This window comes from Flavobacterium sp. Flavsp81, from assembly GCF_059491325.1.
Map to the genome: position 1 here is coordinate 5075088 of NZ_CP168505.1, position 54614 is coordinate 5129701.

General features: G+C 32.8%; 42 protein-coding genes (1 of these 42 only partly in view). 25 read left to right on the forward strand and 17 right to left on the reverse strand.

All coding sequences use genetic code 11. The features are described 5' to 3' along the window. On the reverse strand, nucleotides 1–651 hold the 5' portion of the coding sequence (locus ACEN92_RS21060) for a glycosyltransferase family 2 protein (RefSeq protein ID WP_495640285.1). It extends 240 nt beyond the left edge of the window; 651 of the gene's 891 nt are visible here — the first part of the coding sequence; it begins with the start codon at nucleotides 649–651; its stop codon lies off the left edge, out of view. Between the two features lie 92 nt (nucleotides 652–743). Here ACEN92_RS21060 and ACEN92_RS21065 point away from each other — a divergent pair, with 92 nt between their 5' ends. Further along, entirely contained in the window at nucleotides 744–1577 is an 834-nt protein-coding gene (locus ACEN92_RS21065; protein ID WP_495640286.1) for a class I SAM-dependent methyltransferase, read from the forward strand. Nucleotides 1578–1582: 5 nt separating this feature from the next. Here ACEN92_RS21065 and ACEN92_RS21070 read toward each other — a convergent pair whose 3' ends face one another. Then, nucleotides 1583–2266 (reverse strand): cell division ATP-binding protein FtsE, encoded by a 684-nt coding sequence (locus ACEN92_RS21070; RefSeq protein ID WP_495640287.1) that lies wholly within the window; start codon nucleotides 2264–2266, stop codon nucleotides 1583–1585. Between the two features lie 240 nt (nucleotides 2267–2506). Here ACEN92_RS21070 and ACEN92_RS21075 point away from each other — a divergent pair, with 240 nt between their 5' ends. From ACEN92_RS21075 to ACEN92_RS21085, 3 genes are all read left to right on the forward strand, one after another. Further along, the gene (locus ACEN92_RS21075; RefSeq protein ID WP_495640288.1) at nucleotides 2507–5521 is read left to right on the forward strand and encodes a tetratricopeptide repeat protein; all 3015 of its coding nucleotides are present in this window, start codon (nucleotides 2507–2509) and stop codon (nucleotides 5519–5521) included. A gap of 91 nt (nucleotides 5522–5612) precedes the next feature. After that, nucleotides 5613–6479 (forward strand): PhzF family phenazine biosynthesis protein, encoded by an 867-nt coding sequence (locus ACEN92_RS21080; RefSeq protein ID WP_495640289.1) that lies wholly within the window; start codon nucleotides 5613–5615, stop codon nucleotides 6477–6479. 138 nt (nucleotides 6480–6617) lie between these two features. Further along, nucleotides 6618–8375, forward strand: coding sequence for a TonB-dependent receptor (locus ACEN92_RS21085; RefSeq protein WP_495640290.1), 1758 nt, complete (start codon nucleotides 6618–6620; stop codon nucleotides 8373–8375). Between the two features lie 177 nt (nucleotides 8376–8552). On the opposite strand, the gene ACEN92_RS21090 is transcribed toward ACEN92_RS21085, so the two are convergent. After that, nucleotides 8553–9098 carry a DUF2911 domain-containing protein gene (locus tag ACEN92_RS21090; protein ID WP_495640291.1) on the reverse strand — a complete coding sequence of 182 codons (546 nt, stop codon included), beginning with the start codon at nucleotides 9096–9098 and terminating at the stop codon, nucleotides 8553–8555. 173 nt (nucleotides 9099–9271) lie between these two features. Between ACEN92_RS21090 and ACEN92_RS21095 the strand changes: the two genes are divergently transcribed. The 6 genes from ACEN92_RS21095 (at nucleotide 9272) to secDF (ending at nucleotide 20056) form a co-directional block, all read left to right on the forward strand. Then, nucleotides 9272–9721: a hypothetical protein gene (locus ACEN92_RS21095; protein ID WP_495640292.1), complete on the forward strand. Its 450-nt coding sequence runs from the start codon at nucleotides 9272–9274 to the stop codon at nucleotides 9719–9721. 326 nt (nucleotides 9722–10047) lie between these two features. After that, entirely contained in the window at nucleotides 10048–11724 is a 1677-nt protein-coding gene (gene asnB / locus ACEN92_RS21100; protein WP_007811369.1) for an asparagine synthase B, read from the forward strand. Nucleotides 11725–11938: 214 nt separating this feature from the next. Further along, nucleotides 11939–13555, forward strand: coding sequence for an asparagine synthase B (gene asnB / locus ACEN92_RS21105; protein ID WP_495640293.1), 1617 nt, complete (start codon nucleotides 11939–11941; stop codon nucleotides 13553–13555). A gap of 315 nt (nucleotides 13556–13870) precedes the next feature. After that, complete coding sequence (gene gyrB, locus ACEN92_RS21110; RefSeq protein ID WP_495640294.1) at nucleotides 13871–15811, forward strand: DNA topoisomerase (ATP-hydrolyzing) subunit B; 1941 nt, start codon at nucleotides 13871–13873, stop codon at nucleotides 15809–15811. Nucleotides 15812–15918: 107 nt separating this feature from the next. Beyond that, nucleotides 15919–16854: a malate dehydrogenase gene (mdh, locus tag ACEN92_RS21115; protein ID WP_495640295.1), complete on the forward strand. Its 936-nt coding sequence runs from the start codon at nucleotides 15919–15921 to the stop codon at nucleotides 16852–16854. Nucleotides 16855–17080: 226 nt separating this feature from the next. Beyond that, a complete protein-coding gene (gene secDF / locus ACEN92_RS21120; protein ID WP_495640296.1) occupies nucleotides 17081–20056 on the forward strand; it encodes a protein translocase subunit SecDF in 2976 nt (991 codons plus the stop codon). Between the two features lie 498 nt (nucleotides 20057–20554). Here secDF and lgt read toward each other — a convergent pair whose 3' ends face one another. The 5 genes from lgt to ACEN92_RS21145 all read right to left on the reverse strand — a co-directional run bounded on the left by lgt (nucleotide 20555) and on the right by ACEN92_RS21145 (nucleotide 25813). Next, nucleotides 20555–21487 carry a prolipoprotein diacylglyceryl transferase gene (gene lgt, locus ACEN92_RS21125; protein WP_495640297.1) on the reverse strand — a complete coding sequence of 311 codons (933 nt, stop codon included), beginning with the start codon at nucleotides 21485–21487 and terminating at the stop codon, nucleotides 20555–20557. Nucleotides 21488–21552: 65 nt separating this feature from the next. Beyond that, complete coding sequence (gene yidD, locus ACEN92_RS21130; protein ID WP_495640298.1) at nucleotides 21553–21792, reverse strand: membrane protein insertion efficiency factor YidD; 240 nt, start codon at nucleotides 21790–21792, stop codon at nucleotides 21553–21555. 21 nt (nucleotides 21793–21813) lie between these two features. After that, nucleotides 21814–23292: a cysteine--tRNA ligase gene (gene cysS / locus ACEN92_RS21135; RefSeq protein WP_495640299.1), complete on the reverse strand. Its 1479-nt coding sequence runs from the start codon at nucleotides 23290–23292 to the stop codon at nucleotides 21814–21816. A gap of 451 nt (nucleotides 23293–23743) precedes the next feature. Beyond that, complete coding sequence (gene folE, locus ACEN92_RS21140) at nucleotides 23744–24415, reverse strand: GTP cyclohydrolase I FolE (RefSeq protein WP_495640300.1); 672 nt, start codon at nucleotides 24413–24415, stop codon at nucleotides 23744–23746. Between the two features lie 201 nt (nucleotides 24416–24616). Then, nucleotides 24617–25813 (reverse strand): pyridoxal phosphate-dependent aminotransferase, encoded by a 1197-nt coding sequence (locus ACEN92_RS21145; protein WP_495640301.1) that lies wholly within the window; start codon nucleotides 25811–25813, stop codon nucleotides 24617–24619. Nucleotides 25814–25935: 122 nt separating this feature from the next. Between ACEN92_RS21145 and ACEN92_RS21150 the strand changes: the two genes are divergently transcribed. The 5 genes from ACEN92_RS21150 to ACEN92_RS21170 all read left to right on the forward strand — a co-directional run bounded on the left by ACEN92_RS21150 (nucleotide 25936) and on the right by ACEN92_RS21170 (nucleotide 33665). After that, the gene (locus ACEN92_RS21150) at nucleotides 25936–27264 is read left to right on the forward strand and encodes a PDZ domain-containing protein (protein ID WP_495640302.1); all 1329 of its coding nucleotides are present in this window, start codon (nucleotides 25936–25938) and stop codon (nucleotides 27262–27264) included. Nucleotides 27265–27402: 138 nt separating this feature from the next. Then, the gene (locus tag ACEN92_RS21155; protein WP_495640303.1) at nucleotides 27403–30030 is read left to right on the forward strand and encodes a T9SS type B sorting domain-containing protein; all 2628 of its coding nucleotides are present in this window, start codon (nucleotides 27403–27405) and stop codon (nucleotides 30028–30030) included. Nucleotides 30031–30060: 30 nt separating this feature from the next. Further along, on the forward strand, nucleotides 30061–30990 hold the full coding sequence (locus ACEN92_RS21160; protein WP_495640304.1) for a PorP/SprF family type IX secretion system membrane protein: 930 nt from the start codon (nucleotides 30061–30063) through the stop codon (nucleotides 30988–30990). Nucleotides 30991–31000: 10 nt separating this feature from the next. Next, nucleotides 31001–33097, forward strand: coding sequence for an OmpA family protein (locus ACEN92_RS21165; RefSeq protein WP_495640305.1), 2097 nt, complete (start codon nucleotides 31001–31003; stop codon nucleotides 33095–33097). A 79-nt stretch (nucleotides 33098–33176) separates the two neighbouring features. Next, on the forward strand, nucleotides 33177–33665 hold the full coding sequence (locus tag ACEN92_RS21170; RefSeq protein ID WP_495640306.1) for a hypothetical protein: 489 nt from the start codon (nucleotides 33177–33179) through the stop codon (nucleotides 33663–33665). An 82-nt stretch (nucleotides 33666–33747) separates the two neighbouring features. Here the strand turns inward: ACEN92_RS21170 and ACEN92_RS21175 are convergent, their stop codons facing one another. Further along, a complete protein-coding gene (locus ACEN92_RS21175) occupies nucleotides 33748–34128 on the reverse strand; it encodes a DUF1573 domain-containing protein (RefSeq protein WP_495640307.1) in 381 nt (126 codons plus the stop codon). A 229-nt stretch (nucleotides 34129–34357) separates the two neighbouring features. Here ACEN92_RS21175 and ACEN92_RS21180 point away from each other — a divergent pair, with 229 nt between their 5' ends. Further along, nucleotides 34358–36991, forward strand: coding sequence for a valine--tRNA ligase (locus ACEN92_RS21180; RefSeq protein WP_495640308.1), 2634 nt, complete (start codon nucleotides 34358–34360; stop codon nucleotides 36989–36991). Nucleotides 36992–37069: 78 nt separating this feature from the next. On the opposite strand, the gene ACEN92_RS21185 is transcribed toward ACEN92_RS21180, so the two are convergent. Beyond that, nucleotides 37070–37750 carry a DUF4294 domain-containing protein gene (locus tag ACEN92_RS21185; protein WP_495640309.1) on the reverse strand — a complete coding sequence of 227 codons (681 nt, stop codon included), beginning with the start codon at nucleotides 37748–37750 and terminating at the stop codon, nucleotides 37070–37072. Nucleotides 37751–37833: 83 nt separating this feature from the next. Here ACEN92_RS21185 and ACEN92_RS21190 point away from each other — a divergent pair, with 83 nt between their 5' ends. Beyond that, nucleotides 37834–38922 carry a M42 family metallopeptidase gene (locus ACEN92_RS21190; protein ID WP_495640310.1) on the forward strand — a complete coding sequence of 363 codons (1089 nt, stop codon included), beginning with the start codon at nucleotides 37834–37836 and terminating at the stop codon, nucleotides 38920–38922. Between the two features lie 133 nt (nucleotides 38923–39055). Next, nucleotides 39056–39658, forward strand: coding sequence for a DUF2238 domain-containing protein (locus ACEN92_RS21195; RefSeq protein WP_495640311.1), 603 nt, complete (start codon nucleotides 39056–39058; stop codon nucleotides 39656–39658). 167 nt (nucleotides 39659–39825) lie between these two features. On the opposite strand, the gene ACEN92_RS21200 is transcribed toward ACEN92_RS21195, so the two are convergent. After that, complete coding sequence (locus ACEN92_RS21200) at nucleotides 39826–40209, reverse strand: ankyrin repeat domain-containing protein (protein WP_495640312.1); 384 nt, start codon at nucleotides 40207–40209, stop codon at nucleotides 39826–39828. Nucleotides 40210–40596: 387 nt separating this feature from the next. On the opposite strand from ACEN92_RS21200, the gene ACEN92_RS21205 reads away from it, so the two are divergent. Next, complete coding sequence (locus ACEN92_RS21205; RefSeq protein WP_495640313.1) at nucleotides 40597–41136, forward strand: SRPBCC family protein; 540 nt, start codon at nucleotides 40597–40599, stop codon at nucleotides 41134–41136. Between the two features lie 77 nt (nucleotides 41137–41213). Here ACEN92_RS21205 and ACEN92_RS21210 read toward each other — a convergent pair whose 3' ends face one another. The 6 genes from ACEN92_RS21210 to ACEN92_RS21235 all read right to left on the reverse strand — a co-directional run bounded on the left by ACEN92_RS21210 (nucleotide 41214) and on the right by ACEN92_RS21235 (nucleotide 48424). Beyond that, a complete protein-coding gene (locus ACEN92_RS21210; RefSeq protein ID WP_495640314.1) occupies nucleotides 41214–42353 on the reverse strand; it encodes a glycoside hydrolase family 26 protein in 1140 nt (379 codons plus the stop codon). Nucleotides 42354–42382: 29 nt separating this feature from the next. Next, on the reverse strand, nucleotides 42383–43339 hold the full coding sequence (locus tag ACEN92_RS21215; RefSeq protein ID WP_495640315.1) for a phosphoribosylaminoimidazolesuccinocarboxamide synthase: 957 nt from the start codon (nucleotides 43337–43339) through the stop codon (nucleotides 42383–42385). A 127-nt stretch (nucleotides 43340–43466) separates the two neighbouring features. Continuing rightward, entirely contained in the window at nucleotides 43467–45812 is a 2346-nt protein-coding gene (locus tag ACEN92_RS21220; protein ID WP_495640316.1) for an alpha/beta hydrolase family protein, read from the reverse strand. A 179-nt stretch (nucleotides 45813–45991) separates the two neighbouring features. After that, a complete protein-coding gene (locus tag ACEN92_RS21225; RefSeq protein ID WP_495640317.1) occupies nucleotides 45992–46822 on the reverse strand; it encodes a Cof-type HAD-IIB family hydrolase in 831 nt (276 codons plus the stop codon). Between the two features lie 119 nt (nucleotides 46823–46941). Next, the gene (locus ACEN92_RS21230) at nucleotides 46942–47313 is read right to left on the reverse strand and encodes a DUF1801 domain-containing protein (RefSeq protein WP_495640318.1); all 372 of its coding nucleotides are present in this window, start codon (nucleotides 47311–47313) and stop codon (nucleotides 46942–46944) included. A 160-nt stretch (nucleotides 47314–47473) separates the two neighbouring features. Continuing rightward, nucleotides 47474–48424 (reverse strand): PhoH family protein, encoded by a 951-nt coding sequence (locus ACEN92_RS21235; protein ID WP_078229967.1) that lies wholly within the window; start codon nucleotides 48422–48424, stop codon nucleotides 47474–47476. Nucleotides 48425–48607: 183 nt separating this feature from the next. On the opposite strand from ACEN92_RS21235, the gene ACEN92_RS21240 reads away from it, so the two are divergent. The 6 genes from ACEN92_RS21240 (at nucleotide 48608) to ACEN92_RS21265 (ending at nucleotide 54378) form a co-directional block, all read left to right on the forward strand. Then, the gene (locus ACEN92_RS21240; protein ID WP_495642368.1) at nucleotides 48608–49438 is read left to right on the forward strand and encodes an SAM hydrolase/SAM-dependent halogenase family protein; all 831 of its coding nucleotides are present in this window, start codon (nucleotides 48608–48610) and stop codon (nucleotides 49436–49438) included. 51 nt (nucleotides 49439–49489) lie between these two features. Next, nucleotides 49490–49786 (forward strand): putative quinol monooxygenase, encoded by a 297-nt coding sequence (locus tag ACEN92_RS21245; RefSeq protein WP_495640319.1) that lies wholly within the window; start codon nucleotides 49490–49492, stop codon nucleotides 49784–49786. Nucleotides 49787–49829: 43 nt separating this feature from the next. Beyond that, nucleotides 49830–50555, forward strand: a complete 726-nt coding sequence (gene gldF / locus ACEN92_RS21250) for a gliding motility-associated ABC transporter permease subunit GldF (protein ID WP_495640320.1) — start codon at nucleotides 49830–49832, stop codon at nucleotides 50553–50555. After that, nucleotides 50555–52240 carry a gliding motility-associated ABC transporter substrate-binding protein GldG gene (gene gldG / locus ACEN92_RS21255; protein ID WP_495640321.1) on the forward strand — a complete coding sequence of 562 codons (1686 nt, stop codon included), beginning with the start codon at nucleotides 50555–50557 and terminating at the stop codon, nucleotides 52238–52240. The genes gldF and gldG overlap by 1 nt, the downstream gene beginning before the upstream one ends. Before the next feature lie 106 nt (nucleotides 52241–52346). Beyond that, on the forward strand, nucleotides 52347–53465 hold the full coding sequence (gene dnaN / locus ACEN92_RS21260) for a DNA polymerase III subunit beta (RefSeq protein WP_495640322.1): 1119 nt from the start codon (nucleotides 52347–52349) through the stop codon (nucleotides 53463–53465). Nucleotides 53466–53742: 277 nt separating this feature from the next. After that, nucleotides 53743–54378 (forward strand): DsbA family oxidoreductase, encoded by a 636-nt coding sequence (locus ACEN92_RS21265; protein ID WP_495640323.1) that lies wholly within the window; start codon nucleotides 53743–53745, stop codon nucleotides 54376–54378. Nucleotides 54379–54614: the final 236 nt, after the last annotated feature.

Here is a 54614-nt window from a genome sequence, read left to right on the forward strand (position 1 = left end):
TTCCAGAAAAAGAACAGAAGTTTCCAAATCCAGATGAAAAGCAGGGTTTTCTATATGGCAGACCTGAATGTTTTTTGCTTTTAAGGCAGCGAGAAAACATAGATCCTCATAACCATATTCTGTTATTGAGTCATCAAACGAATTATTGATAAAAAGTTCTTTGTTTATCAGTAAATTAGAAGTTAATGCACGATTGTTCGGTTTTTCTTTCCTGGCCTTTAAAGATAGGGATTCTCTTTTATTTCCATAAATCCACCGAAGAAGATTTTCTTTTTCAGGCCTTTCTTTTTTATATTTTATCCCGCCAAACACTATTTCATGTTCCGGATCTTTGGTACTTAGGATATACTTTTTTATAAAATCATTTTGCGTGGGGAATGTGTCACAATCTAAAATAAGCAACCAATTATATTTTGCTTTTTCAGCCAGCGAATTGATATTTTTTCCTCTTCCAAGATTGGAGTTGTTTACAAAGAAGAAACAATTTTCAATAGTATTTATGATTTGATTTTCAGTGTTTAGTGTAGAAAAAGAGGCATCATCCTGAACTATAATTTCAAATTGAATTCCGCATGAAATACATTGTTCCTTTAATTCCAGAACTAAAGGAACAATATTGTAATTATAAGCAGGAATAAGTATCGAAAGCATTAATTGTTCTTTTTTTAAATATATTTGTAAAGGAAATGTTTTTTATTAAAATAGTTCCAAAATATTATCAAATTAATTTCAAAACAAATTAAATGAGTTTAAGATCTGTTTATTATGCTATTTCGCCAAGATCAAGATTTATTGTTAGGAAAGTGTACTATTTACCCATTGATATTTTTGACACTATTTTTAGACGTAAAAACAAATACGTTCCTAACAAAGGGGATATTTTTATCGGATCAGGTGATTTCCTGGCACAAGGTAAACATCATCTTGAACTTTTAAAAAAGTATGGTACTTTAAATCAAAATCATGCTGTACTTGATATAGGCTGTGGTATAGGAAGAGCAGCTGTTCCGCTCACCCAATATTTGTCAAAAGAAGGTAAATATGAAGGATTTGATGTGGTTAAAAAAGGAATTGAATGGTGTAAAAAGCATATCGCAAAAGATTTTCCTAATTTTAATTTTCAGTATATTCCCTTAAATAATGACTTGTATCATTTTACAGATAAAAAAGCTGAGGAATTTGTATTTCCTTATGAAAATGATTCCTTTGATACCGTTTTTTTGTTTTCAGTTTTTACGCATATGCAGCCTTTGGAAGTGCAAAATTATCTGAATGAAATTCACAGAGTTTTAAAAACAAACGGAAAATGTCTCGCTACTTTTTTCTTGTATGATAATCAAATTGAAAACAAGATTTCTAATAAAGATAATGGAATGAGCTTTCCTCATGAAAGAGAAAATTATAGATTAATGAATGAAAAAGTTCCTTCAGCAAATATTGCTTTTAAGGAAACTTACTTAGATCAAATGATGCAAAACAGTCATTTAAAATTAGAAAATAAAATATATGGAAGCTGGTCAAAAAGAACTTGTGAAGGTTTATTTGATTTTCAGGATATTTTAGTATTTTCTAAATAAGAGTTTTAGACAGATCGCTGTACCACTTCAAAAATTCTTTCATCCTCACATTTTAATGTTTTAGATGGAAATTTCATTAGCAATGCATAATCGTGAGTGGCCATGATAACGGTTTTTCCGTTGGCGTTGATTTTTTTCAAAACCTCTAAAACTTCTGAACTTGTTTGTGGATCCAGATTTCCTGTTGGTTCATCGGCTAAAATAAATTCAGGGTCATTCAATAGGGCTCTTGCAATAGCAACACGTTGCTGTTCACCTCCTGAAAGCTGATGTGGCATTTTATTCATAAAATCTTTCATGCCCACTTTGTCCAAAACTTCATCGATCTGATGTTGCATCGCTTCTTTCTCAACCCAGCCGGTTGCTCTCAGAACAAATAACATATTGTCTTTTACTGTTCTGTCGGGAAGCAGTTTAAAATCCTGGAATACAATTCCAATTTTACGTCTCAAATATGGAATCTGATTTTCTTTCAGGGTAGCTAAATCAAATTCAACAATGTGTCCTTCACCTTCAGAAAGGGGTAAATCACCGTACAGGGTTTTCATGAAACTACTTTTTCCGGAACCTGTTTTTCCAATTATATAGATGAACTCACCATGTTGAACATCTAAATTAATATGTGATAAAATTTTTCTTCCTTCCTGGTATATAGTGACATCTTTAAGAGATAGTACGATTTCTGACATAATAAATTTGATTTGAATGTAAAAGTAATAAGTTAACGGTTGGATTCAAAATAAATTTCAATCATTTCTAAAGAAAACCTTTAAAAAAAATAATTGTTTCAGAATGTTTGAGAACCAATATTTTGGGCTTTGAGAAGCTGTTAAATAATAACTGTTAAAATATTTGTTCATAATAAATACATTAAACATTTCGTTATAAAGGTTATAAAATGATACATTTGAATACTAAATATAATCACAATGCGTAAACTTTTCTGGTTCTTTTTTCTACAAATTCTCTTTATTTCGACCACAGTTTTGGCACAAAAATCGGCTATCTACACTTACGATTTAAAAGAATTTGATAAGGCACTGGCTTTATATAACGACAAACAATACGCTTCGGCACAGCTTATTTTTGAGCATGTAAAAAACGAAGCAACGACTGAAGAGGTCCAGTCAGATTGTGCCTATTACATAGCAAATTGTGCTATCAGGACCAATCAGGCAAATGCAGATGCTCTGATGGAAAAGTTTGTAGATGATTATCCAACAAGTACAAAACAAAATCAGGCTTATATAGAAGCAGCTCATTTTTTCTTTGAACAAGGCGATTACCCAAAAGCTTTGCAATGGTTTGATAAAGTCGATGAAAGTTATATGAGCAAGTCAGATTTGGATAAATTTAATTTCCAGAAAGGATACAGTTATTTTAATGCTAAAAAGAAACAAGAAGCTACAGCCTATTTTAACAAAGTGGTAAACTCTCCTGAATTTGGCTCTCAAGCCAAGTATTATTTAGGCTTTATGGCTTATGAAGGAGATGATTACAAAGAAGCCACCAAATATTTTGATGAAGTTTCAGGCGAAGAAAAATACAAAGAAAAGCTTTCATATTATCAGGCTGATATGAATTTTAAATTAGGAAATTTTCAAAAAGCAATCGATTTGGGACAAACAGCAATGGCTAAATCAAATGCAGTTGAAAAATCGGAACTGAATAAAATTATCGGAGAAAGTTATTTTAATTTAAAACAATATGGTAAAGCAATTCCGTTTTTAGAGCAATATGCAGGTAAAAAAGGAAAATGGAATAATACTGATTTTTATCAGTTGGGTTATGCTTATTACGAACAAAAAAATTATGAAAAAGCGATTTCTCAATTCAATAAAATTATTGAAGGCAAAGATTTTGTAGCACAAAACGCCTATTATCATTTAGGTTTGGCATATTTAAATACTGGTAAAAAACAAGAAGCCTTAAATGCTTTTAAAAATGCTTCCGAAATGGAGTTTAATGCTGATATTCAGGAAGACGCAGCTTTGAATTATGCCAAATTGAGCTATGAAATTGGAAATCAATATCAGACGGTTCCCGGGATCCTGCTTGATTTCCTGAAAAAATATCCAAATAATTCAAGTAGACCTGAAGTAGAGAAATTATTAGTTGATTCTTATATTTCTTCTAAAAATTATAAGGAAGCTTTGGTTTTATTAGAGAAAAACAGAACTCCGGAAAATAAACCAGCCTACCAAAAAGTACTTTTTTACAGAGGGTTGGAATTATATACTGAAGCTAATTACTCAGAGGCATTAAAAATGTTCAATGGTGCCGTTAAAGAACAAAAAAATCCTGAAATTACAGCCAGAGCCACTTTCTGGAAAGCGGAATCTGAATATATAACTGATGATTTTCAGGCTGCATTATTAAGTTACAAACAATTTGCAGGTTTGTCTGAAGCAAAAACAACTGACGAATACAAAAACATCAATTATAATATTGGGTATACCTATTTTAAATTGAAAGAATATGATCAGGCAGCAAGTTCATTTGAGGCGCAAATCAATAATTCAAAAGAGGATAAAGTGCGTTTAAATGATTCTTATTTGCGTTTGGGGGATTGTAGATTTGTAAATGCAAAATATGGTCCTGCGATGGAAGCGTATGCGAAAGCTATTAATGCAAAAGGAGTCGACGCTGATTACGCTCAGTATCAAAAAGCAATTTCGTACGGATTTATGTCCAAAAATGACAAGAAAATTGATGAACTGAATAATTTCCTTCTCATGTATAAAAAATCATCTTACAGGGATGACGTTTTATATGAGTTGGCAAATACTTATGTTGCCGATAAAAAGAATGATCAGGCACTTAAAACTTACGATCAGTTAATTTCAGAATTTAAAAACGGTTCGTTTACTTCAAAAGCTATTTTGAAACAGGGTTTGATTTATTACAATACAGATCGTGATGAGCAGGCTTTGGTGAAATTCAAAAAAGTAGCAGCCGAATTCCCAAAAACACCTGAAGCATTGGAGGCAGTTTCTACAGCAAGATTAATTTATGTTGATTCAGGAAAAGTTGATGAGTATGCAACGTGGGTTCGTACTCTGGATTTTGTTTCAGTTACAGATGCAGAATTGGACAATGATACTTATGATGCCGCTTTTAAACAATACAGTCAAAATAACAGCAAACAGGCAATTGTTGGATTTACAAGTTATGTAAGCAAATTTCCATCAGGAATACATGCGCTTGAAGCTAATTTTTATCTGGCACAATTGCTTTATGCTGAAGGTTCAGAAACTAAATCAGTTGCAAATTATCAATATGTAATCGATCAGCCAAGAAATGAATTTACAGAACAAGCATTAACGAGATTATCTCAAATTTTCTTAAAAGCTAAAGATTGCGATAAATCAATTCCGGTATTGGTTCGTTTAGAAAACGAAGCAGATTATCCTCAGAATAAAAGTTTTGCCCAGGCTAATTTGATGAAATGCTATTATGACAAAAAGGATTATGACAATTCAGTAGTGTATGCAGACAAAGTATTGCAAAATCCTAAAGCAGATGCAAACGTAAAATCTGATGCGCAAATTATTGTAGCACGTGCGGCAATGCAAACCGGAGATGAAAATAAGGCAAAAGCAGCCTATGCTAAATTATCTGCAACATCAAAAGGGGAACTGGCTGCAGAGGCATTGTATTATGATGCTTATTTTAAAACCAAGGAAGGCAAATTTGAAGCTTCGAATGTAGCAGTTCAGAAATTGGCCAAAAATTATTCAGCTTTTAAATATTACGGAGCAAAGAGTTTGGTTTTGATGGCGAAAAATTTCTACGGATTAAAAGACAGCTATCAGGCAACTTATATTTTGGATAATGTAATAAATAATTTTACTGATTATCCTGATGTGGTCGAAGAAGCGAAAAGAGAGCTGGCAGCAATCAAATTAGAAGAATCAAAAACGAATTCGTCGATTACAAAATAAGAATAAGAATATAGAGAAAAGAATATAGATGAAGTACAAAAGTCTATTTTCTATGTTCTTTTTTCTATTCTCTAAAAAAAAAAAAGAAGAAATGAGTTTACCTTTTTATATAATTGATGTTTTTGCTGAAAATAAATATGCCGGGAATCAATTGGCGGTTTTTTTAGCTGTTGGAAATAGTGCAAGTGCAACAGAAATGCAGCAAATTGCCCGCGAAATTAATTTTGCAGAAAGTACTTTTATAACCAGGCTTGATTCAAAAAATAACATAGCAGAGATTCGAATATTTACCCCTGAGAAAGAAATGCAATTTGCGGGTCATCCTATTATTGGGACTTCATGGGTTTTGATGAATAAAGTATTTGAAAATCAGCCAAAAAATATTGCTTTGCAGGTTCCAATTGGAGAAATTCCGATCCACGAATCAGAGAATTTGATTTGGTTAAGGGCTGCTCAGCCAGAATTTTGGGATACTTTTTCGAAAAATGATTTTGAGTTATTCAGCAATTTAAAATCAGATGATTTTGAAGATAAATATCCAATTCAGGAAGTAACCACAGGAAGTGCTTTTGTGATTGTTCCGCTTAAAAATAAAAAAGTATTAGAAAATTTGATTTTAGATAAAGACAAAACGGATAAATGGTTAAAATCAAATTGTAAAACAAACCACAGGGCTTTATATTTTTATTATTTAGAAGAATCAAAAATAATCAGCAGAATGTTATGTGTGGAAAATAATCAATTGGTTGAAGATGCTGCTACAGGAAGCGCAAGTACTTGTCTGCAGGCATTTCTTTTAAAATATCATTCAGATAATATTAAAACAATTAATTATCAGGGAGATTATATTCAAAGGCCTTCGCAGATTTATTTCAATGGAAAAAGGTCAAAAGATAATTTTGAAATAGAAATTGGAGGAAAAGCCCAGTTTGTTGCCGCAGGTGAGTGGGAAGTCTAGGGTAAGAAAATAGAACAAGGATTATAGAAAACAGAATAAAGATTAAAGAATAAAAAACAAAGAGTTTGGAAAGAATCAGGTTGCAGGCAAAAGTCTATGTTCTATATTCTTTTCTCTATACTCTCAAAAAAAATAAATATGAAAATTAATTTCCGGAATAAAACTATCATTTTGATTTTGCTGTTTGTTTTTCAGCTTTCGTTTGCACAAAAGAAAGAAGAAACTATTGGTACTGAAACTGTAAATGTGGTAAAACCTTATTCGCCAACTATATCAGACGCCTTTAAAGTAAAGGAAACTCCTTCGCTTGACGATACAGGAAATCAGCCTAAAGAAACTATTAAATACAGTATTTTGTCAGTTCCAGTAGCATCTACTTTTACACCTTCAAAAGGAAAAGCAGAAGGCGTTGAAAAATCAAAACAAGAGCGTTTGTTTAGTAATTATGCAACTTTGGGAGTTGGGAATTATGATACTCTTAATGCTGAATTGTTCGTAACGCAGGATTTAGGAAATAATGATTATGTGACAGGAATGTTTCGTCATCATTCGTCGCAAGGTGGAATTAAAGATGCTCTTTTGAATGATGAATTTTATGATACGGCATTAAATATTGGTTATGGTCAGAATAATCGCGATATGTCATGGAATATTGATTTAGGATATCAAAATCAAATATATAATTGGTATGGCTTGCCGGCTGATTTTGGTTCGACTTTACTTCCGGAAGATCGTTTTGATTTAATAAATAAAATTAATCCGAATCATTCTTATAATACTATTTCTTTGGGAGGGAACACGGAATTTAACGAAAGTATTTTTAGTAAAGTAGCAACTAAATTTACGCACTTTTCGGATAGTTTTTCTTCTTCAGAAAATCGTTTTTACCTAAAACCGACTTTTAAAGTTGATGTAATGGATCAGTCAGTTAATACGAATGTGATTATTGACCACGTAAGCGGAAGTTTTGAAAATAATTATTTCCAAACAAATACAGGCCCTGTAAAATATAGTTTGACCAATTTTGGAATCGAGCCAAGTTTTGTAGTTAATGAAAATGACTGGACTTTAGAATTAGGAGCAGGATTGTATTATGCATTGGATTCTGAAAATAGCGGAAACAAGTTTTATATTTATCCAAAAGTAAATGCTTCATATAAATTGGTTGGGGATTTAATGATTTTCTACACAGGTGTAAATGGAAGTTTAAATCAGAACTCATACGCTGATTTTGTAACTGAAAATCCGTTTTTGTCGCCAACATTAATAGATATGAGACCATCAAGTACTCAATATAATGCTTTTGTGGGTTTGAAAGGGAAGCTGGCTAACAATGTAAATTATAATTTGACAGGTTCCTATTTGAATGAAAAAGATAAAGCCTTGTTTAAAAGCAATAATTATACAGAAGATTTTTCAAACCAAAATTACGCTTACGGAAATTCTTTTGGAGTTGTTTATGAAGACATCAGGACACTTCGTTTTTATGCAGAACTAAAAGCTGATTTTTCTGAAAATGTTACTTTCGGAATTAACGGAACTTTTAATAGCTACAAAACCGATGCACCCACAGAAGCATGGAATTTGCCATCAATGAAATTGAGTTCTAATCTGGATGTAAATATAACCAAACAATGGTATGCGGGTTTAAATGTTTTTTATGTGGGGGAACGTAAAGATATGCAGGCAAATACCGATTTGGCAACAGATCCTGTTTTAGTTACTTTAAAAAGTTATTTTGATGCCAACGCACATTTAGGATACAAACACAATGAGCGTTTGACTTTCTTTTTAAAACTAAATAATATCGGAAATCAGGCTTACGAAAAATGGCTAAATTATCCTGTGCAAGGATTTCAGGTGCTGGTTGGAGCGAATTATAAATTTGATTTCTAAGATTCCCAAATAATGATGTCACCCTGAGCGGAGTCGAAGCCCTTTTCGGTTTACATGCCTTCGACTTCACTCAGCCTGACAGAAAATAAACTTTAGATTACAAATCTCAAACTTAAATTATAAAAAAAAGGAGCTTCCATAATTTTGGAAGCTCCTTTTTTTGAACTCAAAAGTCTTTTATTCTGTAAATGGAATTGCAACTCTTGCTTTATCCCAGCCTAAATTTAAAACAATACCTTTGTCCTCTTTTGTGAAAACCATTGAGAAAGCTTCTAACGATTCATTAGCTTGGGTTATTGGAACTTTTAATCTTGCCACATCATTGTCTGCTTTATAAGAATAAGACCCCCAAACATTTAAATCTTTACTTACGATGAGGGTAAAAAAATCTTTTTCAGGAAGAGCAAATAAAGTATAAGTACCGGCTTTAATTTTCTTGTCACCTAATTTCATATCCTTGTAGAAAGTAATTTCAGTAGCTTCATTAGCACCCAGTCTCCATACTTTTCCTTCAGGAACAAGTGTGTTTAAATCACGCCCTTTGAGTTGGGGTCTGCTATAAATGACTTTCACTATTTTGGCAGCATCTTTATAATCATTTGGATATGAAGCTGCATCCATTGGACTTTTATCTAAGTCCGGAAATTTTTGAGCATTGATATTTGATGATAAAAGCATTGTAATACCAAAAGCAATTGTCGTAATAATTGTAGATTTTTTCATAATGATTAGTAAATTAATAAGAGTAAATTTATAGATTGTTTGTTGAAAAAACTCAAAATAGGATGTTAATTTTTCAACCGGGGAGAAAAATCGAATCATTTGCTTATAACTTGTTTTGCTGCTGCGAAAAACCTTTGCATCTTTGTAACTTAGAACCTCAGTACCTAAAAAAAATGACTTTCAAACAAAAAATACATACTCATTATTTGCAAATGGTTCAGGATCGGATAGATGTTTTTAAAGACATGATTTCGGCTTTGACTGAAGATTCTAAAAATGATGCCAAAGGATCTGCCGGTGATAAACATGAAACGGCTTTGTCGATGATGCATATCGAACAGGAAAAATTAACCAATAAACTAAAAGAAGCGATTGCTCAAAAAGCAATTTTAGATAAAATAGATGCTTCAAAAACTACAGAAAATATTATCTCCGGAAGTCTGGTGAAAGCCAACGGAATTTTTTTATATCTAAGCGTGGCACTTCCTAAGATTTCAATTGATGGGATAAATGTTATTGCCCTTTCTGCACAATCTCCTCTTGGTTCTCATCTGATGGGAAATAAGGCAGGTTTTCAATTTGAGATTAATAAAACACATTATACGATTGAAAGTGTTTCGTGAATTTCTTTTCAGGTTATTATGGAGCAAATGCATTTTTTTGACACTTTAGAATTGTATGCTTGATGATTTTTTAGTGTTTATGAATTATTACTGAATTTAATTTAAACTTCTGTTTTGAAATACTATGATTTGTATCTCTTTTTAAGCCGAAATTGAAATTTTCAAGTATAGCTCTTTTTTTAATGTTAAAATTTTACATTTTATATGTAAAAACGCTTTTTGAGTTTTAAATTATAACTTAAATGAATATTTATGTTTTTCAATTATAACCATTACTGCATCTTTGCCCTATCGAAATAAAATTTATAAAATAAAATATAAGAATTATGTGTGGAATTGTATGTGCCTTTGACCTGAAACAAAAAGCCGAAACTTTAAGACCTCAAGTATTAGAAATGTCTAAAATCATTCGTCACCGCGGACCGGACTGGAGCGGTATTTACAGCAATGATAAAGCAATCTTATCTCACGAGCGTTTGGCAATTGTTGACCCGGCTTCAGGAAAGCAGCCTTTGTTTACTGAAGATAAAAAATTAGTTTTAGCTGCAAATGGTGAAATTTACAACCACAGAGAATTGCGTAAACAATTTGAAGGTAAATATAACTTTCAGACTGAAAGTGACTGTGAAGTTATTTTAGCACTTTATAAAGAAAAAGGGCCTCATTTTGTTGATGAAATGAATGGAATCTTCGGATTTGCGATTTATGATGTAGAGAAAGATGAGTATTTTATCGCTCGTGACCACATGGGAATTATTCCATTATACATCGGTTGGGATCAGGATGGAACTTTCTATGTAGCTTCAGAATTGAAAGCTTTAGAAGGATATTGTACAAAAATTGAATTGTTCCCTCCGGGACATTATATGACAAGCAAAGATGGCGAATTTGTACAATGGTACAAAAGAGACTGGACAGAATATGATGCTGTAAAAGATAACGAAACAAGTATTCCTGCTATTAAAGAGGCATTAGAAGCTGCTGTTCACAGACAATTAATGAGTGATGTGCCTTACGGAGTATTACTTTCAGGAGGTTTAGATTCTTCTATTACTTCGGCTGTAGCCAAAAAATATGCACAAAAACGTATTGAATCGGATGATACTACAGATGCGTGGTATCCGCAATTGCATTCTTTCTCAGTAGGATTAGAAGGTTCTCCTGATTTAGCGGCGGCACAAATTGTAGCAAAACATATCGGAACAATTCACCATGAAATTAAATTTACAATTCAGGAAGGTTTAGATGCTGTTCGTGATGTAATTTATAACCTTGAAACTTATGATGTAACTACGGTTAGAGCTTCGACTCCAATGTGGTTGATGGCAAGAGTTATCAAATCTATGGGGATAAAAATGGTATTGTCAGGTGAAGGTGCAGATGAGTTGTTTGGAGGATACTTATACTTCCATAAAGCGCCAAACGCAAGAGAATTCCACGAAGAAAATGTTCGTAAATTAGGGAAACTACACATGTACGATTGCTTACGTGCCAACAAAAGTTTGGCAGCCTGGGGAATTGAAGGTCGTGTACCATTCCTGGATAAAGAATTTATGGACGTGGCAATGAGAATCAACCCACAAGATAAAATGATCAACAAAGAACACCCGATGGAAAAATGGGTAGTTCGTAAAGCTTTTGAAGATATGTTACCGGAAAGTGTAGCATGGAGACAAAAAGAGCAATTTTCTGACGGAGTAGGATATAGCTGGATTGATACATTGAAAGAAGTAGTGGCAGAAGCAGTTTCTGATGAGCAATTGGCAAATGCGAAATATAAATTTCCATTGCAAACGCCAACGTCTAAAGAAGAATATTACTATCGTTCCATTTTTACAGAACATTTCCCAAGTGATGCAGCAGCATTATGCGTACCTCAGGAAGCAAGCGTTGCTTGTAGTACAAAAATTGCTTTGGAGTGGGATGAAGCTTTCAAAAACATGAACGACCCTTCAGGAAGAGCTGTAGCAAGTGTGCATGATGACGCTTATCAAAAAGCATAAAGATAATATTTTGAGTTTGTAATTTGGAAAACGTTCTCGGCTTGAGAACGTTTTCTTAGTTTATAGAATTGTTTAATTGATTTTATTTTGTAAGTTTAATCGTTTATTATTTAAGTGTTTATTTAATTTTTTATATTTGAATCTTGCAGAATGAATTATATTTTTTTTCTAAAAGAAGACAAATTGAAACAAAATAATAGTAAAAAAGAATAGTATGTCTGGAATATTGGCCGTTATTGGTAAAGGAAAAGACCCACAACTCGTAAAAGAGCTTTCTGGAAGAATGTCTCATCGGGGTCCTGATGAAAGTGATTTGCATATTATGGAAAATGGCAGCATTATTTGTCATGAAAGTTTGTCAATTATTGATTTGAAGTCAGGTAAACAGCCTATTCAGGGAACTAAAAATGCCTGGATGATTCATGATGGAGAAATATATAATCATCAGGAATTGAAAGAAGGGATTTTAAAGCATCATACATTTAGAACAAAGTCAGATTCAGAAGTAATTGTGCATTTGTTCGAAGAATTTGGATATGATTTTTGTAATATGCTGGATGGTGATTTTGCTTTTGTAATTATTGATGGTGATGATTATATAGCAGGCAGGGATCCAATCGGGGTTAAGCCTTTGTATTATGGATTAGATGAAAGGGGGAGGATTTATTTTTCTTCAGAAATGAAATCAATTGCAGATCAGTGTAAATCATTTTCAACTTTTCCTCCAGGGCATTATTATACAGCTAAAACCGGTTTTGTAAAATATTATGATCCTGAATATGAAGATCATGAAAATGCGAATCAATCCCTTGATTTAGATTTAATTCGTGAAACGCTGACTGAAGCTATTCGTAAACGTTTGATGAGTGATGTTCCTGTCGGAGTATTGCTTTCAGGTGGTTTAGATTCGTCTTTAATAGCTGCAATTATTTCCAGATTATGGGCTGAAAATGGCAAAAAACTGCATTCGTTTTCCATCGGATTGGATGCAGATTCTCCTGATAATAGCGTTGCTAGGAGAGCTGCTGAATTTTTAGGAACAGAGCATCATGAAATTCATTTTACTATTGAAGAAGGTGTTGAAATAATAGAGAAAATTATTTATTATATTGAGACCTATGATATTATTTCGGTAAGAGCCGGAGTACCTATGTATTTATTATCAAAAGCTATAAGTGAAAAAGGAGTAAAAGTGATTCTTTCCGGTGAAGGAGCTGATGAGATTTTTGGAGGTCATTTGTATTTTAGAAATGCGCCTTCAGCTGAGGAATTTCAAAAGGAAACAATTGAAAGAGTTCAGAAATTATTTACCGCAGATATATTACGTGCAGATAAATCGACAATGGCAAATAGCTTAGAAACCAGACTTCCATTTTTGGATAAAGAATTTCTGGATGTTGCTATCCGAATCAAAACTGAAGAAAAACAGCCAAAAACATATGATGGTGTTGAGAAATACATCTTAAGAAAAGCATTTGATACGCCTCAACAACCTTATTTACCAACTGAGGTTTTATGGAGACAAAAAGAACAATTTTCGGATGGAGTAGGATATAGCTGGATTAATGAGTTAATAGAATATTGTTCGGCTCAGGTTTCAGATGAGCAATTGGCCGGAGCAGCAGCAGAATTTCCATATAACTCACCAACAACAAAGGAAGCTTATTTTTACAGATCTGTTTTCCATAAATATTATCCACAAACCAGTGCTGCGCAAACCGTTAGAAAATGGATACCGAAATGGCAGGATAACCCTGATCCAAGCGGAAGAGCAAATTCTGCTCACGTAAAAGCTGATACTGAGATTGCAAAATCAGGAATAGTTGTTTAAATTCGAATAATGAAATTCCAAATTCCAATTTGGAAACAAAATAAAAAAATCCGAAACTACATTTCAAATGTTTGTTTCGGATTTTTTATGCAATCTCAGGTTTTAAATTTCTTTGTTTTTAAATTGTATTTTGTATTTAAGGCTGAATTTTTTTAGAAAAGAGGATAATTTTTGGAATTTGGAATTTATTTTTTGGTTTTTTTAATAATTGTGTTAATAACTTAGATGCTTTAAATGGCATTTTAAGAGATATATAAATTGCGTTTTTATATATTTGCGTGTTAGACAATAATTACATTTTTTAGAATAAATTATATGAGCGAAGAAATCAAGAAGAACAATTATTCAGCAGATAGTATTCAGGCATTAGAAGGAATGGAGCATGTGAGAATGCGACCATCGATGTATATAGGAGATGTAGGGGTTCGAGGACTGCATCATTTAGTTTATGAGGTTGTTGATAACTCTATTGATGAGGCGATGGGAGGACATTGTGATACCATCGGTGTTGCAATTAACGAAGACGGCTCAGTTACAGTAGAAGATAATGGCCGTGGTATTCCAGTTGATTTACATAAAAAAGAAGGTGTTTCGGCACTTGAGGTAGTAATGACTAAAATTGGTGCCGGAGGTAAATTCGATAAAGATTCTTATAAGGTTTCAGGAGGTTTGCACGGTGTTGGGGTTTCGGTTGTAAACGCTCTTTCCGTTCATATGAAATCAACTGTTTTTAGAGACGGTAAAATCTACGAGCAGGAATACGAAAGAGGTAAGGCAATGTATCCGGTTAAACAAATCGGAGAAACTGATAAACGAGGTACGCGTCAGACTTTTTATCCGGATGATACCATTTTTACTCAGACAACAGAGTTCTCTTATGATACTTTGTCGGCCCGTATGCGTGAGCTTTCCTATTTAAATAAAGGAGTTACCATCACTTTTACTGATAAAAGAGAAGTTGATAAAGACGGAAACTTTGTTCAGGAAGTTTTTCATTCAACAGAAGGACTTAAAGAATATATCCGTTATTTAGACGGTAACCGTGAGCCAATTATTTCTCACGTAATCAGCATGGATCACGATAAAGGTGAAATTCCGGTTGAGGTTGCCCTGATTTATAATACAAGTTACACAGAGAACATTTTCTCTTACGTAAATAATATCAATACACACGAAGGAGGTACGCATTTACAAGGTTTTAGAAGTGGTTTGACAAGAACCCTTAAAAAATATGCTGATGCTTCCGGAATGTTGGATAAATTGAAATTCGAAATTGCAGGAGATGACTTCCGTGAAGGATTAACAGCTATTATTTCGGTAAAAGTTGCTGAACCACAATTTGAAGGACAAACTAAAACCAAACTTGGAAACAGAGAGGTAGTTTCTCCGGTTTCTCAGGCTGTTGGAGAAATGTTAGAAAACTATTTGGAGGAAAATCCAAATGATGCCCGTATCATTATTCAAAAAGTAATTTTGGCTGCCCAGGCCCGTCATGCTGCTAAAAAAGCACGTGAAATGGTACAGCGTAAAACTGTTATGGGTGGCGGTGGATTACCGGGAAAATTATCAGATTGTTCTGAGCAGGATCCTGCAAGATGTGAAGTTTACCTTGTCGAGGGAGATTCGGCTGGTGGAACTGCGAAGCAAGGCCGTGATCGTGCATTTCAGGCAATTTTACCCTTACGTGGTAAGATCCTGAATGTAGAAAAAGCAATGCATCATAAAGTATTCGAAAATGAAGAGATTCGTAATATTTTTACAGCACTTGGTGTTACTATTGGAACAGAAGAAGACAGTAAGGCATTGAATCTTTCAAAACTGCGTTACCATAAAGTAATTATTATGTGTGATGCCGATGTCGATGGTAGTCATATTTCTACCTTAATATTAACGTTCTTCTTCCGTTTTATGAAAGAATTGATTGAAGAAGGCCACGTTTATATTGCTGCACCGCCTTTATACTTAGTTAAAAAAGGGAACAAAAAAGAATATGCATGGAATGATGTTCAACGTGATCAGGCTAATGAAAGAATGGGTGGAAGTGCAGCTATTCAACGTTATAAAGGTCTTGGAGAGATGAATGCTGAACAATTGTGGGAAACTACAATGGATCCGAATTTCAGGACTTTACGTCAGGTAAATATAGATAGTTTAGCTGAGGCTGACAGAGTTTTTTCAATGTTAATGGGGGATGAAGTTCCACCACGTAGAGAATTCATTGAGAAGAATGCAGTTTATGCCAATATTGATGCTTAAAAAGTTTATTGTCAATTCGTTTAATTGTTTAAATTTACTTAAATGATTAAACGAATTGACGATTTATTAAATAAACAAATTAACTAATAACCAATAAAGTATAAAATATGAAAGTTACCATTGTAGGAGCAGGAAATGTTGGAGCCACTTGTGCAGATGTTATTTCTTATAGAGGAATTGCAAGCGAAGTTGTATTGTTGGATATTAAAGAGGGTTTTGCCGAAGGGAAAGCGTTGGATATTATGCAATGTGCAACAAATACAGGTTTTAATACCAAAGTATCAGGTGTAACTAATGATTATTCTAAAACTGCCGGAAGCGATGTAGTTGTTATTACATCAGGAATTCCCAGAAAACCGGGAATGACTCGTGAAGAACTTATAGGTATAAATGCAGGAATTGTAAAAACAGTTGCTGAAAATGTATTAAAACATTCTCCAAATACTATACTAGTTGTTGTTTCTAACCCTATGGATACGATGACATATTTGGCATTAAAATCTACAGGATTGCCAAAAAACAGAATTATTGGTATGGGGGGAGCATTAGATAGTTCAAGATTCAGGACTTATTTATCTCTTGCTTTAGATAAACCGGCCAATGATATTTCAGCTATGGTAATTGGAGGGCATGGAGACACAACCATGATTCCTCTAACTCGTTTGGCATCTTATAACGGTATTCCGGTAACAGAATTTCTTTCAGAAGAAGTTTTGCAAAAAGTAGCTGCAGATACTATGGTTGGCGGAGCAACTCTTACAGGTCTTTTAGGGACTTCTGCATGGTATGCGCCGGGAGCATCTGTTGCTTATCTGGTAGATAGTATTTTAAACGATCAAAAGAAAATGATTGCCTGTTCTGTTTTTGTAGAAGGAGAATATGGTCAAAATGATATATGTATTGGAGTACCTTGTATAATTGGTAAAAATGGAATTGAAGAAATTTTGGATATTCAGTTAAATGAGCAGGAAAAGGCTTTATTTGCTAAAAGTGCAGATGCAGTTAGAAGTATGAATGATGCCCTAAAATCTATTTTAGTATAATGATTTTCGTAAAAAAAAGATAAGGCTGCACTTTTGCAGTCTTTTTTTTGAGATTAATTAATAAATAAATTGGTTAATCTTTTCGTAAATTATATATTTGCTCGGTTTAAAAAAAATGTTGTAATTCGTGATCTAGTTTTTTAGTTTTCAAAACTCATGTCAGGGCTTATTTTATGGGACTTTAAAACAAAAACAAACAATAAAACATAATTAATTTTTAGTAATAATGCAGAATAAAGGACTTATTAAATTTTTCGCAATTCTATTTGCATTGGTAAGTATTTACCAACTTTCGTTCACTTATGTGGCAAGTAACGTCAAAAGTGAGGCTAAAGCTTTTGCAGGAGATAATCCTGATAAAGAGCTAAAATATTTAGATTCTATTGGTAAAGAAAAAGTGGTGAATCTTGGATTTACGGATTTTACTTACAATGAAGTAAAAAACAAACAAATCAATAAAGGTCTTGACTTAGAAGGAGGAATCAACGTTATTCTTCAGATTTCTATTAAAGATGTTTTAAAAGGATTAGCAAACAATTCTAAAAATCCGGTTTTTAATAAATCATTAGCTGACGCGACTGCAAATTTAGAAGGAAATAAAACTTATTTAGATAAATTTTTTGAGGCTTTTGATGCGAATTCAAAAGGAACAACAAAATTAGCATCTCCTGAAATTTTCGCTAACAGAAATCTACAGGGTGAAGGCGGTATTGCTTTTGAAATGTCTGATGCCCAAGCGCAAAAAGTAATTAGAAAAAAAGTTGATGAGTCTATCGAAAGTGCTTATAAAGTATTAAGAGAGCGTATCGATAAATTTGGTGTAACACAACCAAATATTCAAAAATTAGGTGCTTCTTCCGGAAGAATCTTAGTTGAACTTCCTGGTGCAAAAGATGTAGACAGAATTAAAAAATTATTAGGTGGAAAAGCTCAATTAGAGTTTTGGGAAACTTATAAAATGGAAGAAATCGGAAACTTTTTAGTAGCTGCTAACGAAGCTCTAAAAAAGACTGAAATCAAAAAAACAGAAACTAAAACAGTTGCTAATGATTCATTGAATGCTTTATTAACTGATACAAAAGATTCTACTGAAACTAAAAAAGGAAACAATCCATTATTTGACAAAATTCTTGGTCAGGGTGGTGGACCAGTTTTAGGTTATTTTGCACCAAAAGATACTGCAGTTGTTAATGGATATTTAAAAAGACCTGAAATCAGAGTTCTTTTAGCTGCTGATCAACACTATGCAAAATTTGTTTGGAGTAAACCAACTACAATAAAAGATGCAAAAGCAAAAGATATTGAAGTAGTCGAATTATATGCTTTAAAAGGAAACAGAGACAACATACCTGCTATGAGTGGTGGTGTTGTAACTGATGCCAAAGATACTTTTGACCAAATGGGTAAACCGGCTGTTTCTATGCAAATGAACAGTCAGGGAGCTAAAGTTTGGGAAGAATTAACAGGAAGAGCTTTTTCTCAAAAAAGTTATATTGCTATCGTTTTAGATAACATCGTATATTCTGCACCAGGTGTTACCAGCGGACCAATCGCAGGTGGAAGATCTGAAATTACAGGTGCTTTTGATGTTGCGGAAACCAAAGATTTAGCAAACGTATTAAACGCAGGTAAATTACCGGCTACTGCAGATATTATTCAATCAACCGTTGTAGGGCCATCTTTAGGTCAGGCAGCAATTGATGCAGGAACAATTTCTTCTGTACTAGGATTTTTATTAGTTTGTTTATGGATGGTATTCTATTATGGTAAAGCTGGTTGGTATGCTAACCTTGCGTTAATATTAAACTTACTTTTCTTATTTGGAATTATGGCAAGTTTTGGTTTTGTATTGACATTACCGGGTATTGCAGGTATCGTATTGACATTAGGGACTGCAGTAGATGCCAACATTATTATATTTGAAAGAGCGAAAGAAGAACTACGTGAAGGCAAATCATTATCAGAGGCAGTTGCTGCTTCTTATGGATGGCACGGAGCAATGCGTTCTATCATCGATGCAAACGTTACGCACGTTTTAACTGGGGCAATCTTGTTTATTTTTGGAACAGGACCAATTAAAGGTTTCGCTTTAACATTACTTATTGGTATCGTAACTTCAATGTTTACGTCAATCTTTATTGCCAGAATTTTTATCGATAGAAATATTGCCGGAAAAGGAGATTTAACTTTCTCTACAAATATTACTAAAAACTGGTTTACTAATTTCCACTTTGACTTTATCAAAATCAAAAAATTCACTTATATCTTCTCTTCAATTGTGGTTATTGTAAGTTTAATTTCTATCTTTTTCGTTAACGGATTAGATCAGGGTGTTGATTTCGTTGGAGGAAGAACTTTCCAGGTTAAATTTGAAAAACCGGTTGATGCAACTGTAGTTTCAGATGAATTATCTGCTGCTTTTGGAACTCCTGTTGAGGCTAAAATCTTAGGAGATGACGATCAGTTGAAAATTACAACTAAATACAAAATCCAAGAAGAAGGAGTAGCAATTGATGAGGAAGTGAATCAAAAATTATATGCAGCATTAAAGAAATATTACCCTAATACCTCTTACGATAAATTCACTAATACTTATGATGGTAAAAGAGTGGGAGTACTACAAGCTTCTAAAGTTGGAGCTTCTATCTCTGAGGACATTAAAACAAACTCATATTGGGCAGTTCTTGGTGCTATGGCAGCGATCTTCTTATACTTAATGGTATCTTTCCGTAAATGGCAATATTCATTAGGTGCGATTGCAGCTGTTGCGCATGACGTAATCTTTGTATTGGGAATTTACTCTTTATGCTATAAATTTATGCCTTTCCACATGGAGATGGATCAGCACTTTATTGCTGCGATTCTTACTGTAATTGGTTACTCAATGAATGATACTGTAATTGTATTTGACAGAATCAGAGAGTTTATTATCGGAAATCGTAAAGGAACTTTCGAAGATATTGTAAACGCTTCTATTAATACTACATTATCAAGAACATTGAATACTTCATTAATGATGATCATTGTATTATTGACAATGTTTATCTTTGGTGGAGAATCAATCAGAGGGTTTATCTTCGCCATGTTAGTTGGTATTGTTGTAGGAACTTATTCTTCATTGTTTATTGCTACACCAGTATTGGTTGATACAATTTCTAAAGATGATAAACACATAATCGAAGACAAGCATAACAAAGAATAATTAGTTACTATAAACTATATTAAAAGATCCAGTGAAAGCTGGATCTTTTTTTTGTGCTGTGTTTTAATTAATTAAAAGTGATATATGATAAAATATTCCCTGGTTTATTGGCTCTACATATTAAATACGAAATAGGAAGCCCGTTTTGTTATCGGATTTCATTATGACTATGGAAGAGAATTTAACTACAAAAATTATATTCATCAATCATTTTATAAATTGCAAATGATGTATTATTGATTAAAGAAACTAATACTTCAATATGAAATCTAGTTTAGTCAGAAGTTGATTTCGCCATGTACAAATGTTGATTTTCTATTTTGTAAAGCGAAAGAGCTAAGATTGAATTGATATTAAGCAAATATTTGGCATGCTTCAAAAACGTAGAATCAGGAAATGTAAATCAAGTTATAATATTAAAATATTGGAATGTCATATCAACAATAAAGCCCAATATCTAAGATATTGGGCTTTTTATATAAATATATGAAATTTAATTTAAGAAGTGGCTAATGGATTTCTTTTAGCCCTAATGATAAAGAAAAGACCAATAATGATAAAAGGTATACTTAACCATTGTCCAGTCGAGAATAAACCTAATTCGCTTTCAAAACCGCCTTGGCTTTCTTTTACAAATTCTACAATAAATCGCACCATAAATAAAAGTACCAAAAACAATCCGAATAAATAACCTGATCTAAGTCTGGCATTTGTTTTCCAGTATAAAAAGAATAAGATTGCAAATACAAAAATATAGCAGAATCCCTCATAAAGCTGAGTCGGGTGTTTTGCAGGGACCTGAGCTAATAAATCAGCAAATTTCGGATCTGTAGCAATAGCGTTATAAGCATCTTTTGGGTTTGCGATTTGAGTTGCATTTACCGCTTCACTTTTACTAAACTGGTCGTGTAAAAAACGAATTCCAAATGAGGAGGAAGTCTCGTGCCCAATAATTTCAGAGTTGAAAAAATTTCCTAAACGAACAAATATAGCACCACTGGCTACCGGAATAACAACACGGTCTAAAATCCATAATAAAGGACGTTTTAAGATCTTTCTGCTGTAATAATACATGGCGATAATAATTCCGATCGCCGCACCATGACTTGCCAGACCCTGAAAACCTGTGAATTCGAATTTTGGTTCAAATCTAAAGGGTAAAAAGATTTCAAGTAAATGATTTCTAAAATATTCCCAATCGTAAAATAAAACATGTCCTAAACGAGCGCCTAATAAAGTTGCTAAAACAGTCCAGACAAACAAAGAATCTAATTTGTCTATTGATTCATTTTCGCGTTCAAAAATCTTTTTCATTATAAACCATCCCAATCCAAAAGCGATTACGAACATTAAACTGTAGTAGCGAATCATAAAAAATCCTAAATCAATTCCTTCTGAAGGGTTCCAAATGATATTTAAGGCTTGTGTCATATATTAAAATTGTTTTTTGTGTTGTAAAAATAAATATTTAAAACAGAGTAAATCATTATTAAAAGTTAATGTTTATGCGAACATTTCTTTTCCGGAACAGGATCATAGCCAGACCTTCCCCAAGGATGACAACTCAAAATACGCTTCATTCCCAAATAACCTCCATACCATAATCCGTGAGTTTGTAACGCTTCAATCATATAACTTGAACACGTTGGTTCAAACCTGCATGACGCCGGTGTGAAAGGCGAAATTGCATTTTGATAAAACCTGACTAATAAAACAAAAGGAGTAATTACTTTCATGGTTTATTAGAAATAGAGTAATTATATTGAAAAACTGGTACCTTCTTTTCCGTCTTTCAACTGAATGCCTAAAGCAATCAACTGATCACGAATTTGATCAGAAAGGGCAAAGTTTTTATCAGCTCTGGCCTGATTTCTCATTCCGATAAGCATGTTTACAACACCTTCCAATTTATCATTATTGCTGTCTGCAGCTTTATCATCACTTAAGCCTAAAACGTCAAAAACAAATGCATTAATTGCTGCGGCAAATGTTTTTAGATCTTCAGCAGAAATTGTTTCTTTTCCTTCCTTCAATAAATTGATATAACGAACAGCTTCAAATAATTGAGCAATTAAAATAGGTGTATTAAAATCGTCGTTCATTGCATCGTAACACAATTGCTTCCATGAAGAAAAATCAATAGAACTAGAAGCACTTGGTGGTATATTTGGTAAAGCATCGACAGCTTCCATTAATCTTTTATATCCTTTTTCAGCAGCAACAATTGCATCATCAGAAAAATCTAAAATACTTCTGTAATGTGCCTGCAGCATAAAGAAACGTGTTACAGAGGCTGAAAAAGCTTTGCTTAAGATGTTGTTGTCTCCACTTAAAATTTCACCGGGTAAAATATTATTTCCAGTTGATTTTGCCATTTTCTTACCGTTTAAAGTAAGCATATTGGCATGCATCCAATAATTTACAGGTGATTGACCTGTGCAGGCTTCATTTTGCGCAATTTCACATTCGTGATGTGGGAATTTTAAATCCATTCCGCCACCATGAATGTCAAAATGGTTTCCTAAGTATTTTGTACTCATTGCAGTACATTCAAGATGCCAGCCCGGAAAACCATCACTCCAAGGTGAAGGCCATCTCATAATATGCTCAGGTTCTGCCTTTTTCCAAAGTGCAAAATCCTGAGGATTTCTCTTGTCAGATTGTCCATCAAGATCACGGGTATTGGCAAGCATATCTTCGATATTTCGTCCGCTTAATACTCCGTAATTTTTGGTTTCGTTATATTTTACAACATCAAAATATACAGACCCGTTGGCTTCGTAACCAATTCCGGTATCAATAATTTTTTTGATGATTTCGATTTGTTCAATAATATGTCCTGTTGCAGTTGGTTCAATGCTTGGCGGTAAGAAATTAAATGACTTTAAGATATCATGAAAGTCTACTGTATAGCGTTGTACAACCTCCATTGGTTCTAATTGCTCCAAACGTGCTTTTTTGGCAATTTTATCTTCACCTTCATCAACATCATCCACAATGTGTCCAACATCAGTAATATTTCGAACATAACGGACTTTATAATCCAAATGCAAAAAGTATCTGAAAATTACGTCAAAAGACATAAAAGTTCTCACATTTCCTAAGTGTACATTGCTATAAACCGTAGGTCCGCAAACATACATTCCAACATTTCCTTCATGAATAGGGTTGAAATTTTCTTTTTCACCCGAAAGTGAATTGTATATTTTTAGATGCTGGCTTGTATATAAAGGCATATTGTTATTATTATTTAATCGTGATTAGTCAGATTTATTTTTTTGAAAGATAATATTTTTTAAATTATTTGTTTGATTACAATTTTTTCAAGTTTTTTCACAACATTGGATATATTTATTCCTCTGATACCTATTCAAATCTTTTGAAATAACTTAAAGTCCTATTTTTGATAATCAAAAATGAAATTATCTTAAATTAGTATTTCTCAATGTTACTAGCAATGTTTGTAAACAATTGACGAAGAAACTTCTTTTCATTTGAGTAGTTATTCAGAATAATTTATTATTAGGAAATTTACTAGTTTATTTGTAAATATCCAAAAAAAAGTATTGAATTTTGCCAAACTTCTTCAGCTTCTCATAGAAAAAGTATCCATGTTTTTTGAGATTTAATATAGGTTAGTTGTTGGTTCGTTTATCAATTAACCAGATCAACGATTAACCGGTTAAACTAAAATTGTGTATCCAATTTAATATAATCCAAAAACTCTCTTTTAGTTTGAGGATCCTTAAATTTTCCACCAAATTCAGATGTTACGGTACTGCTTTCAATATCTTTGATTCCTCTTGAATTTACGCAAAGGTGTTTAGCATCAATTACGCAGGCAACATCTTCGGTACCTAAGGCTTTTTGTAATTCCTGAACAATTTGCATTGTCAAACGTTCCTGAACCTGAGGCCTTTTAGCATAATATTCTACAATACGATTCATTTTAGATAAGCCAATAACTCTTCCACTTGAGATATAGGCTACGTGAGCTCTTCCGATAATTGGCAGTAAATGGTGTTCGCAGGTAGAATATACAGTGATGTTTTTTTCTACTAACATTTCACCGTATTTGTAATTATTCTCAAAAGTGGAAGCTTTTGGCTGTTTTGAAGGGTTTAGACCACCAAAAATCTCTTTTACAAACATTTTTGCCACTCGGTTAGGAGTACCTTTTATGCTGTCATCCGTCAAATCCATTCCTAAAGTTTGCAGAATGTTTTCGACATCTTTTTTTATTTTTTCTATTTTTTCATCATCGCTTAGGTCAAAAGCATCCTGTCTTACAGGGTTTTTTGCATTGCTACTAAAATGATTGTCTCCTATTTCGTCTAAAAAATCTTCGTTATTTATCATTAAAAACTACTATTAGTATGGGTATATTCTTTTAAGGCGGTAAAGATAATTAATAAAAAGGAAACCTTTTCTATCGTTTTTACTATTTAATTACTCCTTTTGGATATAATTTAAATTAAAACGAAATCGGGGTTTATTAAAAACACAAAAGACAATAACTGATGTAATTATTGTCTTTTGAAAGTTATATTTTTTGCTTTTTTATCTTTTATTGTAAGCTATAAGTGCTTCTTTTAATATGTTTACAGCAGTAACCAAATCTTTTTTGTTTAAGACGTAGGCAATTCTAACTTGATTTAACCCCATTCCGGGAGTCGAATAAAAACCAGCAGCTGGTGCCACCATTACGGTTTCTCCGTTCAAATCATAACTTTCAAGAAGCCATTGTGCAAAATCTTCAGAATTTTCTATTGGCAATTGTGCTATACAATAAAAAGCTCCTTTTGGTTTTGTTACGATTACGCCTTCAATTTTATTCAATTCGGTGATCAAAGTGTTACGTCGGCTTTTATATTCTGAAATTACTTCATCAAAATAACTCTGAGGAGTGTCTATAGCAGCTTCACAAGCAATTTGTTCGATTGTTGGAGGACTCAAACGTGCTTGCGCAAATTTCATTACAGTAGCCAAAACAGCTTTATTCTTGGTAACCAAACAGCCAATCCTTGCGCCACACATACTGTAACGTTTAGAAACGGAATCTACCATAATCACGTTTTGCTGAACATCGTCTAAATTCATTACGGAAAAATGTTCATCGTCACCGTCATATAAAAATTCACGATACACTTCGTCAGCAATTAAATACAAATCGTGCTTTTTAATTAAATCCGCTAATTGTTTGATTTCTGATTCAGAATATAAATAACCTGTTGGATTTCCGGGATTACAAATTAAAATAGCTTTGGTTCTGGATGTAATCAATTTTTCGACATCCTCAATACTTGGCAAAGCAAATCCGCTCTCGATTGTAGAAATTACAGGAACAACTGTTGCACTTGTCGATGATGCAAATGCATGATAATTAGCATAAAAAGGTTCCGGAATAATGATTTCATCTCCCGGATCTGTAATTGTGGCCAATGCAAATAACAAAGCTTCAGAGCCACCAGTAGTTACAATGATGTCTTCAGGGTTTACATTTACATTTTGACGTTGGTAAAATTTCGCTAATTTGTTTCTATAACTTTCATATCCGGCTGACGGACTGTATTCTATAATACTTAAATCAATATTTTTTACCGCCTCGATGGCCACTTCGGGTGTCTTGATATCCGGTTGACCAATGTTTAAATGATACACTTTCTTTCCTTTTTTCTTAGCAAGATCTGCATAAGGTGCAAGTTTACGTATCGGAGATTCGGGCATGTTTTTGCCTTTGTTTGAAATTGTTGGCATTTGCTTTATTATTGAAGTGCAAATTTGCATTTTTTTTTCGAATTTAGCGTACACAATACCAGTAGTTATAAAAATGTAACAATAATCAATATTTTTAGTAATTTTATAATAAAAAATTATCAATGAAAAAATATATTATATTATTTTTTGGGCTTTTGATATCTTTTACACTAAAAGCTCAGGATGATTTTTTAATTGAAAAGGATAAAAAGAGAATTACAATCCCATTTAAACTGATTAATAACCTGGTTTTTATTCCTATAAAAGTAAATGGTATCGAATTGAATTTCTTGTTGGATTCCGGTGTCGAAGAAACTATTTTATTTAGTATGGAAGATAAAAAAGAAGTTAGTTTCAAAAATGTACAAAAAATTAAACTTCGTGGTTTAGGAAGTGAAGAAGAAATCGAAGGTTTAAAATCAACAAATAATATATTAGAAACGCATGGGATAAAATCGGTTAATCACATGGTTTATATAATTTTAGATCAAGGATTCAATTTATCTTCACATATTGGAATTCCTGTAAATGGAATTATTGGATATAAATTTTTTAAAAATAATATTGTAGAAATTAATTATCAAAAGAAAAAAGTTTTTATTCATCAAAACAATGAAGAAATCCGTAAGAAATTCGATAAAAAATTTAAAACAATACCTTTAACGATCGAAAGGTCCAAACCTTATCTTGTAGCCACTGCGGTTGTTGACAGTATAAGTATTCCTGCAAAATTACTTGTTGATATAGGTAACAGCGACTCTTTTTGGGTTTTTGAAAATGATAAAATAAAATTACCGAAAAAGAATTTTCCTGATTTTTTAGGAAAAGGATTTAGTGGAGATATTGAAGGACATCGTGCAAAAATTTCCAAATTTTCGTTGGTTGGTTTTGAGTTTAAAAATCCAATTGTTTCTTTTCCTGACTCCAGCTCTATAAAAAATGTAAAAATGGTTGTCGATAGAATGGGTTCTGTCGGAGGCGAAGTTTTAAAGCGGTTTACAATTATTTTAGATTATGCTGACCGCAAAATGTATTTGAAAAAAAACAATAAATTCCATGAGCCTTTCAGTTATAATAAAAGCGGAATTACAGTCCAGCATAACGGTTTGCAATGGGTTCAGGAAACGGTTCATTTTGAGATGGTTAAAGTAGTTACGGGAACAGATGAAATGAATAGGGATTCAAGAAACAGAGAAGAGAATTTTAAATATAAATTTCAATTAAAACCTGTTTATGAAATTGTAAATGTTCGTAAAAATTCTGCTGCAGAAAAATGCGGTTTACAAAAAGGAGATGTCATTGTCACTATAAATGGAAACAACCCTTATAAATATACTTTACAGCAAATTAATAATCTTTTGAAATCTGAAGAAGAAGTTTGGATTAATCTGGAAGTTGAGCGTAATAGTGTAATATTGAAATTCCGTTTTCATTTGTTGGATGAGCTATAATCTCAGTAAATTGAATTTGTTTCTGATATTTAGATAGTTAATATGTTTTTATTTCGACAAAAGTTGAATCTAATCCGTGATTTTGTAAGTAAATTGATTTTATTTAAGTAAATTTAATAAAACGTTAATAAATAATTTATGATAAAAAAACACTTTTTCCTGATTAAGTATAGTTTTCTTTTTATCATTTTCTTTTTTGTTCCTGTCAAAAGTTTAGCTCAGTGTGCAGGTAATGATGCTAATTTTGAAGTTTGTGATATTCCTGATTCGGCGAGTAAGGCAATTTCTCTTTTTGCATTATTGGGAGGAAGCCCGGTCAGTGGTGGTGTCTGGTCAGATGATGATAATTCAAGAGGTCTGAATTTAACTACTGGCGTTCTAAATGCTCAGACAATTCTTAGCAGCGGTACTTATCATTATACTTATACCGTTACAGGTGCCAACGGTTGTATAGATAATACAGCCACTATAACAGTTATAATTGGAGGATATGCAGGAGTTCCTTCTCCTAGTGTATCAGTTTGTAATGACAATTCCTCGTTTAATCTTTTTCAGGTATTTAATGGTACTTTTTTGAGCCCGCAATCAAACGGAGTCTGGCATGATGATACTAATAATATAGATGTAACATCTTCAATTTCTGTAAAAGATCTTTTAGGAACCTTTCAATATACCTATACTATCCCAGCCATAGGAAGTTGTCCTGCAAAGTCCTCAACTGTAGAAATTACCATGTTTAGAGCTCCAAAACCAGGAACCCCAATTCCCTTAGTATTATGTGGTACAGATGGTTTGGCAGCTTACAGCAATCTTGATTTGAATGATTTACTTTTAGGAGAGGATAGTGGCGGATCATGGTGGCCCGATTTTAGATTAAGTTCGCCTACTGATCACCATGTTAATCTTCAGGAATTGTTTGATACTTATGGAGAAACTACACATCACTTTGTCTACAAAGTCCTTTCTGATAATTCTATTTGTACAGATAAATCAACAACCCTTGATATCAGACTTGAAAAAAAGCTGGATTTTACACAAGCAAAAGTAGTTATCAGTTCGGATATCTGTGAATCGGAAATTGCTGATGCAAAATATACAGCAACTATAACGCAAGGGATTCAAGCTATCCCGAACGGAGAATATGAAATTACTTTTAATGTTTCGGGATCAAATGGAGGCAGCGAAATAATAAAAGCAATGTTTGTAAACGGAGAACTTTCGTTTCCGATAAAATCGAGTTATTTTCAGAAAGTGGGCGCTTTTACAGTTACTATTAATAATATAATTGCGACTACCAGTCAAAAAGCATGTGTCAATATAATTAGTAATTTATCAGATGTCTTAAATATATATCCGAAACCAGTTTTGGACGGAGCAATATTGTTAGCTAATGCTATTTGTCAAAATAAAAATGCATTAATACAAATTTCAGAAGCTTCTGCATTAGCAGATGGAACTTATAATATTCTTTACAATATATCAGGTGCCAACACGGCATCAGGCCAAATGGCAACTATTACAGTTATTGGAGGTAATGCAAATTTTACAATTCCACCAAATTTAAATTCAAATAATGGTACCTCAATTATTACTATTACGACTATTACAAATTCAGCTACTCCATACTGTACAAATACTGCTAATTTAAAAGGAAATCTAATTATAAATCAGCTGCCGGATGCAGCAAATTTAAAGGTTGAAGTGTTAGATGGTTGTTTTAATAAACCTTTTTCTGCTTCAGTTTCCGGGCTTGGAACATTGACTAATGTTACAGTTTCATATATAGTATCCGGAAGTAATCCTGCAGCAACGCAAACTGTTGCTTTAGCTGTTGTAGGGGGAAAAGCTAATTTTACTATTCCGGCTATTTTGCTTCCAAATACTGGTTCTGTCACTATCTCGATTACTAATTTGGTTAATAATGCTACTGCTTGTGATGTGAATTTAACAACTGTTTCTGATACGTTTTTAATAAATCCTATTCCCGTAGCACCAATTGCATCTGATCAGTCTTTTTGTAAAGTTGATGGGGCAACGATTGTTAATTTGTTACCAAACGGAGCACAATATAAATGGTATAACTCAGCAACTAGTACTATACCTTTGGCAAATACGTATATTTTAAAATCAGAGAATTATTGGGTAACAGAAACTTCTGCAGCAGGCTGTACTTCCCAGGCAACGGTAATTACGGTCACAGTAAACGATTCGCCGGCGCCGGTTTTAGATCTGGATGGACAAAATTTTTGTGGTTTGGAAAATCCGACTATTTTAGATTTATCCAATAAAACCAATGTAGCCCCAAGTGTGGTTTGGTATGATGCTTTAAACAACGGAAATTTATTGTCACAAACAACAAAACTGGTCGATAAGGCCATTTATTATGGTTTCGATTTTACCACAACAACAGGCTGCATTTCAGAAGGTCATATTGAAGTAGAAGTATCTTTGTCTGATTGTGATGAAACCGAATATGAAACCTTTTTTATTCCTGACGGATTTTCACCAAACGGAGATAGTGTAAATGACACTTTTACGATTCCTAAAATTGATTTTTTATATCCGGATTATACCCTCGAAATTTATAATAGATATGGTAATGTTTTATTCAAAGGGAATAAAAATAAGCCGGATTGGGACGGAAGAAATTCCGAAGGAGCTGGCTTGGGTGACGGAGTAGTGCCAAATGGGGTCTATTTTTATGTTATCCATTTTAATAAAGACAACAGACCTGTTAAGCAGGGGCGCCTTTACTTAAATCGATAAATCTTCATTTACTTTTTAATATAGTTTCAAATGAAAAAAATAATACTTTTTGTAAATTTTCTCTTTTGTATTATATCGGCATCTGCACAACAGGATCCTGAATACACACATTATATGTACAATATGAGTGTGGTAAATCCTGCCTATGCAACGGGTACTGCTACAATGTTAAATTTAGGAGGATTATACAGAACGCAATGGGTTGGAGCTGTGGGGGCGCCAAAGACATTCACGTTTTTTGGACATACAGCCTTAAGTGAAAAGATTGAAGTTGGGGCGTCATTAATTTCAGATGATATTGGGGATGGCGCAAAAAAAGAAAATAATTTCTACGCTGATTTTGCTTATGTTCTGAAACTAGAAGGAAAAAACAAACTTTCTTTAGGATTAAAAGCCGGGTTTACTTCTTTGCAAACTAATTTTAACGGATTTCGTTTTACCGATACACCTACAGATCTGGCTTTCTCCGAAAATATCAACGTAACAAAACCTAATATTGGAGCAGGAGCTTATTATTTTACTGATAAATATTATGTTGGATTTTCGGTGCCTAATTTACTGAGTTCAAAACACATCGAAGAAAAATCAGGAATTAACGCATATGGTTCCGAAAATATCCATGCTTTTTTAACCGCCGGATATGTTTTTCAGATTAATGATGTATTTAAATTAAAACCGGCATTTATGTCCAGGTTTGTACCTGGAGCTCCGGTTTCAGTTGATATTACTGCAAATGTTTTATATAATGATAAGTTTGAGCTGGGTGCTGCCTACAGAATCAATGATGCCATAAGTGCTTTAATGAATATAAATGTTACGCCGTCTCTTAGAATTGGATATGCTTATGATTATACCATTTCAAACTTAGGACAGTTTAATTCAGGAACTCACGAGATTATGTTGCTTTTTGATTTAGATTTATTAGGAAAAGGATATGATAAATCACCAAGATTCTTTTAAAATAAAAAATATGAAAAAACTATTCGTTATAATATTCGTATTTTCTATACAGTTTATAAATGCACAAAATCAGGATTTGGTGAGGGCCAAGCGTTTTTTTGACAGGACATATTATGCTGAAGCCATCATTTTGTATGAAAAATTAGCTGAAGAAAAACCTTCTCAGGAAGTCATTAAAAATCTGGCGGATTCTTATTATTACACAAATGATTTGATTAAAGCGCAACGTTATTACAGGCTTTTGATTGAAAATTATGATAAAGATTTAGACAGGAATTATTATTACAGATATGCACAAACCTTAAAGGCAAGCAACAGCTACGATGATGCGAATACTGTTTTAAAAGAATATTATGCAAAATCGGCAAATGCTGAAGATGCAATTAATTATGAAAAAGAATTAAAAGAACTTGAAAACGTTTCGGCAATCGGCAATCGTTTCGAAATTAAAAATTTAGCAATAAACACTCCGAATTCTGAATTTGGAGCGGTAAAACATAATGATAATCTAGTCTTTGCAGGAGTGAAACTGAAGCCCGGATTGTTTGATAAAAAGTATAAATGGGATAACAAAGCTTATTTGAATTTGGTCGCAATACCATTAAAAAACATCAATTCAGCTGATTCTGTTGCACATTATTTTTCTAAAGAATTAAAAACGGGAATGCATGAATCAAATGCTGTTTTCACAAAAGATGGTAAAACGATTTATTTTACCCGTAATAATTCCAAAAATGGCAACAAAAGAAAAAATGAAGAAAAAATTTCAAATCTTCAGATTTTTAAGGCTGAATTAGTCAGTGGAAAATGGACAAATATAGTTTCGCTTCCTTTTAATAGTGACGATTATTCAGTAGAGCATCCGGCTTTAAGTGCTGATGAAAAGACACTGTATTTCGCTTCAGATATGCCGGGAACATTAGGCTCTTTTGATATTTTTTCGGTAAATGTAAATCTGGGTGCTTTTGATATTCCTAAGAATTTAGGACCAATTATCAATACAGATAAAAGAGAACAGTTTCCTTTTGTATCAAAAGATAATAAACTTTATTTTTCGTCTGACGGGCATTTAGGATACGGATCTCTTGATGTTTTTGTTTCTGAAATTGATGGAAAAAAATATAAAAAACCTGTAAATATTGGTTTGCCTTTAAACTCAAATTCAGATGATTTTTCATTTACCATAGATTCGGATATTAAAGAAGGATATTTTGCATCGAATAGGACAGGAGGAAAAGGCAGTGACGATATTTATCTATTTAAGGAAATAAAAGATTTAATTGTAGAAGACTGCAAGCAGCTTATCTCCGGAATTATTACAGATGCTGACACAAAATCAGCATTAGAAAATGCGACCGTAGTATTGCAGGATTCAGACAAAAAAACTATTAATACAGTTACTACAACCGCAGACGGGAAATTTAGTTTTACGGTTTTTTGTGAGACTTCATATATTGTTTTAGCGGCAAAAGAAAAGTATACAGATAATTCGAAATCCTTAATTTCAGGAAAAGAGAGAAATGTTTCAAATGATGCTTCCATGGCATTAAAATCATTAGAAATTATTAGACAGGAAGAAAAGAAAATTGAAGAGCAGAAAAAAGAAAAAGAAGCTTTGGCATTAATTGCTTTGGATGAGGAAAATAAAAAAGCCAAAGCGGATAAAATTGCTGCGGAAGAGGCTAAGAAAAAAGAAAAAGTAAACCAAATTTTATCCCGGGAAAAAGACGTCATAAAAGATAAAGACAGACTGATTATAAAAACTGACCCTATATATTTTGATTACAATTTGTGGTATATCCGTAAGGAATCTAAAGTCATTTTAGGAAGAGTTGTTGCTCTTATGAAAAAATACCCGGAGATGATTATCGAAATAGGATCACATACAGACTGCAGAGGGAATGCTAAATTTAATGAAGATTTATCTCAAAAGAGAGCAAATTCGACGAGAGAATTTATAATTGAGTCAGGAATTAATGCAGAAAGAGTTATGGCTAAAGGTTACGGAGAATCAGTACCAATTATCAAATGTAAAACTGATGATTCCTGTTCAGAAGAAGAGCATGAATTAAACAGAAGAAGTGAGTTTGTGATTAAAAATTTATAATCATTTTTCATAAATTAATTAAGAGACCTTTCTTTTTTATTTAATTTTATAGAATAACAATGAATATAAAAATTTAAATATGAGAAATCTAAGCTTATCGTGTTTGCTTTTGACCTGCTTCGTGCTTCAAAGCTGTAAAAATGAAAATCCAAAACAAGTTGATGCACTACAGGCTGCTGATACGGAAAAACCTGTAAATATTCAATGTTATAAAGCAATATATGAAAAGGATACTATTGACTTAAAATTGAATACTTTAAAAAACGGAAAAATAACCGGAAGTATGGTCATGAAAGTGGCTTCTGCACCAGAGAAAACCGGTGATATCAAGGGGGAATTTCATGGAGACACCTTATTTGCAGATTATACATTTATTGAAGGAGGCAATAAAAACAGAACGTTCAAAAATCCAATGGCGTTTTTAAAGCGGGAGAAACAACTCATTTTAGGAAACGGAACGATGCAGACTACGATGGGTGTGACGTATTTAGTTAAAGATAAACCTATCGATTTTGATAATGTGAAATATAAATTTACAACTATTGACTGTGTTGATAAATCAAAATAACAAATACAGTCGATGATTTTACAAAAAAAAGCCGTTTCTTAAATTAGAAACGGCTTTTGTTATTGTTTAGATTTCAATTTTTTTATAAAACTTCTCCTTTAATTTTTAAGGCAACTCTGCCATCAGGATAATTTACGGCATTGGTTTCTACAGTAATTGTTTTACGAATAGGACCAGCACTCATGTTATATTTAACATCAATTTTTCCTTTTTTCCCTGGCTGAATAGCAGCAGCAGGTTTTGTAACAATAATTGAACTCAATGTTGATTGAGCATCAATAATTAATAACGGTGCATTTCCGGTATTGGTAAATTCGAATGAACGAACAGGATTATCACTCTTCGAAATTCTTCCGTAGTCAATAGTATTGTCTGGGTCGGCAAATTCAATTTTTGGGCCATTTTGGGAATAACCTGCCAAACTAACCAATACTATTGCAATAAATTTAATAACATTTTTCATTTGAAACTGTTTTTAAGATATAAGTAAATATACTTTCTTTTAATTAATACACAAATTATTATTTCGCTTTTTATAGTGTACTTAATTATTTACTTTTGCTGTCAATTATTATTACAAAAACTAAACCAAAGTATAAAGGTTTATTTGTTTAACTGTTTAATCGTTTATTTGATTGACGGTAAACAATTAAACAGTTAAGCGATTTCAACGATAAAACAAGAAACGATAAATGACAATTCCAGCACAATTTGACGCTAAAACGATCGAGAATAAATGGTATGATTACTGGATGAAAAATAACTATTTTCATTCAGAACCAGATCATAGAACACCTTATACAATTGTAATCCCGCCACCAAATGTCACAGGAGTTTTGCATATGGGACATATGTTGAATAATACAATTCAGGATGTTTTAATTCGCAGAGCACGTCTTAAAGGTCTTAATGCCTGCTGGGTTCCGGGAACGGATCACGCTTCAATCGCAACTGAAGCAAAAGTTGTAGCAAAATTAAAAGCAGAGGGAATCAATAAAAATGATTTAACCCGCGAAGAATTCTTGGCGCACGCTTGGGAATGGACAGACAAATATGGTGGAGTTATCCTTGATCAGCTTAAAAAGTTAGGGGCTTCATGCGACTGGGAAAGAACTAAATTTACTATGGACCCTGACATGTCAGCATCTGTAATTAAATCATTTGTGGATTTATACAACAAAGGATTAATTTACAGAGGATACCGAATGGTAAACTGGGATCCGGAAGCTAAAACCACTTTATCTGACGAAGAAGTAATTTATGAAGAACAACAAGGAAAACTATTTTTCTTAAAATATAAAATTGAAGGTTCAGAAGATTTCCTGACGATTGCTACAACGCGTCCTGAAACTATTTTTGGAGATACTGCTATTTGTATCAACCCAAATGATGAGCGTTTCATACATTTGAAAGGTAAAAAAGCAATTGTTCCAATTTGTGGAAGAGTGATCCCAATTATCGAAGATGAATATGTAGATATTGAATTCGGAACAGGATGTCTGAAAGTGACTCCGGCCCACGATATGAATGATAAAACATTAGGAGAAAAACACAATCTTGAAATCGTTGATATTTTTAATGAAGATGCTACTTTAAATAGCTTCGGATTGCATTATCAGGGAAAAGACCGTTTTGTGGTTCGTACCGAAATTGCAAAAGAATTAGAAGAGATTGGAGCTTTGGCTAAAACCGAAATCCATTTAAATAAAGTAGGAACGTCTGAAAGAACCAAAGCGGTAATCGAACCAAGATTATCAGATCAATGGTTTCTTAAAATGGAAGATTTAGTAAAACCGGCAATCAAATCTGTTTTGGTTGATGGTGATATTAAATTACATCCAAAACGTTTTGAAAATACCTATGCACATTGGTTAAACAATATTCGAGATTGGAATATCTCCCGTCAGTTATGGTGGGGACACCGAATTCCGGCGTATTACTATGGAGATGGAAAAGAAGATTTTGTAGTTGCAGAATCTATAGAAGATGCTTTGGCTTTAGCTAAAGAAAGAACCAACAATCAACAACTGACAACCGATAACCTTAAACAAGATGTTGATGCCTTAGATACCTGGTTTTCAGCATGGCTTTGGCCAATGTCAGTTTTTGGTGGAATTATGGATCCGGAAAGTGAAGATTTCAAATATTATTATCCAACAAATGATTTGGTTACAGGTCCGGATATTTTATTTTTCTGGGTTGCCAGAATGATTATTGCAGGTTATGAATATACCGGTCAAAAACCATTTAAGAATGTGTATCTGACAGGTTTAGTGCGTGATAAACAACGTCGTAAAATGTCTAAATCATTAGGGAATTCTCCTGATCCTTTAGATTTAATAGAAAAATTCGGTGCTGATGGTGTTCGTGTAGGATTGCTTTTAAGTGCTTCTGCAGGAAATGATATTATGTTTGATGAAGAGTTGTGTAATCAGGGAAAAGCATTTTCTAACAAAATTTGGAATGCCTTTAAATTGATAAAAGGATGGGAAATTTCAGAAACTATTCCGCAGCCGGAATCATCAAAAACAGCAATTGAATGGTATGAAGCGAAATTGCAGCATACCTTAGTTGATATCGAAGATAACTTCGAAAAATACAGAATTTCAGATTCGTTAATGGCAATTTATAAATTGGTTTGGGATGATTTCTGTTCCTGGTTTCTTGAAATGATCAAACCGGCATACCAACAGCCAATTGATAAAAAGACGTTTGACAAAGCAATCGAAATGTTAGAAAATAACTTAAAATTGCTTCATCCGTTTATGCCTTTCTTAACAGAAGAAATTTGGCATTTAATTGCTGAAAGAACTGCAGAAGAAGCTTTAATTGTTTCGACCTGGCCGGAATTAAAATCATTTGATGCAAAATTAATTGCTGATTTTGAAAATTCAATAGAAGTAATTTCAGGGATCAGAACGATTCGTAAAGACAAGAATATTCCGTTTAAAGATACTATTGAATTAAAAGTAGTGAACCATGACAAAGCTTCCACTTATTTTGATTCGGTTGTAACTAAATTAGGAAACATTACTTCATTAGAATATGTTTCTGATAAAGTTGACGGGGCATTATCTTTCCGTGTAAAATCGAATGAATATTTTATTCCGATTACAGGAAATATTGATGTTGAAGCTGAAATTACAAAATTGACAGAAGAGCTGAATTATACCAAAGGATTTTTGAAATCTGTTGAGACAAAACTTTCAAACGAAAAATTTGTAAATGGAGCTCCGGAAAAAGTTTTAAATATAGAAAAACAAAAACAGGCTGATGCGTTGGCAAAAATTGCTACGATTGAACAGAGTTTAGCCGGATTGAGATAAGAATCAGATTTTCTTTTTAAAAATAAAACGCCGACAGATTTCAGAAATCTGTCGGCGTTTTTGATTATTTAGAGATAATTATTTTTTATCAGTTGTCTGTGCTTTTTCTTCCCAATGGGTGGCAAGATCATTATAATTAACGGGATTTGCAGGTTTTTGATTGATTAATCTTCCCGATTCAAATGCCCTGACGAGAATTGTTTCTATCGCATAATCTTCATTTACTTCATATGGCTGATATTCTTTTTTTAAACTGATGTTAAACATACTTGCCGTAGTATTTGAAACGAATGCCTTAAAACCACTTTTTAAAGTCCTGATTAATTCGTAAGTAGTTTTGCCGGTTTGTCGATGTATCAGTTTGACCAAAATTTGTCCTTGTTTTCGGGAGAGTTTTTTTAATCTGTCTTCGAACTCATTGTTCAGGTAATCTTCAACGATTTTAAAATATTTTTTCTTCTCGCGATTGGTTTTCAAACGTGCCATTCCATTATTTAAAGCGGTCAGTCGATCTGCTGCCAGCTTTGCATACGGATACGTTTTATAAACACGGTTTTGAAGTATCAGGAATTGCTTTTGACTTTCAGGATCCAGCTTTTCTTTTGAGATAATAATTTCGGGCAACTCAATAGTATCATTAAGGATTGAGTCGTTTTCAGTAAGCGTATAGCCCATCTCAGAATTTTCTTTAGGTGTCACTTGTGCTTTAGCAGCAACAGAAATTAAAAGAAAACATAAAATACAAATTGTAAATCTCATAGACATAATTAATTTAAGTGTAAAATTATACATTATATACACAACTGTAATACCAAAGTTATAAATTAGCAAAAAAATATTTTATGAGTATAAAATCAATATTAAATGATACCTCAATTGCTTTTTTAGAAAGCTATCTTAATAATGCTTCTCCAACAGGTTATGAAAGCGAAGGGCAGAAGCTCTGGATGAATTATTTGAAACCTTATGTAGATACTTTTATCACCGACACTTATGGTACTGCCGTTGGAGTTATCAATCCTGAGGCTGAGTTTAAAGTAGTAATTGAAGGACATGCAGATGAAATTTCATGGTATGTAAATTATATTACAGATGACGGTTTATTATATGTTATTCGAAACGGAGGTTCAGACCATCAGATCGCACCATCAAAAAGAGTCAATATTCATACTAAAAAAGGAATTGTAAAAGGTGTTTTTGGATGGCCGGCGATTCATACACGTTTGCGTGATAAGGAAGAAGCTCCAAAAATCAGTAATATTTTTATAGATCTGGGCTGTGAAACCAAAGATGAAGTTGAAGCCATGGGAGTTCATGTTGGCTGTGTGATTACTTATCCTGATGAATTTATGGTATTAAACGAAAACAAATTTGTTTGCCGTGCAATTGATAATAGAATGGGTGGTTTTATGATTGCCGAAGTAGCGCGTCTATTACATGAAAATAAAAAGAAATTACCTTTTGGATTATATATTGTAAATTCGGTTCAGGAAGAAATTGGCCTTCGTGGTGCCGAAATGATTTCACAAAGAATTAAACCAAATGTAGCTATCGTAACAGATGTTTGCCATGATACAACAACTCCTATGATTGATAAAAAAGTAGAAGGAGATCTTAAAATGGGTAAAGGACCGGTAATCGCTTATGCTCCTGCTGTACAGAATAACCTGCGTGAATTGATTGTTAATACTGCCCAGGAAAATAAAATACCTTTTCAGCGTCATGCCACATCAAGAGCTACAGGAACTGATACTGATGCTTTTGCTTACAGCAATGGTGGAGTCGCTTCGGCATTAATTTCACTGCCTTTGCGATATATGCATACAACTGTCGAAATGGTACACAGGGAAGATGTTGAAAATGTAATTCAATTGATCTATGAATCATTACTGAAAATTGAAAACAACGAGACTTTCTCTTATTTCAAGTAAAAAAATAATTAAAAAGTCAATTTGGTTATTTTATAAGTAACCAAATTGACTTATAAAAGCAGTATTTTTTACTGTTTTATAGTTTTTAGTTTGATATATTGCAAACAAATTTTATAAACTTAAAATCTGTTTGATGAAATATATTTATTTTTTGCTAACCCTCTTTTTTATCAGTTTAACAGTATCTGTTATAAATCCCAAAGAAGTTTTTACTTGTTTCCTTGAAATTATTCCTGCCATAATTGGTGTATTGATTCTGGCTTTTACCTTCAAAAAATTCCGATTTACAAATTTCACTTATACTTTGATATTGGTACATTGTATAATTCTCTTTATAGGAGGCCATTATACGTATGCTGAAGTCCCATTTTTTGATTATATAAAAGAGATATTTCATCAAAGTCGGAATAATTATGATAAAGTGGGGCATTTTGCGCAAGGTTTAATTCCCGCAATGATTATCAGGGAATTATTCATTCGCAAAAATGTAGTCAGCAACAAAAGTTTTTTCAACTTTATTATTGTCAGTATTTGTTTGGCGATTAGTGCTGCCTATGAGTGGATTGAATGGGGAGTTTCAATTGCGACAGGAGATGGAGGCGATGCTTTTTTAGGGACTCAGGGGTATGTTTGGGATACACAGTCAGATATGTTATTTGCAACTATAGGAGCCATAACAGGATTGTTGTTGTTTTCTAAAATTCAGGACAATGAAATAAATAAAGCGAACTTTTAAATTAGTTAAATGTTTAGGAGCTATTTCCTGCTATCCGCTATATCTTTTTTGCTTAAAAAAGCAAAAAAGGATGACGCTTCTATCAGGGCTAAAATCAAAAAGACCTTCTATCCCTAGAAGGTCTTTGTATTTTTGCTTACTAATTCAAAAATATTTTGTGAAGCTAATTATTTTAAATCTTTCAAAATTGCGATAGCTTCTGTTGCATTTGATAACTGTGCATATTTTAAAGCCGTAAATCCTTTTTCATTTTTAGTGTTCGGACGAGCTCCATTAGCTAATAAAATTTTAATTATTTCCACTTTATTATAACGTGCAGCAACCATTAATGGAGACATATCATCTGATTGTTCATTTACATCAGCTCCATATTCAATAAATTTCATGACTATTTGCACGTCTCCTTTAGATATGGCAACATTTAATGGTGTTGCATCATAGGTTTTAATTAAACTGTTTTTTTCGATATTAACTGGCAAGTGATTAGATGCCATTGACACATTTGTAAAAGCCACTAAGGCTACTCCTAAAATAATGATTGATTTTTTCATAATGATTGTTTGTTAATTGATTGATTAATTATTGATGATTTTTAAAACTGATGTAAAAGTAATCTAAAAAATAATATCTTGTATTACAAGGTACTATGTTTAACTGTTTATTAACGTTTGCTTAATTTTAAAACTTTTATATTAATTTTAATATCTTATTCCCTTGCTAATATAGACGATGAAATACCTGAAATGTTACAGAATATCAAAATATTATATAAAATAAGCGAAAATTGTTATATTTTTTCAAAATCAAATCTTGACTTTTTTAACTTTACTTTAATATGAATGTTAAAATTTAACGATAGTATTTTTAAAACTAAAAAAAAACAAATGATTATATAATTTACACAAGTTTAAATTAATTAACCTTTAAACCACAAAAATATGGGAGTCATCAAAAAAATTCTTGTCGTTTTAATTTTAATTTTAGCAGTTGTATTAATTGCTGCTTACTTCATGCCAAAAGAATATGCAGTAACCAAAGAAATTACCATAAATAAACCCGTTGATTCGGTTTTTAATTATGTGAGATATTTAAAGAATCAAAACGAATTTAGTGTTTGGGCTAATATTGATCCTAAAATGAAATCAACCTACAAAGGAACTGACGGACAAGTTGGCTCAATTTCTGCATGGGAAAGTGATGTAAAGGATGTTGGTGTCGGTGAACAGGAGATAACAAAAATTACGGAAGGGAAACGTATTGATTTTGATTTACGTTTCAAAAAGCCAATGGAAGATAACGCAGTAGGTTTCATGTCTACAGAAACTGTTTCCGGAAATAAAACCAAAGTAAAGTGGGGAATAAGAGGTGTTATGCCTTACCCGATGAATTTGATGCTGCCCATGATGAAAATGGACCAGATGATTGGTAATGATTTACAAAAAGGACTTGACAACTTAAAAGTTAAAATGGAAGAATGATAAAGTTTTAGCCACAGATTATTCAAATTAAATGATTTACAAATCTGCTAATTTGAATAATCTGTGGCTAAAAAAAACTACTTCAATTTAATTTTTTTATTATAAACATTTTTTAAATCATTCTCAAACAAGGTATAAGAATCCTCATAAAATTTAATAAAATCAGGAACACTGGTTTGCCCGGGAAACGGAGCATAAAAATGTGTTGGACTTGTGGCATCATTACGCCAAACCAAAACATAAGCCAGTTCTAACTTCTCAGTTCGTAAAGTTTTAAGTAATGTTTCTGTCCACCAGGTTGCATTCGGAATTGATTCTAAACCTGTTTCAGTTAAGGCTGCTAATTTATTCTTTTTGATACCCACATCTGAAATTATTTTAAGTTTCCTGATGGCTGCTTCCAAATCATATTTGCCATCCCTGCCAAAATCACCATAATCATCCATACCAAACATATCCACATAATCATCTCCGGGATAACGTTCTAAATATTCTGTCTCAGAATTAAATCTATTGTCCGGAGAAAAAGCATAAATAAAATTATGAACACCTAAAGTATCTCTCAAGTAAGAAACAGTAAATTGCCAGACTGCAATAAAATCTTCTCGTGAAGTATATTTTTTTCCCCACCAGAACCAATCTCCGTCAAACTCATGATAAGGCCTGAAAATCATTGGTGCCAGAGAACCATCTTTTGCTTTTACAGAATGTGCAAAATCAGCAATGGCTTTTAAAATTCCTTTATATTGTTCATGACGGGAACCTCCGGGTTTAATTAATGACATGGCTGCTACCGAAACAGAATCTTTCCAATAAAAACCACCATCGGAAGCGGGGTTCAAAAAATGCCACGAAACAGTTGTAATTCCACCTCGTTCATAGGTTTCAATAATGTTCTTTTTGAGGGCTTCTTTTGTTTTTTCAATTGCATTGTTTGATTGTCCGGAAAAACCGCTGAAATCAATTCCAACTACGGCAGGATGCGAACCGGTAACTGATTTCACATCTGATCGATTAGTTTCATTTGACCATCCGTGTCCGTATTCGAGTGCATGCTGATGTCCGAAAAGAATATGTTCTTTTGAAATGGTTTTTAAATTTTGATATAAATTCCTGGTTTCTTTTGTCGCATTTTTGTCAATCTGTGCAAAAAGAAAATGCCCGGCTATCATAAATATAGATAGCAAGGCATTTTTTTTATTTGTAATAATGTTCATGGTTTAAATAGTTAGTTTAAACCCGAAAATTACTCTTTAGAAATAAGATAATCTAATACGTTTTTTTCAATACGTTGGTCAATATTATCAATATCAGCCTTAACGAATTTTTCACCCAAGATATTTTCATATAACTCAATGTATCTTTCAGAAACGGATTCGATATATGCATCAGTCATTTCAGGAATTTGTTGCCCTTCCTGACCCTGAAAACCATTTTCGATTAACCAGCGGCGTACAAATTCTTTCGACAATTGTTTTTGTTCTTCACCCTTATCCTGTCTTTCCTGATATCCGTCAGCATAAAAATAACGTGAAGAATCAGGGGTATGAATTTCATCAATCAAGACAATAACTCCATCTTTTGTTTTTCCGAATTCATATTTAGTATCCACTAAAATTAAACCACGGTCTGCAGCAATTTCAGTTCCTCTTTGAAATAAATCACGAGTGTATTTTTCTAAAACGATATAATCTTCTTCTGTAACAATTCCTTTAGCCAGTATGTCTTCACGGGAAATATCTTCGTCATGAGAACCATTATCAGCTTTTGTAGTGGGCGTTATAATAGGTTCCGGGAATTTATCATTCTCTTTTAAACCTTCTGCCATTGTTACCCCACAAATTTGTCTTTTTCCTGCAACATATTCACGGGCAGCATGGCCTGAAAGATAGCCACGAATTACCATTTCTACTTTAAAAGGATCACATAAATGTCCAACAGCAACATTTGGGTCTGGAGTGGCAATCAACCAGTTTGGTACAATGTCTTCAGTTAATTCCATGAATTTTGTTGCAATCTGATTCAAAATTTGTCCTTTGTACGGAATTCCTTTTGGTAAAACCACATCAAAAGCAGAAAGTCGGTCGGTAGCAACCATTACTAAAAGTTCGTCATTAATATTATAAACTTCTCTGACTTTTCCGCGGTAAACAGATTTTTGATTCGGGAAATTAAAATTTGTAGTTGTGATTGTATTGCTCATTATTCTTAGTTGTGTTGTGTTTTACGAATGCAAATTTAAAACTAATTAAAAGAAAAAAAGAATCTAATTTATATTCTTTTTTTTAGTCACAGTTTTCAGTCTCAGTCACAGTCTGCAAACCGAAAACTTATTTCAAGAGTGTTGAATTAAATAAATTTAAGATTCTGCTATATTCATCAATCCAGGAATATGTTTCTTTGAATCCGTGTGCCTCAACAGGAAAAGAAGCAAGGTTCCAGTTCTTTTTTTTCAACTCGATAAAACGCTGTGATAAACGAACAATATCCTTATATTCTACATTATCATCGACCATTCCGTGAAGCATCACTAAATTTCCTTTTAAATTATCGGCATAATAAATAGGAGAGCTTTTTTTATAAGAATCGGGGTCAGTTTCAGGGAAATTCAAAATATTTCCTGTGTATCCGTGATTATAATGTGCCCAATCCGTAACAGAACGCAATGCAGCTCCCGAAGCAAACTCACCGGGAGTCGTTAACATTCCCATTAAAGTGATAAAACCTCCATACGAACCTCCATAAATTCCAACTCTATTTGCATCAGTACCTAAATTATCCACCAGATATTTTTTACCATCAATATGATCCGATAAATCTTTTCCTCCCATAAAACGATAAATTCCGGTTCTGAAATCACGTCCGTAGCCATCACTTCCTCTGTAATCAATATCCAAAACGGTATAACCTAAGTCGGTTAACAAATTATGAAACATATATTCCCTGTAGTAATTACTCCAATAATTATGTGCATTTTGTAAATATCCAGCGCCGTGAACAAAAATTACAGCAGCTTTATTTTTATTATCTGTTTTAGGAGTATACAATCTCGCATTTATCGGAGTTCCGTCTTGTGCTTTGAACGTAATGATCTGAGGTTCCCTCCATTGGTATTTTTTAAAACTCTCGGAAGGCGAAGATGAAATTTGCTGCAATGTTGTATTCTTTTTGTTTTCGGCAATATAAAAATCCCAAGGGATATTTTTATAGGAATAACGTACCAAAAGTGTTTTTTCATCTGGAGATAAAATTACTTCGTTTGCTCCGTCCTTGGTTAAAATGGTTTGTAAAACACCATCGGCAGTATTTAATTTATAAAAGTTTCTGTTTCCCGGATGTGTTGTATTGGTTGTTAAGTAAAATACTTTTTTATCTTTTGATAAAGTTACATCACGAACTTCCCAATTACCTTTTGTTAATTGCGTTTTCTTTTTGGATTTTAAATTATAAGTATATAAATGAGAGTATCCGGTCGCTTCAGATTGAAAATATATAGTTTGATTATCTGCTAAAAAACCTAAAGTTCCGGAAGAAAAAGAATAAGACGGAATACCGGGGCCGCCAATCCATGCTTCATCATGCTGATGCTCAATTTCTTCAAAATCCCCTTTTTCAAGATTTAAATTCACTAACCATCTGTCTTTATTGTCCTGACTTCTGATTTCAACAATGGCAAAAGAGCCATCTTCATTATAAATCGGAGCCTGCGCTACAATTAGTTTATCTTCTTTGGCTTTGTTTTTCAAATTATCATATAATTCATAATACTTTGGAGTATCCTGAATGTGGCTTAAAGCCGAAAAATTTACAAAGTAAACGGAATCTTTTGCAACAGAATATATAGCAAAACGGGTTTTAACAAAATTCTTTACAGAAACTTTTTCCTTTGTTTCCTGCGTTTGGTTATAACCGTCGGCAGTTATAAAAACTTCCATTTTTTCCTGCTTAGTATCTAGTGGCTCAACTAAAATAAAAGTGGCGAAATTTCCATTTGGATTTACTTTTAAACTATAAAAATCATCTTTTCCATAGTAATATTCTTTTGAAAAATCATCTTTTACAGCTTTACTTTTAGCCAGATTCCATTCTTTTTTTGCTTCCTGATCTCTTATAAACTGAAATAATTCTTTTTGTTGAGTCTTTAAATAAGAATCTTTTTCAGGTTTGGGGTCTTTTTTGTTCCCTTTGTTGAAATTAGTAATTTGTAAAACGGTTCCTTCTTTGGTATTGTATTTAAAAATGTTATTATTTTGTTCGAAGAATATTATTCCTGTCTGATTTCCTAATTGCAAATTAGAAATAGGCGCAGATTGCTGTAATAACTTTTTGATTGATTTGGAATGAATAGAATACGAATACAGGTTTCCTTTGTCGAGATAATAAGCAATATCGGATCCAGATTTAATTTTAAAATCAAAATGAGAAAAGGCAGCTTCTTTCGGAGTTGCAGCTTCTGGTTTTGTCATTCCTTTTTGCCAAAAGTATGTACTTGCTCCCAATTCATCTTTTGGGTTCCATTCAAAGTAAACTTTTTTTCCATCTAATGACCAGCGTCCGTTTGTTGGTTGATTTCCAATATATGATTCGCCTTTCATTATTTCTTCTAACTTCAGATTTTGACTGCTTCCGGTTATTGAAAAAATTAAAAGAGCAAGGATAAAAAAGTTTTTTGTCATGGTTAGTACGATTTGAGAAAGCAAAAATACACTTTGAAAAGTATTAAAAAAATTGTGTTTAACTTTTTTGTAAGCTAAATCTTTATGGAATTGATTTAAAACAAAAAATCCTTGAAAAATTACTTTCAAGGATGAGGTTTTTTATGTGAAAAATTATTCAAAAGATAAATATACAAAACTTAATTTACAGCAAATTCTCTGTTTAGAATTTTAGACGAAATATATTTTGCTACTCCATCTTCTGCATTGGTTTTTATAATTTCTAAATCAGGTAATGTTTCTTTTAATAAAGTTGGTGCATTTCCCATAATTAGTCCTTTTCCTGATACCGATAACATCTGAACATCATTGAAGCCATCTCCAAAAGAAACCGCTTCCGCTAAAGTAAAACCTTCTTTTTCAAGTACTCTTTCAATGGCTACAGCCTTATCAATAGATTTATCCATAAATTCAAGGCAAGTTGGTAAACTGAATGCATGATGCAAATGCTCTGAAGAATTCGCGAGAATAGCATCTTTTAATTTTACTAATTTTTCATGATTATCACATGAAAAGAAAATTTTAATGGCTCCAAAATCTTCAAGAGTTTTATAATCTACCAATTCAGGGTGATATTTTAATTCGGATTGAAAAGCATTTAGTTTTTCGCTTAATTTATTGGTTTGCCAAACATTTTCCTTAAATAAAACCACAGTAATTTCCGGATCAATATCAACATTTAAAGCCGCTTTGACAATATCACTATCTAAATTGAAAGAAAACAATTCTTCTTTTTTCGGTGAATGGATTCTGGCTCCATTAGAACTCACTAAATAAACCGGAACTTCAAGTGTCTCTATAATAGCCATCGCATCAAGATGATGACGGCCTGTAGCAACAACAATAAGATAATTTTGATTGTGAAGTTCCTGAAAAACTGATTTGGTGTAATCTGATATTCTGTGTTGAGGGTTGAGTAAGGTTCCGTCTAAATCACTTACAACCACTTTTATATTTTTAAACTTAGTCATGTTAAAGATCAGGTATTTATGAGGTGCAAATTTACGGTATTATGAACGGAGGAGCAATTATTAAAGCTTGGAAATGGATAGGTTTATTATTTATTTAACTATTTCTTTAATAAATAATCTCATGTGTTTTTAATTTTTATAATGCCAGACTTATATAAGTTTAATGCTTTCTGTATAATATTTTCAATTTGTTCCAGAGGTAAATCTTCATCAGGATTAAACAACATAATTTTCATTCTGGAACGATTTTCCTGAATTAAAAATGTTTCTTCAAAGTGTTTTCCTTCCACAATTCCAATATAAGGTTTTTTGTGTTTTTTGTGAATCCATAAGTAGCAGAACATTTTCCCTTTGTAACAAAAAAATGGCATTCCGTATTTAAGAACGTTGGTGATGTCTGCATCTTTTTTCAGAATAATTTCTCTTAATGCAAAGAGTGTACCTTTTATAGGTTCTTCTTGGTTTAGGTAGAAATCATTTAGTTGTTTCATTAATTAATATAGCAATAAGAGTTGCGAAAGCATTTCAATCAAAAAAAATATTCGTTTTATGCATTTCTATAAAAGACCTGTATAAAACGAATATCATTAAATATCAAAACACATTTTACGATTTACATTTGACATTTTACTAAAAAAATATTTTACGAAATTAATCGTGATTTTCTATTTGTTTATAAGCGTCAATTACTTTTTTAACCAATCTGTGACGAACGATGTCTTTATCATCAAGATAAATAATTCCAATTCCGTCAACGTCTTTCAGAACTAAAATAGCTTCTTTAAGACCGGAAATAGTTCTGCGTGGTAAATCGACCTGCCCGGGATCACCCGTAATCATGAATTTGGCATTTTTTCCCATACGGGTCAAAAACATTTTCATTTGTGAGTGGGTTGTGTTTTGAGCTTCATCCAGAATTACAAAAGCGTTATCAAGGGTTCGCCCACGCATAAATGCCAGTGGCGCAATCTGAATAATTCCTTTCAAAATGTAATCTTCCAGTTTCTCATTTGGCAGCATGTCACGCAAAGCATCATACAGAGGCTGCATGTACGGATCAAGTTTTTCTTTCATATCGCCGGGTAAGAAACCAAGATTCTCTCCTGCTTCTACTGCCGGACGTGTTAATATGATCCTTTTTACTTCTTTTTCTTTAAGTGCTTTCACAGCCATAGCAACACCTGTATAGGTTTTACCGGTTCCCGCTGGCCCAACTGCAAATACCATATCATTTTTTTTGATGGTATCTACCAATAATTGCTGGTTGGGCGTCATGGCTTTTATGATCTTGCCGCCAACTCCATGAACTAATATTTTGTCATGATCTAATGATTTTCTTTCATCCTGGCCATCACTCATGATTACACGTTCAATTACATTATCATCAATATTGTTATATCGGGTAAAATGGAGCATCAGCCTTTGAAATCTTTTTTCGAATTCATCTAAAACTTCTTTTTCGCCAAATGCTTTCAAAGTCGTCCCTCGTGCTACTATTTTTAGCTTTGGGTAATACTTTTTGATTATTTCAAGATGAGTGTCTTGAGCGCCCCAAAAGTCTTTTGGAGCGATGTCTATGAGCTCGATTATTCTTTCGTTCAAATGAGGTAGTTTTAAATTAAAATTAAATCTTTCTATAAATCAATTGGCTGTCGGGTCTTTTTTATTAAAAATGCAATTTGTCTTTATCTTTCTTGCTTTTTTGTAATTACTATTACTAGCTTTGCATTTCTCAAATTTAATGAAAATTAGATTTAAATACTATCAATAGTTATAAACAAAATGATGTCAATAATTACCCTTACTACGGATTATGGCTTAAAAGACCACTTTGTTGGTTCGCTGAAAGGGAAAATCTTGTCTGAATATTCAGAAGCTAAAATTATTGATATTTCACATGATATAGATCCATTTAATACTGCCGAAGCAAGTTATATTGTTGGAGCATCTTATTTAAGTTTCCCAAAAGGGACTGTACATTTAATTGGTGTTGATATTGAACGTAATAAAGAGAATCAGCATATTGCCATGCAATGGAATGATCATTACTTTATATGTGCAGATAATGGTATTTTAAGTATGCTTACGCAGAAAATTGTTCCGCAGAAAATTGTCGAAATAAATATTCACGATCGTTTTCCCAGTGAATTCAGTGATTTGGATATTTTTATACAAGTGGCGTGTCATATCGCAAAAGGAGGATTGTTGAATGTCATTGGAAAAGAAATTCAGGAAATCAAACAAATTACGGAGTTACAGCCTGTGGTATCAAATGACGGAAACTCGATAAAAGGATATGTAATTTACATTGACCATTTTGGAAACGTAGTAACCAATATTTCTAAAAGGCAGTTTACGGAAATTGCTAAAGGACGTTCTTACGAAATTATAATGAAACCGAAGAATATTAAAACCATTTTACCTAACTATTCAGCAATTGCGACATCTGATAAATATCCAATCAAAACATATGAAGGCGAGAAACTGGCTATTTTTAATGAAGCAGGTTTCCTTGAAATTGCCATTTTTAGGAGCAATCCATCAAATGTAGGTTCGGCAAGCAGTTTATTGGGATTAAATTATCGGGATGTTATTACTATTCAATTTTTGAGTTAGTAATTCATCAAAATAAAATACATTTGCACCCAAATTGAATTAAAGGAATATATGTTTGTTCGAATAGTAAAAATGAGTTTTCATGAAGAAAAAATTCCTGATTTCCTGGAGAATTTTGAAATCATGAAAGACAAAATACGAAATGCAGAAGGAAACCGTTTTTTAGAATTGTATCAGGACAAAAATAACAAATGCGTATTTTTTACTTACAGTTACTGGGAAACTGAAAATGACTTAGAAAACTATCGACAATCTGAACTTTTTAATTCGGTTTGGGATTTTACAAAAAAGCTTTTCAATGAAAAACCTGAAGCCTGGAGTGTCGACAAACTTATAAGTTTAGAGTAATACAAATAAACAATTAACGATTAAACGAATAAACGTTTTTTACATGAAATCAATCATTTTACGAGAAATAAAATCTTTTTTTGGTTCTCCAATTGGATATTTGGTCATTGCGATTTTCTTAATCAGCAGTGGTCTTTTTTTATGGGTTTTTGAAGGAGATTACAATATATTGAATACAGGTTATGCTGATCTGACTCCGTTTTTTACATTAGCACCGTGGATTTTAATTTTCCTGATTCCGGCCGTTACGATGAGAAGTTTCTCCGATGAAAAAAAACAAGGAACTTTAGAATTGCTTTTAACCAAACCATTATCGATTTGGGAAATTGTAAACGGAAAATTTTTAGGTGCTGCATTTTTAATCATTTTAGCAATTGTACCTACATTTATCTATGTAAAAGTGATTTCGAATTTGGGTTTGCCGGAAGGAAATATTGATATGGGAAGTACTATCGGTTCCTATTTTGGTCTGTTATTCCTGATTGCTGCTTATTCTGCCATTGGTATTTTTACTTCTACACTTTCGGAAAATCAAATTGTTGCCTTTGTTATTTCGGTTTTTATCTGTTTTTTCTTTTATTTCGGATTTGAAGGTTTAGCTTCATTAATTCCCAATGCTTCCGGTATTATTTCAGTATTTGGAATGCAGGATCATTTTAAAAGTATGAGCAGAGGTGTAATTGACACTCGAGATGTGATTTACTTTTTGAGTATCACTGTATTGTTTTTGTCTTTTACCGTTTATCAATTAAAATCTTTTAAAGCCTAATGAAAGCAGCTACTCAACAAAACATCAAGACTTTAGGGATTACAGTTTTTGTTTTAATTGTTTTAAATGTACTGGGAAGTTTGTTTTTTCAACGATTTGATTTGACCAAAGATAAGCGATATACTTTATCTGAAACTTCCTTGCAGATCGTAAAACAAGTTAAGAATCCGTTATCGATTAAAATTTATATGCAGGGTGATCTTCCTGCGGACTTTAGACGCTTGCAACAGGAAACCAGACAATTATTAGAAGAATTTCAGGCGTATAACAGCAATATCGTTTTCGAATTTGTCAATCCTTTGGAAAATAAGGATGAAAGCATGGATATGGTAAAGTCACTTTATCAAAAAGGGCTTACTCCTATAAATATTACCGTTGATGATAAGGGGAAACAGTCTCAGGCAATGGTTTTTCCCTGGGCAATTGCAGTTTATAACAATAAAGAAGTTAATATCCCATTGCTGAAAAACATAATGGGGGCTTCAACCACACAGAAAGTAGTTGGATCAATACAGCATTTAGAATATTCTATTGCCGATGCTATAAATAAAATTGCCAAAGAGAAACAAAAGAAAGTTGCTATTATAAAAGGAAATGGCGAGATGAAAGAAGTTCACATTGCCAAAATGTTGATGCAAATTCGCGAAAGCTATTATATTGGTCCTTTTACATTAGATTCGGTTTCTAAAAACCCAACAGGAAGTTTAGAGGCACTGAAAAAGTATGATCTAGCCATTATTGCAAAACCAACTGAAACTTTTTCTGATGAAGAAAAACAGGTTTTGGATCAATTTATCATGAACGGCGGAAAAACACTTTGGTTAATAGATCAGGTTACAGCCGATATGGATAGTCTGTACAATCAGGCTGGTGCTACTTTGGCATATCCGAGAGATTTAAACCTGAATGATATGTTCTTTAAATACGGATTCAGAATTAATCCTGATTTAGTAAAAGACGAGCAGGGCAGCCCAATAAAATTAGCAACAGGAGAACAGGGAAGTGCTACACAATATCAGGATTTCATTTGGAAGTATGCTCCGCTTGTCACACCGGAAGCGAAACATCCTATTGTAAAAAATTTAGGCGGAGTCAAATTTGATTTTGCCAGTCCAATTGATACTTTGAAAAACGGAATCAAAAAAACAGTACTATTAAAATCGTCTCCGTATTCTAAGAAAATTGGAACCCCAACTGAAATCAATTTAAATATTGTAACAGAGAAATCTACACCTCAGGACTATATCAATAAAGGAAACCTGCCACTTTCTGTTTTGTTAGAGGGAAATTTTCATTCAGTTTTTGAAAATCGTGTTTTACCATTTAAGGAGGATTCATTTTTATCAAAAGGAAAACCTACAAAAATGATTGTTATTGCTGATGGGGATTTAGCTAAAAACCAATTGGATAAAAACATGATGCCTGTAGAATTAGGATATGATCAGCGTTCCGGAAACTTATATGACAACAAGGATTTTGTAATGAACTGCATTAATTATTTGTTAGATGATACCGGACTTATTAACATTAGAAGTAAAGATTTGAATTTGCCATTATTGGATAAAGAAAAGGTTTATGAAAATTACAGTCTGGCACAATTCATAACTATCGGAATGCCAATTCTAATTTTATTGGTTTTTGGATTAGCTTTTACCTACATACGAAAAAGGAAATACAGTAAATAGATGTTAATAAAAAAATTGTAAAACTAAGATTGTTTACGATATATTTGTAAAATGTATCCCAGTGGGCAAAAAACCAATAAATACATAAAAAAATAAAACAAAACAGATGAAATTTATAGTATCGAGTTCGTACTTATTAAAACAATTACAAGTTTTAGGTAGTGTAATTAACAGTAACAATACGTTGCCTATTTTAGATAACTTTTTATTTGAACTAGACAATAATGAGTTGACAGTTTCTGCTTCAGATCTTGAAACGACAATGTCGGCTACATTATCAATCGATTCTACAAGTAAAGGAAGTGTGGCTGTGCCTGCTAAACTTTTACTTGAAATTTTAAAAACGTTTCCTGAGCAGCCTTTGACTTTTACAGTTGAAGATAACAATACAGTTGAAATCAGTTCTAACTCAGGAAAATATGCTTTGGCATATGCTGCCGGAGAAGAATTCCCTAAATCAGTACATCTTGAAGATCCATCAGTAACCCTTGTTCCTGCTGATGTTTTAGCAACTGCTGTTAGCAAAACTATTTTTGCAGCCGGAAACGATGATTTACGTCCTGTGATGTCTGGGGTTTTCTTTCAGTTCTCACCAGAAGGATTAACATTTGTAGCAACAGACGCTCATAAATTGGTAAAATACGCTCGTACGGATGTGAAAGCGTCTCAGGTAGCTGATTTTATTATGCCAAAGAAGCCTTTGAATATTTTGAAAAGTATTTTAGGGAGTTCTGATGCTGAAGTAAAAATTGAATACAACGATTCAAATGCGACTTTTTCATTTGATAACTATATTTTAATGTGTCGTTTGATTGATGGAAAATATCCAAACTATGAAGCGGTAATTCCAAAAGAAAATCCAAACAAATTAATGATCGACCGTTCTTTATTTTTAAGTTCTGTTCGTCGTGTGGCAATTTTCTCCAACAAAACAACACATCAAATTCGTTTAAAAATTGCAGGAGCTGAATTAAATGTTTCTGCTGAAGATATCGATTATTCAAATAAAGCCGAAGAAAGATTGACTTGTGATTATCAGGGAGATGATTTACAAATTGGTTTCAACTCTCGTTTCTTAACAGAAATGTTGACAAACTTACAATCAGATATGATCATGTTAGAGATGTCATTACCTAACAGAGCCGGAATTTTAACACCAGTTGATGGTTTGGAAGAAGGTGAAACTGTTACAATGCTGGTAATGCCTGTAATGTTAAATAGTTAACATCAAAATCTCTTTTTGTTACAGGGATTTTTTTTAGTTTCAAATTAAAGACATATCATTGTAAAAAAAAATATCGCTATTAACCAACCATTTTTTATACCTAGAAACCGCAATTCCTATAAAGAATTGCGGTTTTTTATTTTAGCTCAGTTTCAGTTAAAAAGTTTCAGGGTTCAAGTTTAAGTTTTATATTTTGTGTGAAATTTTGCGGTAAACAAATACAATGAAGGGAAACATGGAACTTGAAACCTGAAACAATTTTCTTTAACTTTGTAATATGAAAATAGAAATTTGGTCGGATATCATGTGTCCGTTTTGTTATATCGGTAAAAGACAATTGGAAATGGCTTTAGAAGAATTTCCAAATGAAGAATTTGAAATTGAATGGAAAAGTTTTCAGCTTGACCCGTCAATAACTCCGCAGTCGGGTAAAGATGTTTATACGTTTTTGGCTGAACGAAAAGGTATTTCTATAGAGCAATCCGTAGAAATGCACAAGGGTGTTGTAGAACGGGCGAAAAATGTAGGCCTCGATTATCACTTTGATAAAGCCATTATTTCAAATTCCTTAACAGCCCATCGAATTATTCAATTGGCTAAATCAAAAAGCCTGGGTGATCAAATGGAAGAAATTTTCTTTAAAGCTTATTTTACAGATGGGCGTGATTTAAATGATGATTCAACCTTGATGGAGCTGGCATCGCAAGTTGGTTTAAATCCGGCAGATGTTCAGGAAGTTGTTCAAAACGAAAATTTATATTTAAAAGAAGTAAAGGCTGATACTGATGAAGCACGCGAAATAGGAGTACAGGGCGTTCCCTTTTTTGTTTTTGATAGAAAATATGCTATTTCCGGAGCGCAGCCCCTTGAAACTTTTGTGCAAACAATTAATGAAGTTAGGATTAAGAAATAAACCCAATACATAACATATTAAACCCGACAGTTTTTAGGATCTTGTCGGGTTTATTTTTTTATAGATATAGGTATGGAGAAAATTATACTATTATATTATGGGTAGTTTGTCAGGCTGAGTAGAGTTGACCGTTTGAAATTGGAATTTGGGATTTTGCTATTGAGATTTCGCTATTGGATTTTTAGGGAGCTTGATCCCGCTATTCCCTTCAATCTTTTGCTTTTTAAAGGAAAAAG

Bases quoted from the DNA above. Each gene is read 5' to 3' on its own strand.
- cysS (WP_495640299.1), bottom strand. From the start codon at position 23,292: ATGCCTTTATATACAAGCCAGCATCTAAAAATATACAATTCACTTTCG.
- ACEN92_RS21180 (WP_495640308.1), top strand. From the start codon at position 34,358: ATGACAATTCCAGCACAATTTGACGCTAAAACGATCGAGAATAAATGG.
- ACEN92_RS21165 (WP_495640305.1), top strand. From the start codon at position 31,001: ATGAAAAAACTATTCGTTATAATATTCGTATTTTCTATACAGTTTATA.
- folE (WP_495640300.1), bottom strand. From the start codon at position 24,415: ATGATAAATAACGAAGATTTTTTAGACGAAATAGGAGACAATCATTTT.
- gldG (WP_495640321.1), top strand. From the start codon at position 50,555: ATGAAAGCAGCTACTCAACAAAACATCAAGACTTTAGGGATTACAGTT.
- ACEN92_RS21160 (WP_495640304.1), top strand. From the start codon at position 30,061: ATGAAAAAAATAATACTTTTTGTAAATTTTCTCTTTTGTATTATATCG.
- ACEN92_RS21215 (WP_495640315.1), bottom strand. From the start codon at position 43,339: ATGAGCAATACAATCACAACTACAAATTTTAATTTCCCGAATCAAAAA.
- ACEN92_RS21245 (WP_495640319.1), top strand. From the start codon at position 49,490: ATGTTTGTTCGAATAGTAAAAATGAGTTTTCATGAAGAAAAAATTCCT.
- gyrB (WP_495640294.1), top strand. From the start codon at position 13,871: ATGAGCGAAGAAATCAAGAAGAACAATTATTCAGCAGATAGTATTCAG.
- mdh (WP_495640295.1), top strand. From the start codon at position 15,919: ATGAAAGTTACCATTGTAGGAGCAGGAAATGTTGGAGCCACTTGTGCA.
- ACEN92_RS21225 (WP_495640317.1), bottom strand. From the start codon at position 46,822: ATGACTAAGTTTAAAAATATAAAAGTGGTTGTAAGTGATTTAGACGGA.
- ACEN92_RS21145 (WP_495640301.1), bottom strand. From the start codon at position 25,813: ATGCCAACAATTTCAAACAAAGGCAAAAACATGCCCGAATCTCCGATA.
- ACEN92_RS21220 (WP_495640316.1), bottom strand. From the start codon at position 45,812: ATGACAAAAAACTTTTTTATCCTTGCTCTTTTAATTTTTTCAATAACC.
- ACEN92_RS21210 (WP_495640314.1), bottom strand. From the start codon at position 42,353: ATGAACATTATTACAAATAAAAAAAATGCCTTGCTATCTATATTTATG.
- gldF (WP_495640320.1), top strand. From the start codon at position 49,830: ATGAAATCAATCATTTTACGAGAAATAAAATCTTTTTTTGGTTCTCCA.
- ACEN92_RS21175 (WP_495640307.1), bottom strand. From the start codon at position 34,128: ATGAAAAATGTTATTAAATTTATTGCAATAGTATTGGTTAGTTTGGCA.
- ACEN92_RS21080 (WP_495640289.1), top strand. From the start codon at position 5,613: ATGAGTTTACCTTTTTATATAATTGATGTTTTTGCTGAAAATAAATAT.
- ACEN92_RS21200 (WP_495640312.1), bottom strand. From the start codon at position 40,209: ATGAAAAAATCAATCATTATTTTAGGAGTAGCCTTAGTGGCTTTTACA.
- ACEN92_RS21155 (WP_495640303.1), top strand. From the start codon at position 27,403: ATGATAAAAAAACACTTTTTCCTGATTAAGTATAGTTTTCTTTTTATC.
- ACEN92_RS21170 (WP_495640306.1), top strand. From the start codon at position 33,177: ATGAGAAATCTAAGCTTATCGTGTTTGCTTTTGACCTGCTTCGTGCTT.
- yidD (WP_495640298.1), bottom strand. From the start codon at position 21,792: ATGAAAGTAATTACTCCTTTTGTTTTATTAGTCAGGTTTTATCAAAAT.
- ACEN92_RS21230 (WP_495640318.1), bottom strand. From the start codon at position 47,313: ATGAAACAACTAAATGATTTCTACCTAAACCAAGAAGAACCTATAAAA.
- ACEN92_RS21075 (WP_495640288.1), top strand. From the start codon at position 2,507: ATGCGTAAACTTTTCTGGTTCTTTTTTCTACAAATTCTCTTTATTTCG.
- ACEN92_RS21190 (WP_495640310.1), top strand. From the start codon at position 37,834: ATGAGTATAAAATCAATATTAAATGATACCTCAATTGCTTTTTTAGAA.
- ACEN92_RS21205 (WP_495640313.1), top strand. From the start codon at position 40,597: ATGGGAGTCATCAAAAAAATTCTTGTCGTTTTAATTTTAATTTTAGCA.
- ACEN92_RS21265 (WP_495640323.1), top strand. From the start codon at position 53,743: ATGAAAATAGAAATTTGGTCGGATATCATGTGTCCGTTTTGTTATATC.
- ACEN92_RS21085 (WP_495640290.1), top strand. From the start codon at position 6,618: ATGAAAATTAATTTCCGGAATAAAACTATCATTTTGATTTTGCTGTTT.
- ACEN92_RS21090 (WP_495640291.1), bottom strand. From the start codon at position 9,098: ATGAAAAAATCTACAATTATTACGACAATTGCTTTTGGTATTACAATG.
- ACEN92_RS21185 (WP_495640309.1), bottom strand. From the start codon at position 37,750: ATGAGATTTACAATTTGTATTTTATGTTTTCTTTTAATTTCTGTTGCT.
- ACEN92_RS21065 (WP_495640286.1), top strand. From the start codon at position 744: ATGAGTTTAAGATCTGTTTATTATGCTATTTCGCCAAGATCAAGATTT.
- ACEN92_RS21150 (WP_495640302.1), top strand. From the start codon at position 25,936: ATGAAAAAATATATTATATTATTTTTTGGGCTTTTGATATCTTTTACA.
- secDF (WP_495640296.1), top strand. From the start codon at position 17,081: ATGCAGAATAAAGGACTTATTAAATTTTTCGCAATTCTATTTGCATTG.
- asnB (WP_495640293.1), top strand. From the start codon at position 11,939: ATGTCTGGAATATTGGCCGTTATTGGTAAAGGAAAAGACCCACAACTC.
- ACEN92_RS21095 (WP_495640292.1), top strand. From the start codon at position 9,272: ATGACTTTCAAACAAAAAATACATACTCATTATTTGCAAATGGTTCAG.
- dnaN (WP_495640322.1), top strand. From the start codon at position 52,347: ATGAAATTTATAGTATCGAGTTCGTACTTATTAAAACAATTACAAGTT.
- lgt (WP_495640297.1), bottom strand. From the start codon at position 21,487: ATGACACAAGCCTTAAATATCATTTGGAACCCTTCAGAAGGAATTGAT.
- ACEN92_RS21070 (WP_495640287.1), bottom strand. From the start codon at position 2,266: ATGTCAGAAATCGTACTATCTCTTAAAGATGTCACTATATACCAGGAA.
- ACEN92_RS21240 (WP_495642368.1), top strand. From the start codon at position 48,608: ATGTCAATAATTACCCTTACTACGGATTATGGCTTAAAAGACCACTTT.
- asnB (WP_007811369.1), top strand. From the start codon at position 10,048: ATGTGTGGAATTGTATGTGCCTTTGACCTGAAACAAAAAGCCGAAACT.
- ACEN92_RS21195 (WP_495640311.1), top strand. From the start codon at position 39,056: ATGAAATATATTTATTTTTTGCTAACCCTCTTTTTTATCAGTTTAACA.